Source organism: Algoriphagus zhangzhouensis, assembly GCF_900148515.1.
Lineage (GTDB): Bacteria > Bacteroidota > Bacteroidia > Cytophagales > Cyclobacteriaceae > Algoriphagus > Algoriphagus zhangzhouensis.
Genome location: NZ_FRXN01000004.1, coordinates 57,672 through 115,342 on the forward strand (window position 1 = coordinate 57,672; position 57,671 = coordinate 115,342).

A 57,671-nucleotide genomic window follows, 5' to 3' on the forward strand; every position below is an offset into this window, starting at 1 on the left:
CAGATTTATTCAAAATGCTCAAGCAAGTGTCATAAATCTTCTCTGTTTGCTTGTAAACGATGTCTCTGTTGTATCCGCCAAAGTATTCAGCGCCTACATTAATTACGCCACCAGCATTGATTAAGAAGTCTGGAGCATAGATGATTCCTTTTTCCAATAGGATTTGACCGTGCTTGGCTTCGTCTTTCAATTGGTTATTTGCACCACCAGCGATGACTGCACACTTTAAGCGATCAATTGTTTCATCATTGATTGTAGCACCCAGAGCACATGGAGCATAGATATCCATATCCAAATCATAAATGACGTTTGGATCGATGGCTACGGCTCCAGTTTCTTTAGCCACAGACTTAAGTTTGTCTTCAAAGATGTCAGTGATCATCACTTCAGCTCCTTCTTTTACCAAATGCTTGATTAGGTATTGACCAACTTGCCCAACACCTTGAACACAGATTTTCTTTCCTTCCAAAGAATCTGATCCGAAAGCTTTATTTGCTGCGGCTTTCATACCCATGTAAGTACCAAAAGCAGTTACTGGAGAAGGATCTCCACCACCACCTTTGATTTCTGGTAGGCCAGTTACATGTTTGGTTTCCATTCCAATATATTCCATATCAGATGTCTTCATGTTGACATCTTCTGCGGTCACATATCTTCCTCCCAAACTTTGTACAAATCGGCCGAACCTTCTTAGGAAAGCCTCATTTTTCAATTTAGGATTACCGATGATTACCGCTTTACCACCTCCAAGGTTCAATCCGGCTAATGCATTCTTGAATGTCATTCCTCTGGATAGTCTTAGGACATCGGTGATAGCCTCCTCTTCGGTTGCATAAGGCCACATGCGGGTTCCGCCTAGGGCAGGACCTAAAGTAGTGTTATGAATTCCGATCAGTGCTTTGAGGCCGGTCGCCTCGTCATGGCAAATTACTAATTGCTCATGGTCCATCTGGGTGATCTGACCAAATATGGATCCTTCTTTCACGGTTTCTGAAGCTTTAATCTCTAACATGTGAACTTCGCTTTTTAGAATGTGTTATATTTGGGTTGCTCCTTTAATAAAAAGGCCGGTACAAAATTAAATACTTTTATTGGCCTACAAAGGATTAATATACCTAGAATAATCAATCTATTTCCTCGATTTTAAAGTTTTTATTTGGTGAAGCCGCTCTGGAGACTCAATAAATATTTGTACAAGTACAAGGGATTGTTGCTGTTGGGAATACTTTTTACGGTAATCTCAAACATTTTCGTAATAATTCCAGCTCAACTGGTAAGGCTTGCCATAGATTATGTGGTAGAGAGTTTTTCCATTTTTAAGCCTTTGGAGCAAGGAGGAATGGGTGATTTAGCCCGAGATAATTTCTTAAAATATGTCTTGGTCTTTGGTGTTTTGATTTTGGTAATGGCTCTTTTAAGGGGTTTTTTCCTTTTTCTAATTCGCCAGACAATCATCATCATGTCTCGAAGAGTCGAATATGACATCAAAAACGAGATTTATGAAAAGTATCAAAGTCTTCCTTTAAGCTTTTATAGAAAAAATAGTACTGGGGATTTGATGGCGCGCATCACAGAAGATGTTAGTAGGGTTAGAATGTATTTGGGTCCAGCTATCATGTATGGATTGAATCTACTGATTCTATTTCCATTGGTGATTAGTTACATGGTCATGGTCAATCCTGAATTGACTCTATATGCCTTGTTGCCTCTTCCAGTTTTATCCATCAGTATTTACTTTGTAAACAATCTGATCAATGAACGATCAGAAAAAATCCAGAGAAGTCTTTCCGGATTGAGCACATTCGTACAGGAAGCATTTTCAGGGATTCGCGTTCTAAAAGCATTTGTCAGAGAAAATGACAGTGTCAGGGACTTTGCCGATGCCAGCGAAGATTACAAAGAAAAGTCTATTCGCTTGACCCGAGTGAATGCTTTATTCTTTCCACTGATCATGGCCTTGGTAGGGATCTCTACCATTATCACCGTTTATGTGGGGGGAATTCAGGTAATCAATGGAGAGATAGGGTACGGAGTAATAGCGGAGTTTATTCTTTATGTGAATATGCTTACGTGGCCTGTGACTTCCTTGGGATGGGTAACGAGTATCGTGCAAAGAGCAGCTGCTTCTCAGACTAGGATCAATGAATTTTTGGATGAGAAAAATGATATCATCAGTACCGAGAATATTAAAACTTCGATTGATGGAGGTATTAAAGTAAAGGATTTGACTTTTGTTTATCCTGATTCTGGTATCAAAGCTCTGGATGATGTGAGTTTTGAAATCAAAGCAGGTCAAACATTGGGAATCATCGGAACTACTGGATCTGGAAAATCTACCATTGCCAATTTGCTGATGAGGATGTATGATCCTAAAAATGGAGAGATCAGGATTGATGGAAAGAATATTGAGTCCTATAATATTTCCCATTTGAGAAAAAACATCGGATATGTTCCCCAAGATGTGTTCTTGTTTTCAGATACCATTGGAAATAATATCGCTTTTGGTTTGGATCGACCTGATCAAACTATCATTCATCAGGCTGCAAAAGATGCAGATGTCTACCAAAATATTGTTGATTTTCCTAAGGGCTTTGAAACCATGCTAGGTGAGAGGGGAATTACGCTTTCTGGAGGACAAAAGCAGCGAGTTTCTATTGCTAGAGCAATTGCTAAGGAACCTAAGATTCTGATTTTGGATGATTGTCTTTCTGCAGTGGATACGAAGACAGAAAATGTTATCCTGGAAGCTTTGAAGAAGATCATGAAGGATAGGACGTCTGTGATTATTTCTCATAGGGTATCTTCTGCTAAACTCGCTGATCAGATCATTGTATTGGATGATGGGAAGATTATTGAGCGCGGAAATCATGAATCTCTCATGAGTCAAAAGGGTGTGTATGCTGAGCTTTATGAAAAGCAAACTCAAGCCGGTGAGTCTGTGGACAACGATCTTTAATCGGTAAGCTATTGATTTCTAATTTTTTATTTCTTTAACTTGATAATTCAATCAAAATCAGATTTTTAGCTATGACCACAAGTAAAAAAGGAATCAGTGATATCGAGGAGACTCTTCAAGAAATAGGAGATAAAATCGAGGAATTAATCAAAAAGGGCGCTGATGCAGGTGCCGATGTAAAAGAGGAAATCGAAAAGAAAATCGAGGACCTTAAATCCAACAAGACGACTCTTGAAGAGGAGCTGAAAAAGGGAAAAGAGATGTTGGAAAAGGAATTTAAAGAGAAGAAGGATGAATTTGAACCAAAATTCCAAGAGTCCAAAGGTCTATTCAAAGAAGGGTTGAAGCAAATTGGTCTAGCGTTCAAGGCGCTTTTCGGCAAAAAGTAATAGGAGAATTATTCATACACCAATAGAAAAGAAGCCCCGAATTTTCGGGGCTTCTTTCATTTATTTTTCTTGGAGAGCATTGCACCTATCATAAGAAGGATCGATGTCAATAAAGACGTCCTCTTTGGCGGTGACAAACCATGTACTTAAAATATCGTCCTCTTTTCTTCGAAGAGTAGCTGCTTTCATCTTCTCATAGTCATCACTCATATTGGCGCGATGAGCAGGATATTTAGCCTTGTAGAATAGAATTCTAACTTTGGTTCCTTCTCTAGGGTCTTCAAATCTCATTGGCTTGGAGATGGTTCCTACCTCCATACTATCCAAAGTAAAATACAAAACTGGATCTTCAAGCGTTCTTAGTGTCAATCTATTGGAGCTAGTACCTGGATCTGTGAAGAAGCCACCATTATCAGAAGTGTTTCTATCGTCAGAATATTCTTTAGCAGCTTTCGCAAATTCTATTGTACCAGCTTGAATTTCATTTTTCAAACTATCCAAATAGCGTTCAGTCTTCAGGATGTCATCTTCATTAGCCTTAGGGATAATCAAAATATGACGAGTATTGTATGTGTTGTTTTTGATTTCCAACAATTGGATCATATGAAAACCAAACTGAGATTCTACAGGGTCAGAAATTTCACCTTGTCTCAATCCCAAAGCGGCACCTTCATATTCCGGTACCATTTGTCCTCTGGCGGAAAATCCTAAATCTCCTCCATTGGCAGCAGAACCTGGATCTTCAGAATATTGAGTAGCTAATTCTGCAAAGTCTGCTTTACCTGCCTCAATATCAGCTTTGAATTGCTTCAATTGATTATAGATTTGCTCTTTAGTTTGAGCATTTACTTCTGGTTTTCTTACAATCTGACCAACTGTTACCTCTGCAGAAAAGAAAGGTAGGGAATCGGTCGGGATACTTTCAAAGAAACTTTTCACTTCCGCAGGAGAGACAGTCAATCCTTCTGTGATTTTACCTCTCATTCTCTCAACGACCATTTGCTCCCTGATCAAATCTTCCATTTCGGCCTTCAACTGATCTGCAGTTTTTCCATACATCTGTAGGATCATGTCTTCGTTACCTCCAAACTGCTGCAATACCATATTGAAGCGGTTTTCTGTCTGAAGCATTACTTCCGGATCAGTAACTATTACCGAATCTATCTCAGCTTTGGCAACCATCAATTTGTTGATGATCAGTGTTTCAAAAATCTCACATCTGGTTGGCGGAGTCATTCCCTGTTGGGTTTGAGCAATGGCTTCCAAGAAAGTCTGCTGTACATCTGATTCCAGTAAAATATTGTTATCGACTTTTGCGACAATTTTGTCCAATACTTGACCAGATACAGGGTTTTCCTGAGCGTTGCTTTGGTGGAAGACCAATAGGCTTAGAAATGCGGCTGCGAGTAGGTTTAATTTATTCATTGGGTATAAATCCGGAATATTCCGGTAATTAATTTCATTGATTGATAGCAACAAAAGCTTCTTCCTTAGCGCTGTTGTTGACCTTAACTGGATATTTCTGCTTTAGATTGGCAATCAATTGCTGATCTAAATATTCTTGATAGTCTCTGATTACCGGACCTCTAGTTTCATCGAAGTCTTTAGGGCCAGCTGCGACTTTTTCACCTAATACAATTAGATAAGTTTGTCCATCAACAGTAAGCTCTTGATATTTTTGGTTTAAATCGGCTTTTGCCAGAGCTGCGTTTTCAGCAATTTCTAACAAACCTGCGTTGAATTTAAATGCCAATGGGTTGGGAACTTGGAAGCTCGCTTCAAACTCCTCAACTAATGCTGGGGAGTATGACTTATCTTTCAGGAAAGCAACCGCTTGATCTTTTTTTGAAGAATCAAGAACCTGCACCACAAGTGAGTTAACTCTATCTTTCCATTGATAATTGGCTATATTTTGCTCAAAAAAGCTTTTCTGCCCAAGAGAATCCAAAAGGCCTTTTTGCCAAACCTCCTCATTCATCAAAGAGAAAAGTAGGATGCCATCATGATATTCTTTCAATAGCATGCTATACTCCTTGTTATTAGCTTCAAGGTCTTTTTCTTCTGCCTCGGCAAGAAGAGATCCACTGTAACGATCGTACCAAATATCGAACGTTCCTCCTCTAGCTCTTGGAACTACTTCACTATCGGCCAAGTATGTCAGGAGATCTTTGGAGGTGTAAGATTTTCCTTGCAATGTGAATAGAACAGCATCTTCTAAACCAAGTCTATCAATTTCGCCAAGAAAACTGCTTTTTGGCTTTGTGTTTAGGTTTGATCGTAGTTGATCAACAATTGCCTCATTTTCTTCAAAACCATATCTGGCTTTCTGTATTGCTAAAACCTGTGCTTGAATCATGGTAGATCTTGAATCCTTTAAGATTCGAGACCGGATCATGTCTTCCATGTCTTCAAATGAATCTATTGGCTTCTTTTCTTCCAATCTAAGGATATGGTAACCATACCTTGTTTTTACTGGTGGGGAAACTTCTCCAATTTCAGTTAAAGAGAAAGCGGCCATTTCAAATTCTGGAATCATGTTTCCTACGCTAAACCAAGGAAGCAAACCTCCTTTTTGGCTAGTGGCAGGATCCTCTGAATAATTTTTGACAATGTCCTCCCAAATGGTTGTTGGTTTTTGAATTTCAGTATAAATGTCCGAAATCTTCCTTCTTGCCTGATCTTCAGAGTTGGGGTTGTTTTCATCAACTCGTACCAGAATATGGGACACTTGAACTTGGCCTGGGTTAGGCTGTCTGTCCTGAACCCTGATTATATGGTAACCAAAACTGGTTAAAACTGGGTCGGATACTTGTCCCGCTTGCAAATTAAAAGCAGCGTCCTCGAAAGGCTGAACCATTTGAAGAGCTGTAAAATAACCTAAATCACCTTTGTTGACTTTGGCGGAAGGATCTTCGGAATATTCTAGCGCTAATGCATTGATGTCGCCCCCGTTTTGTATTTCTTGCTTCACCTTAAGTGCCATTTTTAAGACGATCAAACTATCGTCAGCGCTGGCATTTGGAGGAAATTGAAATAAAATGTGACTAGCTCTAACAACCTCTTGCATTCTAGAATAGGCTTTTCTTAATTCTCCATCCTCTATAGTGTTTTTGATCAAAAATGGAGCTTTTAAGCTTTCTTTGAACGAGTCAAACTCCAATTTGAATTCCTGAGATTCGTCTAAACCAAGTGCCTCGGCTTCTCTTACTTTTAATTTGTAATTGATAAAAAGATCTAAGTTTTCATCGAACTCCTCTCGACTAACGCCTGAAGAAGCAGTTCCAGTTGAGTTCCCCTTTCCCAAGAGATAAATAAACTCATCACTGGACACATCTTTGCCACCCACTGTCATTAGTGTAGCATCTTGTGCTTGGGCATAAGTGTCCCAAGCTTGAGGGCAAATGATCGTAAATAAAATAAGGAAGGCCGAAACCATTCGTAGAGTCATGAATCAGAAGGCTGAAATTTCAAGATGCAATGTTACAAAATTATCAGGATTTCAAGGGAAATGCCTGTTTGATAAAGGTTTTAACAAGAATTAGGATCGAAAGAGCTTGATCAGGCGACAGGTATTCATTCCTCGATGGCTTTCAAACTGAATTTCATCCATGATTTTCTTTACCAAAATGATGCCTAGACCACCTTTTCTTTTTTCTGAAATGACTTTTTTCAAATCAGGTACTTCATAATCCAATAGATTGAATGCTTTTCCTTTATCTGTAATTTCGAATGTCAGACGATCACTTTCTTGACGCACAGCCAAAAGGATGTGATCTTTTTCATTGCACTGATGAGAATGTATAATCAAATTGGCACACACTTCCTCGACCGCCAAGGTAACTTGATTGAGTTCGTTTTCATTCAACCTTGAGGGCAGGAGTGTTTGATTGAGAAAGTTTCTCAACTCGGAAAGTGCCGTAGTCCGACAAGCTATCTGGATTTTGTGTTCCATTTTTAGCTCTCCTGTATTGCTTCTTCTTTGGTGGATAATATGCTGATCAATTGATCTAACCCGAGGATTCGAAAGACCTCAAATACCTTTGGTGATAGGGAGAAGATTTTCAGCTGGATTCCTTTTTCCTGAAATTCTTCCAAATAGGACATAAATACTCCAAGGCCAGCGGAAGAAATATATTCCAATTCGGAACCGTCCACCAAAATGGATTGGGCTCCTTTTTCTGCAAGACTGCGAATGGATTCATCTAACTGAACTGAGTTACTTGCATCAATTTCTCCTTTAACCTGGATAATATGATGTGGGCTTTCTTCTAGTATTGATATTGAGAGCATAAATTTTTAATTGAATTTCACTACCACGAGAGAATAGTCATCGTCGATCAAACCATCACCACCTACGAAATCATGAACTGAATCGATGATTTTTATCTGAATTTCTTTGGGTGTCAACTCTTGATGGACTTCCACTAAGGATCGAATACGTTCAAAACCGAATTGTTGTGATTTATGGTTTTTTGCTTCGACGATCCCATCCGTAAACATGACTAAGATATCTCCACTCTGATAGCTAAAGACCTTTTCTTCAACGTGTTTTTCATATTGCTGGTTTCTTAGAATTCCCAGTCCAAGTCCATCCACTTCTAAATATTCAGCTTTCCCAGTTGCTTTATGCAACAAAAGAGTGGGAACGTGTCCTGCTCTTGAATGCAAAAAGCTGTTAGATGCTGTGTCTAAAATAAATATCGAAGCTGTGATGAAATGATTTCTTTCTAAGCAGCGACTCAATGCTGCGTTCGCACGAATCATGAATTCCGAGGCGCCAAGATTGAGCTGAATCAAGCTCTGGAAAATTCCCTTCATCTGAGACATATGAAATGCCGCAGAAGTTCCCTTTCCGGAAACATCACCAATAATGAGTACAAAACGGTGCTCATCCAGCTGAAAAGTGTCATAATAATCACCCCCTACTTCATCGGCAGCATTAGAATAGGCACAAATCTCAAAGGAGTCATTATGATCCAGTTTTACAGGAAGAAGGGCTTTTTGGACCCTCTGGGCAATTTTCAATTCCTCCAGATACCGTTCGTTTTGAATTGCCTGATTGAGTAGTCTATGGTTTTCTACAGCAATGCTTGCTTGTCGGGCAAATGTGCTGATGATATTGACCATTTCCTTGTTGAAACCATCACGGACTTCCTTGCAGAGAATCAAGCGACCAATTACAGACTTATTTACAATTAATGGAATGAGTAAAATTGACTCAAACTTTGGATGGTCAATTCTCAAAGGAAGAGGTGTTAGGTTGTCGGGCTTGGTTTCAGTCGCCCAGTCAACCGCTGTTTTTGTTTTTTCTATCAAATGCGATACTTCATGTCGAGTATCAGCATCAATCCATCTTTCCTGAATTACCTCTTCACTGCTTTCACTTTTGCTCATCTCCAGCCAAGCAGCATCTGCATAGGCAGCACTCATGCAAGAATCCATCAAAATGTCCAAAACTTGCTCTTCATTTTCTTCTGGCTGAATCGATTGACTCAGTCTTTGAAAATTGATCGCTTCTGTTAATTTCTGCTCAAAAACCGACGAGGTAGGTAAATTGAAGAGGGTAACCAAGAAGCTGAAAAGGGCATAGATGAAAATGAAAATAAACAAGGAAATCAGGAATAAATTATCCAGGAGATTTATTGGGTAGTTCTGCTGGGAATTACTGAATCCATTGCTTTGTAAAAAGAGAAAAGTCGTACTTAAAATGATAATGAATAGGAAAAGCAGAGATTTCCATTTTTCCTTGAAAGTCAAATAGGGGATCCATTTTAGATTAGCAGAAAGTAATATTCCCAAACCCACTAAAATCACCAATCCGAAAATAAAGCTATAGTCTAAAGTGTTTTTATTGAAGAAAATAAAAAACATGGCCAAGAGCAGCGCAAACTCAAAGGTTTGCCATTGCTTGACCACTCTTTTTGTTTTCTGATATAGGATGAGGTTTTTCCAAAGAATCGCTCCAGATACCAAGAATATGGTCGCCATGGCGAAATAAACATGGTAGAAGAAATTCATCAGAAATGGGTCCTGACCCAACTTGGAATCTCCCATCAGTCTATAAAAAAGCTGAAAGAGCATCACAACCACAGAAGCAGCAAGGCCTGTGGAGGCAGCTCTCCAAATGACATTGATAAAGTCGTTTTTTGTGCTCTTGTTGATGTTGTAGTTGTAAAAACCGTAAACTGTCAGGAAGAATAAAATCTCCAAAATCCAGGTGAATTCCGGGATAATTCCTGAATTGAGATCATTGATGACACCAAAAAGGCGGACCATGTCCACAAATAGCAAGGCTAACCATACCAAAATGGCGAGCAAAAAGCTAAGCTTCCCGATATGTATGGCTGGTAGTTTGATCATGAATGCCTCCCCAATATTAGTTAAAGGGATCCGAAAAATTAATCACTCCATAGAATAGCTAACTATAGGAATGTTAAAAAATTATAAAAGCTTATCTACTAAATATTTAAAGGCAGACCAAGTCTTCAATCATTCCTTCACCAAATCGGGAATCAATCAAAGCCAAGATTTTACTTTTATTCATTTGAATTTCTCTTTTGATCGGCCCAGAGCTTAATTTGACAAAAAGCTTTTTGTCTCGGATAAATACAGATTCTGTTCTGGAGGCAATAGTTTTTCCGACTAACTCACTCCAATCATGAATCAGGCTTTTCTCCTGAAATTTCCCTTCCAATCGATACACTTTCAATAATTCTTTGACTGCATCTTCAAGTGGAGCGGCTTCTTTTTTTCGGTTATTTGGATTGTAAGTCATACTTTTTCAATAGAATAAAGCGGAAGCAATACTGTCTGCAAGGAGTTTACCGCTTTTGCTCAAAGATAAGGTATTCTCTCCCCATAGTAGCCATCCTGCTTGATCGAATTGATCGAGCTGGTTCCTTTTCTCTTGTTTCAAATCCTTTCCGAATCTTCGGTTTAGGTAATTCAAATCTATCCCCCATCTGGTTCTCAGACTGGTGAGAATATATTCATTAAGGATGTCGGATTCTTCGATATCTTCTTTTTCAAAAGAGATATGGTCACTCTGGAGGGACTGGATGTATTTTATATTATTTCGAATATTTGAACCTCTCTGTTTACCATCAAAAGAATGAGCTCCTGGTCCTAAACCCAAATAAGGAATAGATTTCCAGTAGTTGGTATTGTGAAAAGCTTCTTTTCCAGGAATAGAAAAATTGGATATTTCATATTGATCGTATCCGTACTTTTCCGCCTCTTCTTGCAAAATTTCAAATTGCTCTGCTACAAAATCTTCATTGGCAGGAGAGAATTTTCCTTTTTTCTCCCAGACCCCTAAAGCAGTTTTTGGCTCGACGGTCAAGGCATAGCAGGAAATATGACCAGGATTCTGAGCAAAAACCAATTCAAGGTCTTTCTTCCAAATGTCATGGTTCTCCCAAGGAAAGCCATAGATTAAATCCATACTGAATTTGAAAAAACCAGCATCTCGTGCTTTTCCAATGGCCTCTAAAGATTCTTTAGAATTATGAGCTCGATTGTAAAATTGAAGGATTCGATCATCAAAACTTTGAATCCCTAGGCTCAACCTGTCAATGCCTATTTCTTTCCAAGAGTGAAGGTTTTCGGCATTCAGGTCGTCAGGATTTGCCTCCAGAGTTACCTCTTTAAGATCTAAAGAATATATTTTAGAAAACTCATTGAGTAAGAAATCGATCCATTTAGGATCGGGCAGGGAAGGAGTTCCTCCTCCAAAATAGATGGTTTCTATTGTTTCTTTCCCAAGATACTCTTTTCGAAGTATAGCTTCTTTGGCTATCATCTTCATCATTTCCTCCAATTGAGAGACATTGGTACTAAAATGAAAATCACAGTAATGACAAGCCTGCTTGCAAAATGGAATATGAACGTAGATACCAGCCAAATGAATTCTATTATTTTGCGAATATAATTAATCCATTCCCCTCCTTCATGAGGCAACTTTATTTCCTCCTTTTTCTCTTCACCTTTTTATGCGGACAAGCCTTGGCCCAAGAGGGTTGGTTGGGCTGGAAAGTTGGTGAGGAAAATAGAAAGTGGAAGAGCTTTTCAAGTATGGAAAGTAGGGGCTTGGGACTTGATTCAATAGTCAATCATTATAAAAGAGAGGGTTATCTTGCTGCTTTTTCAAAAGAAGAAAAAAGAAATACCGATTCACTTTGGATTTCTATTGATCTAGGACCTGCGATTGAGAAAGTGAATTTGAGCTCTGGAAACTTGCCTACTAATCTGGTCAAAAATATCAATTGGGGAGAGAAAACATTTGTAGAGGTGGGTTTTTTGATTGATCAGATTCTCCAAGATTCAGAAAATGATGGGTATCCATTTGCATCTGTCCAATTAGATAGTATTAGTAGAACAGGAGGTGGAATAGAGGCTTCACTAAACTATGACTATGGCCCTTTGATCACTTGGGATAGTGTAAAAGTGAACAAGCAGAATAAGACTTCTGAAAAATATCTTCAAAATTTGGTAAGGATTATTCCCGGAACCCCTTTTTCAGAGAAACAATTGAGAGAGGCGGTTAAGGTGATTGACAGATCTCCTTATTTTAAATCTTCTGGATATCCAGCTTTGACTTTTCAGTTTCAAAAGGCACAACCAACTTTTCAACTTTTAGAAAGGAATGCCAATGTGATTGATGGGATTATTGGTTTTTTGCCGAACGAAAATGAACCTGGGAAACTGTTGGTGACCGGACAATTGGACTTGCAGCTTTATCATTTAGGTGGAAAAGGACGGGATGTTCAAGTCAGTTGGCAACGATTCAATGAATTAACCCAAAGTTTAGCGATCAATGCCAAGGAGGCATTTATTTTTAATTCTCCTTTGGATGTTGGTGGTAATTTTAGCCTTTTAAAGCAAGACAGCACCTTTTTGAGAAGAGATTTGGGGGTGATTTTTGGATATCGAGTTTCTCCTAATTTTTACTTGAACTTCTTAGCCAATCGAGTTGCCAGTGATCTTTTGGCAACTTTTGGCTATCGTGATGTCGAAGAACTTCCTGAAGTCGCTGATTACCGATGGAGTGAGTATGGTATTTCTGCCGAATGGGATTTACTGGATGATGTGATTGCTCCGAGGAGGGGATTTAAGCTAGGTGTAAAAGCTTCAGCTGGGAATAAGCGAATTTTGGAAAATACCGGATTGCCAGAGGATGTTTATACAGGTTTGGATATGAATACTCCTCAATATTTACTTCATCTCAATTGGGAAAAGCATGTTTTTTTTAAACCAAATTGGGGGATGTTTTTAGGGGGTGCAGGTGGTTGGGTGCAAAATGAAAATTTATTACTCAATGATTTGTTTCGAATAGGAGGGCTGAAAAGTATTCGTGGTTTCAATGAAAATTTCTTTTACGCTAGTTCGTATGCCTATCTCAATGTGGAGCAACGATTATTTTTTGGTGAAAACTCATTTCTCTTAGTCTTTTTGGACGGAGGCATTCTGGAAAACCCTTACTTTGCAAATTCAAAGGAAAGGCCTTTTTCATTCGGGGCTGGCCTAAACTTTGAGACGGGCTCAGGAGTTTTCAGATTTATATATGGAGTCGGAAAATCATCTCAGCAACCGCTTACATTTTCACAGTCAAAAATCCACTTTGGATATCTAGCACGATTCTAAGAAATGATCAAAAAGATCCTTCTCTCAATTTTATATTTCTCCTTTTTTCTATCTCAAGCAGAGCTTAATGCTCAAGTTTTGGAGGATTATAGCGATAAATGGGTTATAGGTGAAAGGGAAAGTTGGTTTGGTTCATCGGATAGAATCAGTCAAGCTGTGGATCTGACCTCATTTCCGCTTTCATATCTGTATTTGGAGATTCCAGGAGAGACTGTGGTGTTTGCTGGAGAAAAACTATGGTTTTATGCACAGCAAGATACAGTTTGGGCTAGACAGGTAGATGGCATAAAACAAGAATTGAAAGTGGATAGAGTAAATCTGACGCTTTACAAGGAGGGGATTGGTACTCAAGATGTCAAATTCAAAAAAATACTAGACCCAAAAAATGTTTCCATTGAGAATCAGGATTCGACTGGTGGTCTAAAGATCAGACAGGATAAAAGAGGGGATTTAAGGGATTTTTTTGTTGTAGCTTCATTAATTATTCTAATACTTATTGCATTATATAAGCAGGCCTATCCCTATATATTTCGCGGATTGTCTAGACCCAGAGGTTTACTAAGCGATGATGATTTTTCTGAGATTGGGAGTTTGCAGAAGTTTTTTTCAATGGACATACTTTCATTCGTCTTTTTGGTAAATCTGATGACTTCTTTAGTTGCTACTATTGGGTTTGTCATTTTTCGCTCAGATTTACTTTTGAGATTTTTGCCTGAAGGATTTAAATATCTCTTAATATTCTGGCTAGCAGGTGCTTTTGGTTTGTTGATTTTGACAATTTTTAAATTTCTAGGGATTCGAATCTTTGCTTACATGTTCGACTTGGGGAAAGTTGAATTTCCTCATTTTTTCTATTTGTTGAGATTGATAATTTGGGGAAGCATGATATTCTTGGCTATCGCGTTTATGTTTCTGATGAATTCATTTTTTCAACTTGAAAATGTACTAGAATTAGCATTTCGCGGATTTTTCTGGATGTATTTGGGAGGGATAGGAGTATTATTTCTTATGATGATGAATAAGTTGTCATTTAAGAAATATCATTTATTTACTTACCTTTGCATCGCAGAATTGGTGCCTTTTCTGATCCTAGCTAAATGGGTCATGGTATTAGGTCAATAGTATTTTAAATTTTAAAGGAACATACAAGTATGAGTGCAGCTACCAAGGATCGGCTAAAACCAGTAAAAAGTATTCTTGTCTCCCAACCTAAACCTCACAATGTAAATTCCCCCTATTTCCAGCTAGCTGAAAAGTATAATCTTAAAGTAGACTTTAGGCAATTTATCAAAGTTGAGCCAGTGCCACCTAAGGAATTTAGGAAGCAGAAGATTGATATATTAAAGCATACTGCTGTGATTTTTACAAGTAGAAATGCAATAGATCATTTCTTCAATATCTGTAAGGAGTTTAAGTTAGAAATGCCTGCAGATATGAAATATTTCTGTATTTCAGATCAAACTGCACATTACCTTCAGAAATATATAGTAATCAGAAAAAGAAAATTATTCGTAGGTCAAAAGACTGCACAGGATCTATTTGATTACTTCAAAAAGCATAAAAACGAGAAATATCTTTTCCCATGTTCTGATATTAGAAAGAATGATATCCCAGACTATATGGAAAAGAACGGAATTGATTTTACTGAAGCAATTATTTACCATACTGTAGCGGATGACCTGTCAGATCTGTCTGATGTTAAGTATGATATATTAGCATTCTTTAGTCCCTCAGGATTAAAATCTCTAAAGGTAAACTTTCCTGATTTTGAACAAGGTGCGACGAGAATTGCTGCATTTGGACCTACCACGGCAAGTGAAGTAAGAGACTTGGGATTGATTTTGGACATCGAAGCTCCACTTCCAAACGCTCCTAGTATGACAGGGGCCTTGGAGCTTTACATCAAAAAGGCCAATAATTTGTAATTCTTAGAATCAAAATCTGTGGTTTTTCAGTTATAATCATTACAATAGTCTTTTCGTCTGACAAAACCACATATCTAAATGATTCAAAGTAGTCAATGGAAGTGCATTTTTAGCTTGGCAGTAGTGTTTTGCTTTTTCATGGTGACTACTTCCGGCTATGCCCAACAAGATGCCCAGTTTACTCAATACATGTATAATGGCATGTATTATAATCCAGCGTTTGCTGGAAAAGAGGGAGGGTTCAGGTTTTCGGCATTACATCGCTCCCAATGGGCTAATTATTCGACATCAACTGGAGCTGGCGGAGCTCCCACTACCCAGTTGATTACCGCTCAGGGTAGTTTGGATGATAAAAATATCGGTTATGGCTTAACAATTGTCAACGATCAGATTGGTGCTACTGGGAATTTAGAGATAAATCTTCAAGGGGCTTATCATAAAAAGATTAATAGAACAACTCTAAGCTTTGGGGGGTATGTTGGGATGTTTTCCAGCTCACTTGATTACGGAGAGCTAATAGTTGTAAATCCTGAGCCAAATTTGCCTAGTGCTGGAACTGAAAGTTCCATGAATTTGAATTTTGGGGCAGGAGTTCTTTTGGACCGAGGAGATTATTACGTAGGTTTGAGTTCCCGACATATCAATCAACCGGAATTTGATTTTGGAGACGGAGGGATTTCAAATCCACTTTTAAATCATTCCTATTTAATGTTTGGGTATAGGTTTAGGCCTATAGGTCAATTAAGAATTGAGCCAAGTTTTCTCTTAAAATCAGTGTCTTTAAATAATTTTTCATACGATGTGAGCGTTATTGCTACTCATCAGAATAAAATTAGTGGAGGGGTTGCGTTTCGAGGAGATGAATCTGTTTCTTTAATTTTGGGATATTCCTTGCTTAGAGACAACTCATTAGTTTTAGGGTATTCCTTCGATTTGGTGGTAAGTGGATTGGAAGCCAAGTCTCCAACCAGCCACGAATTGATGTTGAGATATAGGTTAGTAGATGTTAGTAAAGAGGTCCAAAGGGTAATTCAACGTACTCCGAGGTTTAGATTTTAATTGAAAAATGAAGTGTGTTTTGCTGTAAACCAGTTGAAAACATAACATTTATTTGATTTTAAAATTGGCAGGTTATTTGCATAAATGTTGAAAATTCAGCTAAATTTCGCATTCAGACCATATTGTATTTTGGATATTCATTTGATGATATAAAAAACGTCATTTATGTATAAGAATTTTAATCTTCGCTTGACGCCCATAGTTTTGGGGTTGGCAATAGCGACAATCCTCCCAGGTTGCGGGCTTTTCAATAAGAAAGGGTCGGCAAGTGAAAAGTTAAATCGAAGGGGTGAAGTTACCGGTGTTCCTAAAAGATCTGCTTGGCAGCAAAACCTACCTTATGACATGGTTCCGGTTAAGGCGGGAACTTTCTGGATGGGGCAATCCGATGAGGATATTGCTTTCACCCAATCTTCAATGAATAAACAAATTACCATATCTGAATTTTTTATGGACAAATATGAGGTGTCCAATAATAAGTACAGACAATTTTTGGTAGCTGTCAAAGAAGGGACTCTAACAACAGGGACTCCTACTACACTCAAGGAAGAACCGCAATTTAATTATGATGAGCTTAGACCAGATACTACTGTTTGGTCTACAAGTTTTGCTTATCACTATGGTGATCCAATGATGGAGTTTTATTTTGATCATCCAGCCTTTGATAATTATCCGGTAGTTGGTATCACTTGGGATCAAGCTAAGCAATACTGCGAATGGAGAACATATCATATGAACGCGAATGATGAATATGATTTTGATATGCCAAGTTTCAGGCTTCCTTCTGAAGCTGAATGGGAATATGCTGCCAAAGGTGGAAAAGACGTTGCCAAATATCCTTGGGGTGGTCCATATTTGAAAAATAAGCGAGGCTGTTTGATGGCTAACTTTAAGCCTGGAAGAGGTAATTACATTGATGATGGGTTTGCATATACTGCTCCTGTCGATGTGTTTGCTCCAAATGGCTTTGGATTGTATAATATGTCAGGAAATGTTGCTGAGTGGGTTTTAGATGCTTATGCAGCGACATCAAGGACAGCTACCTGGGATTTGAACCCAGTATATGACGTAGAAACGGAGCCTAGAAAAGTGATTAGAGGTGGTAGCTGGAAAGATATCGCTCACTATCTGGAGACTTCCACAAGAACTTATGAATATCAAGATGTAGCTCAGGCTCATATTGGATTCAGAACAGTAATGACCTTTATCGGAAGATCCGGTTCAATGGATGTGAAGTCTAGTAAAAGACGAAGAAGATAATTACAATAACCTACACTTTAAAAACCAAAAACCTTAATACTAAATTTACAGATGGCTAGCAAAAGCAACTTCTTTTATTCCAGCATCATGCCTAAAATCTACGGTATTGGAGCTGCAGTCGTTATCCTAGGTGCGATGTTTAAAATCCTCGATTGGCAAGGTGCAAACTGGATGATCGGTATCGGGCTTTCAACAGAAGCTTTGATTTTCTTCCTTTCAGCCTTTGAGCCACGTCCAGATGAGGTGGATTGGAGTAAAGTTTATCCTGAACTTGCTGGCGATGCTCCAGCTCCAAAGAAGGCGAGAGTTGCTGCCGTAGCTGGTGGTGATCAAGTTTCACAAAAATTGGATGAAATGCTTGCCAATGCAAAGGTTGGCCCTGAGTTGATCGAAAGCCTTGGTAAAGGAATGCAGAATCTAGCTACATCAGCAGAAAAAATGGGTAATCTATCAGATGCCGCTGTAGCTACAAATGAATATGCAACTAACGTGAAAACAGCTGCAAAGACCTTAGTGGATATGAACGCTTCTTATGGCAAAACTGCAGCTGCATTGACTGAAATGTCTTCCGCTTCTCAGGATGCTAAAGAATACCATACTCAAGTAGTATCTGTAACCAAAAATCTTTCTGCATTGAATGCGGTTTATGAAATGGAATTGCAAGATGCTAATAGTCATGTTAAGACATTGAATAAGTTTTATTCTAATATGACTGCTGCAATGGAAGGTCTTACCGAAGCAGGTAAAGAAACTGAAGCTTTCAAAAATGAGCTTGCTAAATTGAATAGTAATGTAAGTTCTTTGAACAAAATCTATGGTGGAATGCTATCCGCTATGAAAGGTTAATTCTTTCCTAAACACAAAAACCATTAGATAAAAGCAAATGGCAGGAGCTAAAGAGACACCTAGACAGCGGATGATCGGGATGATGTACCTGGTTTTGACAGCATTGCTGGCATTGCAGGTAAGTAATCAGATTCTCCAAAAATTCGTCTTGATTAATGACGGATTGGAGAGAACTTCCCGAAATTTCATCCAGAAAAACGAATCCACTGTAAGTTCTATTGCATATAATGTAGAGCAGCAGGGGAATAATGAGAAAGACGTACCTAAAGTAGATGCTGCTGAGCAAATCAGAGAAGCTACTAAGGAGATATTTTCATATCTAGAGGATATGAAACAGCAATTGATTGCACAATCCAATGCTAAAAATGATGAAGGTAACTTCGTCAATTCAGCTTTGAAGAATACAGAGGTTGCTGGTAATATGTTTGTAAATAACGGTATGGGAGAGCAGTTGAAGGAAACTTTGAATGCATACCCTACTAAAATTGAGGAAATTTTAACTAGCGTAGGAATATCAGACAGAAAGTTTGCACCTATTGCACTGGATGCTTCCGAAATGGAAATTTTCGCAAATGATAGAGAAGCAAGAAGTAAGAATTTCGTTGCCTTGACATTTGTTAAGTCTCCTGTAGGAGCTGTAATGACTCAATTTTCTCAATACCAAAACGAAGTATTGAATATTGAAAGTGAAGCTTTGAATGCTGTAGCAAGTACCATTGGTTCATTCTATTTCAAAGCTGATATTACAGAAGCAAAAATTTCAGCAGTTTCTAATATTGTGGCTGCAGGTACCAAGTTTGAAGGTACCATGTTCATTGCATCTTCATCATCATCTGCAGCACCGACTATGACTTTGGATGGTAGATCTGTTACTGTTGATGAAAAAGGATTTGGACAGATTGAATTTACTGCTACTCCTGCCTCTGAATACGATGATAAAGGATTGGCAAGAAGAGTATTGAAAGGTGAAATTGTAACCAATATTGGCGGTGAAGACCAAGTTCTTCCAGTAGAATATGAATACTACGTTGCTCAACCAGTTGTGAAAGTTTCATCTGAAGTTGTTCAGCAGTTGTATGCAGATTGTGCTAACGAATTATTGATTGAAGTTCCTGCATTGGGAAATACTTATGCACCTGAGTTTGCAGTGAGCAATGGACAATCGATTAAAGGAAATAAGCCAGGTCAAGTAACAATTATCCCAGGAGCTTCTGGTAAAGTAACTATCGGAGTTAGTTCCGGAGGTAATAAAATTGACGATGTTGCGTTTGATATTAAACCAGTTCCAGCTCCATCAATTGTACCTGCAATGTCAAATGGCTCTGCTGTAGATTTGAGTCAATCTCAGGCTATTGGTTCTTTGACAGGTTTGAAAGTACAAGCAATTCCTGAACCTACGTTCGGTAGAACAATGGCAAAAGATGCAAACTTCGAAGTTACTGGTGGTGAAGTAAGATTGTTGAGAAATGATGTTCCAAGACAAACTATCCAAATTTCAAATGGGAACAGTTTGGCTATGCGTCAGTTACTAGAAAGTGCTAGACCTGGTGATGATATCGTAGTTGTGGTAAATCAAGTAACCAGAACAAACTTCAGAGGAAATAAAATTCCTTCAAGCTTGAATCAAATCATTCGTATCGGAGTTAAATAATCCTTCGATAGGAATCTAGAAAATATGATTATGAAAAATATTCTTCAAAAATTATTCTTATCTCTACTTGTTGCTGCGAGCTTGGCTCCGATGACAAGTTATGCGCAGGTGCCGACTAGTGTAAACCCATCTGGCTTTGGAGACAGACAGTTTGATATGGATACCATTTACTCTGCAAAAAGAATCAGAGAAGATGATAAAATGTACCAAATTGGTGTTTGGAGAAGAATTGATCTTCGAGAAAAATACAACCTTTCTTTGTATGGTTCTGGTGATGCAAAAGACAATGGCATTATCACACATATTCATAAAGCTGTAGTTGACGAAAATGCTCTTGAAGTATTTAGAGACGAAGAATTCACAGAACCACTATCAATTGCAGAATTCGAGGAAAACTTCTGGTTGAATGCAACTGGTGATAGTATTTTCGTAAAGCAATTGTATTATCTAGATTTCAAAGAAGATTTTGTGTTTGACAAGCATCATTCTGATATGGTGTTTGATATCAAATATATTCACTTGGTAATGCCTTCAGCTACAAATTCTAATGCAGGGCAAAAAACAATTGGTTTTATTCGATACAAAGACTTCTATAATTATTTCAAAGATCATCCTGAGGCAAGATGGATTAACTTCCAAAACTTGTCTAAAAGTTTGACTTACGATGAAGCTTTTGAAACGAGACTGTTTAGATCAGTAGTGCAAAGATTTACTAATCCAGATGAGGCATTGATTGCTGATTTGGTTGACTTTGATCATCCTGACCCAAAACTTCAAGCTTATATGGATGCTTTAGCATTTGAATACAAACTATTAGAATTTGAAAATTCCTTATGGGAATGGTAAAATAAAAAGGGGCTTTAGGCCCCTTTATTTTTTTCTTTCCATTCTATCAATCCTTTCGCTTTACTTGCTCCAATAATTGTTGCAATTTCCTCTTCGCTCGCTTCGTTAATTTTTTTGACAGACTTAAAATGACTTAATAGTTTATTCGCTGTGTTTTCCCCAATTCCTGGAATAGCGGTAAGCTGTGTGCCAAATGCATTTTTACTTCTGACCTTTCTGTGAAAGGTGATAGCAAATCTGTGGGCTTCATCTCTAATTCTTTGAAGTAGTCGTAAACTTTCTGATTTCTTATCAATATGTATCGGATAAGAATCTCCAGGAAAATAAATCTCTTCAAGTCTTTTAGCTATTCCAATAATAGGCATCTTACCATAAATACCTAACTCTTGTAGAGCCTCTACAGCTGACGATAATTGTCCTTTTCCTCCATCAATGACAACTAGCTTAGGTAAGGGCTTTTCTTCTTCCACAAGTCTCTTATAGCGCCTTGTGACGATTTCTTTCATACTGGCGAAATCATTCGGGCCTTCGACGGTTTTGATATGATAATGGCGGTATTCTTTTACCGTGGGTTTCCCATTTAGAAAGCAAACCATACTAGCTACTGGACTTGTCCCTTGAATATTTGAGTTGTCAAAACATTCTATATGATCTGGAATCTCAGGAAGACTCAAATCCTGTTGTAATTGCTTTATAACTCTGTCTTTTTTGTCCTGATTTAATCCTTGGAGTAATGCTTTTTCTTTCTTGTAGAATAGTGCGTTTTTAGTTGAAAGTTCAACCAGTTTCTTTTTATCTCCAATCTTAGGTTGAACTAGATTAAGTCCTTCAATTGGATTGTTGATTTCAATATTAACCAAGACTTCCTCTGCATCACTATTGAATTGATCTTGAAGTCTTATCAGCGCCGTTATCAAAAGTTCTTCCTGATCCTCGTCTAGCTTTTTCTTGAGTTCTACATTTTTGGAAACTATCATAGCTCCATTTTTTACTCTCATGTAATTGACATAGGCGTTTTTCTCGTCCATTACTATTGAGCAAACATCATGATTAGAGATGTTTGGATTGGCTACCAATGATTTTGCTTGATACTTCTCCAAAAGATCCAGTTTCTCTTTCATTCTTTGAGCTTTTTCAAACTCCAGATTTTCAGCATAGGATTGCATCTCTTGCCTGAAAATGGTTTTTGCAACTCCCAAATTTCCTTTTAGGATATGTTTCGCCTGTTCAAGGTCTTTTAAATAATCGGATTCGGATTGTTTTCCTACACAAGGTCCTTGGCAGTTTCCAATATGATATTCCAGGCAAACTTTATATTTCCCTTCATTGATTTTATATGGTGACAGATCCAACTTACAAGTTCTAATCGTGAATAGCTCACGAATTAAATCGAGAACATTGTTCATCGCTTTAACACTGGCGAAAGGGCCGAAATAAGTTCCTCGTTTTGGTATAAGTTTTCTTGTTTGAAATATCCTTGGAAAGTTCTCTTTTGTGATCAACAAGTATGGGTAAGTCTTATCATCCCGTAAAAGAATGTTGTATTTCGGATGAGACTTTTTGATCAGGTTATTTTCAAGAAGTAGGGCATCGAATTCAGAATTGACAAGTGTGATTTCGATTTTTCTGATCTCTTTGACCATTCGTCTGGTCTTGAGATTGACCCCCGTATTTTTATTGAAATAGCTACTTACGCGCTTTTTTAAGCTTTTGGCCTTACCTACGTAGATTAACTCTCCGGCTTCATTGAAATAACGATAAACTCCCGGATGATCTGGAAGAGTGTTATAGTCAGAAGGAGCAAATGAAGATGTTTGCATAGCACTAAATTAAAAAAACAGCTTCGAATCGAAGCTGTTTTTGAATTGGGATTTTAATCTATTTAAAAATCATTTTTCTTGGCATCGTAGTCAAATTCAACAAATCTTTGACTTTCTCTTTCATAAACATCACAGTCTATTTCGATGCTTAATGGTCTTTCTGGTCTTGGGAAAGGTCCTTTAGTATAGCCGAGTTCTTTGTCGGCATAGACTTTCTCCATGTATTTTACCCAAATAGGTCTTGCAGTTCTACCACCTTGTCCTTTGATCCAGCTTCTAAAGTGGATCGCACGGTCATCACCTCCTGTCCATGCACCGGATACAAGGTCTTTACTCATACCAATATACCATCCATCAGAGGCATTTTGAGTAGTTCCTGTTTTACCACCTAGCTCATTTCCTTCTCGCAATGACCAAGGTACTCCTTGGCTCGTTCCGGAAGCCTCTTCAAAACCACCTCTAAGCATGTAGGTCATAAGGTAAGCATGCTCTTCACTCATAGCTGGACGTTTTTTAGGGGTGAATTGCTGAATTACATTTCCATTTTTGTCTTCAATGCGATCAATATAGAATGGAGTAGTATGTTCGCCTTTGTTTACAAAAGTTCCAAAAGCACCAACCATTTCCAGTACGGATACATCATTTACTCCCAAAGCTAAGGAAGGTACTTCTTGAAGGTCACTTGTCACACCCATCCTCCTCGCGGTTTCAACCACGATTTTTGGACTCAGCTTTTTCATCATATAGGCCGTAACGGAGTTGACGGATTGAGCCATGGCTTTTCTGATGGTCATCTTTTGGTAAGTAAATTTACCGTCCGCATTATCCGGTGACCAGGCAGGTTGACCTGGGATATAAACTTCCACAGGCTGGTCAACTACTGTATAGCAAGGACTATATCCATTCTCAATAGCTGCAGCATACACGAAAGGCTTGAAAGTGGATCCCGGTTGACGCTTTCCTTTCATCACGTGATCAAACTTGAAGAATTTGTGATCAATTCCTCCTACCCAAGCCTTAACGTGTCCTGTGTGAGGATCCATACTTACGAAACCTGTTTGGAGGAATTTCTTATAATACTTCAAAGAGTCCATCGTACTCATCAAGGTATCTATTTCACCTTCCCAGGAGAAAATTCTCATTTTCTTTTTCTCATTGAGTTTGATATTAATGGAATCAGTATCGTCTTTATAGCGCAACTTCAATAACCTATAAGCCTCTGTTCTTTTGACGGCGTTTTCAATGAAATTAGGTATCACGCGATTATCTCCATCCACCCAAGGCTCCCGGGAACCCATTTCCTCGTAAAAAAGCTTCTGGAGAGCAGTCATATGTTCCTCAACAGCTTCTTCGGCATATCGTTGCATCCTACTATCAATAGTGACATAGATTTTCAAACCGTCACCAAAAAGGTCATAGGAGGATCCGTCAGATTTGATGTTCTCTTTCGTCCATTTCAGTAGATCTGCCTTGACTACTTCACGGAAATAGGTTGCCAATCCGATATTTTGGTTTTGAACTCTATAATCCAATTCGATTGGCATTTTGGAAATAGAGTCATATTCAACTTGGCTTAGACTATTGTTTTTTACCATTTGAGATAAGACAGTATTCCTTCTTCTCAGTGAATTATCGGGATTGTATACGGGACTGTAATAGGTGGGAGCTTTGAACAAACCTACCAATACAGCTGCTTCCTGAACATCAAGTTCATCAGGAGCTTTATTAAAGAAAGTTCTTGCAGCTGTTTTTATACCATATGCATTAGATCCAAATTCTGAAGTATTCAGATACATGGTGAGGATCTCTTGCTTGGTATATGCTTTTTCAAGCTGAGAAGCTACGATCCATTCTTTGGTCTTGATAATCAACATTCTCAAACCAGGAATAGAACTCAAGAAGCCTTGATTGGCATCGGTTCTAGTTTTGAACAAGTTCTTCGCAGTTTGCTGAGAAAGAGTGGACCCACCACCAGCATCTTGACCTAGGATTAGGGATTTGAAAAATACCCTTGCCATTGCTCTAACATCAATACCTGAATGGTCCTCAAATCTGACATCTTCAGTCGCGACTAAAGCATTGATCAGATTTGGAGATAGTTCATTATAACTAACTGGGCTTCTATTTTCTCTGGCGTAGGTACCCAAAAGGAATCCATCAATGGAATATAGTTCTGATGCTACTTCACTGTCTGGGTTTTCAAGTGTTTTGAAATCTGGTAGTGCTCCGAAAAGCCCTAAGAAATCAACGCTCACCATCCATACAAAGATGATAAATCCAAAGAAGCCAGCTGCAAAGGCAATCCAGAGAAATTTGATAGTTTTCTTTGCCCAATTGGATGACTCTGGTTTCGTGTTTTTACTCATGTTTTATCTATAATTTGCCCTGAAGAAGGCAAGGTACTCTTCAATATTTTTGGACTTGTTGAGGATTTGAAAATTCTCCAGTGTGATAAAGAAAGCTTTTTCTTTCACTTCCTCACTCAAACTGCTTGATTCGAAATCCTCCATGAATTTCTTGTAATATTCCTTTGCTTTTTCAGCATTTGAGAATGGGCTGATGATATAAATCGCGTTTTCTTGATTCATATTCATATTGCCCGTTCTTAATCTGGCATTTGAGAAATTTCTAGCATGGAAAGTATCCAAATCACCTACTAATCCATCTGCATTTTTTGATTCCTCCAAACTCATCGCCAGAACCATGATATGTGTTTGGCCATTGTCGAGTTTGTAAGGTGAATCAATTGGGTTGTTTGCTATTGAAACAGAATCACTTACATTTTGATTCAAATTTGCAGAATCCAATTCAGAAGCCTGATTTGGATCTAATGCTGCCAATTCCTCTTGTGACAACAATGGTTTTAGCATATTCCTTGCCAATTCTACCAATTGCTCATCTTTTGAATTTTCAATAAAGGATTCGAGTCTATTTCTAAATCTTTCCCGGCTTTCAATTTTTCCAGAAACCATGATGTCCAAAATCAAAAGCCTTTCGGTATTTCGAGTCAGTGGGTATTCTTCCAGTGTTTTTTGAATGATTTGACGACTTCCCTTATAATTCCCTAGATAGTAGAGATCGTAAGCTTGTTCGTAATTTTTGGAAGATTCTATATATGCAAGATTTCCAGAAGCCGCCTCAGGATTATTGACAGAATAGGTGTATTGTGACTCCGGATATTCGCGATTCAGTCTAGTAATGTATTGTTGGAAATTACCTCCCAGATCCTTTTGGCCTAAATAAAGCAAATAATAAGCTTCAGGCTTACGTGTGCTTTCTGGATAATTCCTCACCAAACTTTCTAAGTTGTCAATGCTTAACTCAGTTTCGTCTAATTCAAAATAAAGTAGTTTGCCCAATTCAAAATAGGACTCCTCCAATTCTTCATTTAGAGTTGCTTTCTGCTCAGGTGATTCAGGTATTTGGCCGAGTAATGTTTCTACATCGGGTAATTGGTTGAGAGGATTGTTTTCTTCGGTTGCAGTGGAGTCAGTAACTTCTTCTTCTGTAGGAGGTAGGGAGCTACTTATACTTGAGGAACTTCTTCTCCAGTTATCTGCGAGAGGTCTATTTCCCCAAGTTCTGTAGAAATCTATTGTTCCTTGCTGCATGGCAACAGCATTGTCAAAGTAAAAATTCGAGCCAGTTCCTCTATCTGCAAAAGCCAATAAGTTGTCAAAAATTCCGGTGCTTTTAGGTTTCTCTTTTGCCTTCGCTTCAGCTAGCAATCTTTCCTCTTCTTTTTTTATGAAATCTGTAGCAATGGCGACCTGTTCATCTTTGGAAAGTCCACTTAATATCAAAAGACTGTCATTTTCTTGGATTCGCTCTACGTGAAACACGTAGCTGTCCAAAGTCTCTTTTTGCTGAGCGATTTGGATAGCAATTGGGTCTGTTTCCTTAATAAAGGTCAAAGCACTGTCCAAATAATACTTGGTGGCTCGGTAGTCTTTGAACTTTTCATAGTTCAAATCCGCCAACTTTTGGTAGATATATCCTTTGAGTCGAGGGTTACTTCCCGGTTCTTTTGCAGCTTGGTGCAATAGGTCTACGGTTAAATCTATATCTCCCTGCTTTTCTTCAAAAAGAGCCCTTTCATAAATGACAACATCTTTTAGATCCTTGTTTTTTGGATCGTCATAGAGTGATTCATAATAATTACGAACTTTTCTAAGATCTTTTGAAGCATTGAGTTCTGCTACCTGCTGCGCATAAAGTTGAGCAAAAAAACTCCTTTCATATGGAGGGTTTCCTTCTTGTGCCTTGTTATAATAATCATAGGCAAGTGCATCCAATCCTTCTCGTTGATAGCGCTGGGCTAAAATGAAATTGATACGGGATTCCTCTTTTTTGTCCTGCGCATATTCGGTAGCCTTATCCAAAGCACCAATTACTCCATTGCGATCACTCCTTTTTTCATAATAATAGGCAAGGGTCCGATAGAGATCATACCTATTTTGATCATTGATATTAGACTCTTTCGATAGATAGTCAATGGTGAAGTTTGCATCTTCAAATTCTCCTAAGTCTACATAAAGTCTTAATAAATTAACCAGAGTTTGATGCCTTAGATCATCATCCTTGCTGGTCACATTGACATATTTGAAAGCATTTTGTGCATCATCTGATTGAGATTGCAGATAGTCAATTTTCCCAATCAAATAATAACTGTCGTCTACCCACTTGGAGATTCTATGCCAATCAATTGCTTTGGAGGAAAGCTCTCGAGCGGATTCCAATTTTTCTTTTGAACCTTGGATTACCGAGGAATCATATGGTATAAAAACAGGTAAAATCTGTGTGTAGTCCTCTTTGTAATTAGCCTGATTTTCTGCTTCCACCTCTTTGATTTTGACATCAGCCAGGTAATAGGCATTATAATGAGATGTCAGATTGTGAAAAGCACGATTTGTAAAGGTATTTCGCTCGGAAGAGCATGCCGCTATTCCAAGGCCAATTGCCAATAACCAAACTAATCGCTTATTCATATCTGCAGATTATTTTAAAAGTACCAAATTAGGCTTTTTAGTGGATTTAGAGAACGAAGTATGATCTAGATTCATTATGCGGATTTTGCCTTAGACCTAAAAATGTAAAATTTATTTACCTTGTTTATCAATAAAAACTCCCAAAATACCCTTGGTTCTAATATGAAAAGCTTTTATAAATTCTTCCTTTCCCTATTTCTGATTTTTATTTCAACTTTTTCATTTGGCCAGACCAAGAAGCCTAATATCATCTATATCATGGCGGATGATTTAGGGATTGGGGATTTAGGAGTGTATGGGCAGGAAAAAATCAAGACTCCCAATCTAGATCAGTTTGCAAAAGAAGGGATGGTTTTTACTGATTTTTATGCTGGGAGTACCGTATGTGCACCTTCTAGGGCGACCATAATGACGGGACAGCATACTGGACATACTTTGTTGAGAGGAAACAGCAATGTGCCTATTGATCTTGATCAGAAAATTTTACCAGAATACCTCAAAGATGCAGGCTATACCACGGCAATGTTTGGGAAATGGGGATTAGGTCTTGCCAACACAGTCGGTAGTCCAGAGAAAAGAGGTTGGGATGAGTTCGCCGGTTTTCTTTTGCAGAGGGATGCCCATTATCAGTTTCCGGATTCCATTGATATGATTAGTGATGGAGTGATGACGAAACAGCCTTTTCCTAATGATTTGTTTGCAAATGATTATTTCTTGGAGAGGTCCGAAGAATTTATTCGTTCTCAAAGTGGAAAAAAGCCCTTTTTCTTGTATTTGTCTTATACCATTCCTCATGCTGAGTTGGTCTTGTCCAAAGAGTCGCTTAAGCAATACTTAGATCAGGATGGAAAAAGTGTATTTCCTGATGAAAACGCTTGGCCAGACGGTCAGCATTATGGTCCACAAGAATTTCCAAAAGCGGCCTATGCAGCGATGGTTTCTCACTTAGATCATCAAATTGGCCAATTGATGGCTACTTTGAAGGAAAAAGGCTTGGAGGAAAATACCCTGGTGATCTTTACATCTGACAATGGGACGCATACCGAAGGAGGCAGGACTGATGCTGATATCGATTTTTTCAAAAGCAGCGCCCAGTTTAGAGGTAAAAAGAGGGACTTATATGAAGGTGGGGTTCATATGCCATTTTTAGCTAGGTGGGTAGGTACTGTCAAGCCGGGATCTGTCTCTCACTTTAAAGGAGCTTTTTATGATTTGCTTCCCACTTTTGCGCAATTAGCAGGAGAAAAACTGGAAGGGGAGATAGATGGAATTTCATTTGTTTCAGCATTGACTGGAAAGGGTGATCAGGAGGAACATCCTTATTTATATTGGGAGTTTCATGAGCAGGGAGGAAAGCAAGCAATTCTGGTAGGAAATTGGAAAGTAATTCGAATTGAAGTTGGAAAAAATCCACAAGGAACCGTGGAATTATATGACTTGAGTAAAGATCCGTCTGAATCCAATGATGTGGCTTCTCAATTTCCTGAGAAAACAGCTGAACTGACTGCAATATTGGACGGTGTGAGAACGGAGAATCCTCACTTCAATTTTGGAAGGAAGAATTAAGAATAGGGTATTTAAAGATGGAGAAGAAAGAGGATAAACCAACTAAGAAAAAAGAGCTTCCTGTTTGGGCCAAATACATGGGGTTATCATTCCAGTTATTTGGAGTGATCGGTTTTGGGACTTGGTTTGGCTGGTGGATTCAACAAAAAAGTGAAATGAAATTTCCCCTTTGGATCTTAGTTTTTTCCTTTTTATCCATAATTCTTGCCTTTTATCAACTCTGGGTCTCCATGAAGCAGGATAGATAAAATTTAAAAGTTCTACTTTTGCAAGAAAAATAGAACAATGGCTCTAGCTAAAAACACCTATGTAAAATTCTTCCTTTTGTCAGCAGTTTTAGCTGGATTGGTTCTGCTTTTTCAACAAGTTCTTCCCCAAATCGTCCATTCTCAGATCTGGGAAATTTATTTTTTTCTCTTAATTATGTTTTTTTTGATCCATGTCTTGACTGGATTTCTGCTGAAAGCCAGTTCTGAAAATTTCTTCCAAATCTCACTATTAGCGATGATTTTGAGATTAATAAGCTCATTTGTGTTTGTTGGAATAGAAGTTTGGGCTGGAATGGAAAATATTCTTTTGTTTATTTCGGATTTCTTTGTGCTTTTTTTGTTCTACCTGATTTTTGATATATACACCTTTATAACTAACTTGCGCCCGATTTCGAAGTAGCCCTCAAAAAAACGAGTTGATGACGCGCAAATTTCTGGCCCTAAGTCTTTTAATTTCAGCACTTTTGCTGAGTGTTTCTAGCGCGGTATTCGCGTCTAGTTCTGAGACGGAAGAAAGTAATGAAAGTCCAACGGAATTTATCATGCACCACGTGAAAGATTCCCATGAATGGCATTTTTTTAACATTGGACATACTCATGTCACTCTTCCTTTGCCGGTGATAACCTACGCGGCAGACAGAGGATTGGAGTTTTACATGTCTTCTGATTTCCAAAATCATGATACTCATCTTTTCGGAGAGGAAAATGCTCACAATGGTATCTATATCGATAGCCATGAGCATTTGGGTAGAGTAGACGGAGGTTCTATTATGGATTTTTCCATTACCAAAAACGTAGCAATGATGTTCTTGGTGATCGGATTGGTTCTTTGGATCACTCTTTCAGCAGCAAGACACTATAAGAAAAATGGTGCTGTTTCACCAAAAGGTGCAGCTTCTATCGTGGAGCCAATTGTGATTTTCGTTCGTGATGAAATCGCAGAGAAAGCGATCGGTCCAAAATACAAGAAGTTTGTTCCTTACTTGTTGACTTTGTTCTTCTTTATCTGGATTGGTAACCTTTTAGGCTTGATGCCGGGTGCTGCCAACTTGACTGGAAACATTGCTGTTACTTTTACCTTGGCGATTTTGACCTTTATCTTGGTTAATATCAACGGGAATAAGGATTACTGGAAGCACGTTTTTGCAACTCCTGGAGTTCCTGCACCACTTCTTCCAATTATCGTAGTAGTAGAATTTATTGGTCTGTTTACCAAGCCTTTCGCATTGATGGTTCGTTTGTTCGTAGCTATCACAGCAGGACACATTGTAATCTTGGCTTTCATAGCTTTGGTTTTCATTTTCGAGTCCTATGCTATTGGTGTGGTAAGTACCTTGATGGTGACCTTTATCAATATGATCGAATTACTTGTAGCGACTATTCAGGCTTATGTATTTACCCTTTTTACAGCAATGTATATTGGGGGTGCAGTAGCTGAGCACGCACATGACGATCATCATTAATTAGTAAATTTCTTTGTTCAATTTATAAATCTAAAGTTTATGTTAACTTCTATCTTGTTGACTGCTGGATTGGCTCTTATGGGTGCTGGTATCGGTGCAGGAATTGTTGCGATTGGCGCAGGACTTGGTATCGGACGTATCGGTGGCCAAGCTATGGAATCTATTGCTCGTCAGCCTGAGGCTGCTGGTAAGGTTCAAACAGCTATGCTAATTATCGCAGCGTTGATCGAGGTGGTTTCCCTGTTTGCAGTAGTAGTATGTCTACTTATTGCTTTGAACGCAGGTGGTATCGCTTTCTAAGAACACAGAGAATAGGGATTGGCGTTAGGCCAATCCCTTCTTATTGAACAAAACCGAAATTATAAACAATCATCATGGATCTTATTTCACCTAGTTCTGGCCTGATTTTCTGGCAATTGTTCGGCTTCTTGGCCCTACTATTTATCTTGATCAAATTTGCTTGGAAGCCAATGTTGGCAGCTCTTGAAGAGCGTGAAAGCACTATTGACAATGCCTTGAAAGCTGCTGAGCAAGCAAGAAATGAAATGGCAAACTTGAAAGCTGAGAACGAGAAGTTGTTGGCTGAAGCAAGATTGGAAAGAGATACTATCTTGAAGAAAGCTCACGATGCTTCTGCGAAAATGATCGAAGAAGCTAAGGAAGAAGCCAATAAGCAAGGTGCTCAAATGATCGAAAACGCGAAAGCGGTAATCGAAACAGAGAAAAAGGCTGCTTTGGCTGAAGTGAAAACTCAAGTAGCTACCTTGACTCTTGAAGTAACAGAGAAATTGTTAAGAAAGAACTTGTCTGACGAGAAGGCTCAAAAAGACCTTGTTGACGGATTTGTGAATGAATTGAAGCTTAATTAATTCCACCTCATGTCAAACTACAGAGTAGCATCCCGCTATGCCAAGTCCATTTTGGAACTTGCTCTAGAAAAAGGCAAGCTGGAGGAAGTACATGCGGATTTTCAAAAAATGACTGCTATCGCAGCGTCTAATAGAGAGTTTTCTTTACTCTTGAAAAACCCTGTGATTCATTCTGATAAAAAATTAAAAGTCTTGAAGGCTTTATTTCCAGAAGCTCAGGCAATGACCCAGACTTTCTTTGAAATCGTTTCAAGAAAGAACAGAGAGTCTATATTGCTTGATGTGGCCAAGGAATTTGAAGTACAATACAATCTTCAAAAGTCTATTCAGGTAGCTGAATTGACTACTACTTTCGCAATTGATGATAAATTGAGAAAAGAGTTTGAAGCAATTGTAAAGGAAATATCAGGAAAAGAAACTGTTCAGTTGGTGGAAAAAATAAACCCAGCATTGATCGGTGGATATATTCTGAAAGTTAATGACCGTCAATTGGATGAGTCACTAAGCAGCAAACTGAGAGAATTGAAAAATCAGTTTAGTCAAAATCACTACGAAAGTAAAATCTAATCTTAAAAGCATTAATCAATCTATATCATGGCAGAAGTAAGACCAGATGAAGTTTCGGCGATCTTGAGAGAGCAACTCTCAGGTGCCAGAACAGAGGCCGAACTCGAAGAAGTGGGAACAGTCCTTCAAGTAGGGGACGGTGTAGCTCGTATCTATGGACTTTCTAAGGCTCAGGCCGGGGAATTGCTGGAATTCGACAATGGTCTGAAAGCAATGGTACTGAACTTGGAAGAAGACAATGTAGGCGCTGTATTGTTCGGTGACTCTAAAGAGATCAAAGAAGGCGATACTGTAAAGCGTACTAAAAAAATTGCTTCTATTCAGGTAGGTGAAGGAATGTTGGGCCGCGTTGTGGATACTTTGGGTAACCCAATCGACGGTAAAGGCCCTATCGCTGGTGATTTGTACGAAATGCCTTTGGAGCGTAAAGCACCAGGTGTAATCTACAGACAGCCGGTAACTGAGCCTCTTCAAACTGGTATCAAGTCAATTGATGCGATGATTCCAATCGGTAGAGGACAGCGTGAATTGGTAATTGGTGACCGTCAGACTGGTAAGACTGCGGTAGTTATCGATACCATCCTTAACCAAAAAGAATTTTACGATAAAGGTGAGCCTGTATTCTGTATCTACGTTGCTGTAGGCCAGAAAGCTTCAACTGTTGCCGGTGTGGTAGCAGCTTTGGAAAAAGGCGGTGCCCTTCCTTATACAGTAGTTGTTTCTGCAGCTGCTTCTGATCCTGCTCCTATGCAGTTCTTTGCTCCATTTACTGGTGCAGCTATCGGGGAATTCTTCCGTGATACAGGACGTCCTGCTTTGGTAGTTTATGATGATCTTTCTAAGCAAGCTGTAGCTTACCGTGAAGTATCTCTACTATTGAGAAGACCTCCGGGACGTGAAGCATATCCAGGTGACGTATTCTACCTTCACTCAAGATTGCTAGAAAGAGCTGCGAAAATCAACAAGTCTGACGAAATCGCTTCTCAGATGAACGATCTTCCAGATTCTCTAAGACCTTTGGTAAAAGGAGGTGGTTCTTTGACCGCACTTCCGATTATCGAAACTCAAGCTGGTGACGTTTCTGCATATATCCCGACTAACGTAATTTCCATTACTGACGGTCAGATCTTCTTGGAGACTAACTTGTTTAACTCTGGTATCCGTCCAGCGATCAACGTAGGTATCTCTGTTTCCCGAGTTGGTGGTAACGCACAGATCAAATCTATGAAGAAAGTAGCTGGTACTTTGAAGTTGGATCAAGCTCAGTTCCGTGAATTGGAAGCATTTGCTAAGTTCGGTTCTGACCTAGATGCTACTACTAAGCGTACGATCGAAAGAGGTAGAAGAAACCAAGAGATCTTGAAGCAGCCTCAGTACTCTCCAGTATCTGTAGCGCATCAGGTAGCTATCATCTACGCTTCTACTAGAGGCTTGATGGATACTGTACCTGTTGAAAAGGCAAGAGCATTCGAGAAGGAATTCTATACCTTGTTGGATACTTCTTATCCAGATGCATTGGAGTTGATCCTAAAAGGAAATATCGACGGAGCAGGTGAAGTTTTGAAAAAAGCTGCTGCTGAACTAGCTCCTAAATACGCAAACTAAATCAAACCAACCGGAGGTGAAAGCCTCCGGGTTTTAGATATCTGATTACAATTAAGCACGAATGGCTAACCTCAAGGAAGTAAAGGAACGGATCAATTCGGTAGTCTCTACACAGCAGATTACCAAAGCAATGAAAATGGTATCCGCTGCGAAACTCAGAAGAGCTCAGGACAAAATCGTTCAGATGCGTCCTTACTCTCAGAAGTTGACCAATATCCTGAATAATGTTTCTGCTGCATCTGAAGGTGCTTCTGACATTGTTTTTGCTGAAAAGCGTGATGTGAAAAAGGTATTGATCGTACCTGTCACTTCTGATAAAGGCCTTTGTGGTGCTTTCAATACGAACGTGATCAAGGCTACCAATGCTGCGATCAAGGATCAATTTGCTGGTAAAGAAATTACAATTTTGCCTTTGGGTAAAAAAGCTTACGAAACTTTCAAGAAGCGTGAGTTTTCTGTAATCAACGATTTCTATCAAGTATTCTTGGATGTATCTTTTGACAATGTCAGAGCTGCTGCAGAATATGCGATGAATGGATTTATTGCTGGCGACTATGATCAAGTAGTATTGGTATTCAATGAATTCAAAAATGTAGCTACTCAAATCATCCGTACCGAACAGTTTTTGCCAATGGCAAAAGAAGAAGGTGCTGACGAAGTAAAAGCTGCTGAATCAGATTATATCATGGAGCCTTCCAGATCTTATATTATCGAGGAATTGGTTCCTACTTCTTTGAAAATTCAATTCTACAAAGCTGTATTGGAAAGCAATGCTTCTGAGCATGGAGCTCGTATGACAGCAATGGATAAAGCCACTGAAAATGCTGGTGAATTGTTGAAAGAGTTGAGATTGATGTACAATAGAACTCGTCAAGCGGCGATTACCAATGAGATTTTGGAAATCGTAGCAGGTGCAAATGCACTAGGCGGAAACTAATTACAATAGACCTATCTTCGAAACCACAGCTCGCAAGGGTTGTGGTTTTTTGTTTTTAGGCTGCACGCCCTATTTCTTTTTATTTCTTATTTTAGCCGATATGAAATTCCCCATTTTGAAATCGCCTCTGGTTTTATTTGCGATTGCTTTCCTTTTTTCTTGCCAGAAAGAACAGGAAGAAGTCCAAACTCCTCCCAATGTGATCATCATTCTTGCTGATGACTTAGGCTATGGGGATATCGGAGCTTTTAATCCTGAAAGTAAAATCCCGACTCCCTACATAGATCAATTGGCAGCAGAGGGAATGTTGTTTACGGATGCTCATACTCCTTCGGCGGTTTGTACACCTACCAGATATGGATTGTTGACTGGTAGATATAATTGGAGATCCAAATTGAAAAGTGGCGTTCTTACAGGAAAATCCCCTGCTTTAATTCCAGATGATCGATCCACGATTGCCTCTGTTTTGAAAAAACAAGGCTACAATACAGCTTTTATTGGAAAATGGCACTTGGGATGGAATTGGGGGATGAAAGATGGAGCCGAAGATAAAGGTGAAGGTTGGGATCCACAGGATTTCGATCATATTGATTTTGCCAAATCAATCACGCATAATCCAAACGACTTGGGTTTTGACTATGCTTATGGGCATTCTGGATCTTTGGATATGGCACCCTATGTATATGTTGAAAATGGATATTCTACTTCTGTTCCAGATACTGTAACGGTGAATACAGGGAAATATTCCTGGTGGAGAAAAGGGCCCACTTCAAATGATTTTGACCATGACCAAGTAACTCCTCATTTCTTTTCGAAGGCTCAAGATTTTATAAGAGAACAATCAAAATCCGAAAATCCGTACTTTTTGTATTTAGCATTACCATCTCCTCATACTCCTATCCTTCCAACTGAAGAGTGGCAGGGGAAAAGTGGCTTGGTGCCTTTTGGAGACTTTATGATGATGATTGATGATTATGTGGGAAACTTGATGGAAACATTGGAACAATCAGGTCAAGCTGAAAATACCTTGGTAATTTTCACAAGTGATAATGGAGGCTCCCCTGCTGCCGGGCTGAATGTGATGGAGGAAATGGGACACCGTTCCAATTACATTTTCAGAGGCCATAAGGCGGATATCTACGAAGGAGGACATAGGGTTCCATTTATTGTTCGTTGGCCTGTCAGAATCCAAGGAGGAAGTAAAAGAGATGTAACAATCAACTTGACTGACGTGATGGCTACAGTGGCGGATTTATCCGGATATTCATTAGAGGACAATGAAGGCGAAGACAGTTTTAGTATGGTGGAGCTATTGGATGCGAATCAAAAAGTTGAATCTTTCAGAGAAGCGAGTGTCTATCATTCCATCAATGGAAGTTTTGCTATTCGTAAAGACGATTGGAAACTAATCATGGCAAAAGGCTCAGGAGGATGGAGTTCTCCTAAACCTAATACTGAGGAAGAAGAAGGCTTGCCTGATGTCCAATTATACAATCTGGCAGATGATATTCAGGAAACAACCAACGTATATGAGTCTCATCCAGAAATAGTGGAAGAGTTAAAGAACCTTTTGATCAAATATATTCAAGAAGGGAGAAGTACTCCTGGAACTCCTCAGAAAAACGATGAGATTTCAGTTCCTTGGACGCAACTTTGGTTTATCAATGAATAATGGAAATAGCGATAGCCTAGACATAAAGTCTGGGCTTTTTTTCTGTCGCTCCATCTATCGAAAATTTACCTCCTCCTGAAATGCAGAGGGTAAGAAAGCAAATGAAGAACATTAATGGAAGTTCTTTTCTACTAAATGGATCATCTAAATGCGCGTAAAAAGCAGCTGTTAGCATTGTGATCATCAATGGAATGGTAGCTAATCTAACCTTGAACCCAATGATTACCAAACCCGCGCAGATTACTTCTGCAAAGGTTGCTAGAGATAATGAAACAACTGGCCCAAATCCAAAAGGGTCTGAAAACTTCACTTCATCTGCAAAAAGTCTACTGATTTTTGGGATGCCATGGGTAAGAATCATTGCTCCTGAACCAAGGCGTAGGATTAACAGGCCAATGTTTTTTTCAAAGGATTTTTTCATAGGGGTGACTCTAATACCCGCTTAAAAAAATAAAAAATGGGCTAGATGTAAAGCCCATTTTTATATTTCTACTTATTTTTTTAGGAAAGGTATTAGCTGTATCTGCCTACTTCAAATCCATTGATCTTTAGAGAAGTGTCTTTCTGTTCATGAAGTTCAGCTAAGAGTTTCCCTGTAGCTGGTGCCAAAGAAACCCCCATCATCGAATGTCCACTGCCAACTAGCACATTGGTGTAATTAGGTGCAAACCCGATGTAGGGCAACCCATCAGGGGAGCAAGGTCGAAGTCCTTTCCAGATTTTATCTGTTTCAGGAAACTTGGCTTCAAATTCAGGGTAATACTGATTGATGGATTCAAAAATCCCCTTTACTCTATTGATATTTACTTTCTGGCTGGTACCGGTAATCTCCATGGTTCCTCCAAATCGGATGGTTTCTCCATATGGGCTGACCGCTACCTTTTGCTCCGTTAAGATGGTAGCTTGCTTGATTTCTGGATTATTTTTCTGAATAAAAGAATAACCTTTTCCTCCCATCATAGGAAGAGAAAAACCTAACATATCTGCCAATTCTCCAGACCAAGAACCACCGCAAAGAATCACCTTTTCACATGAAAGACGACCTTCTTTGGTAATCACAGCAGTGACCTGTGTTGCGGTTTTTTCGAATCCTTTGACTTCAGATTCAGTCAAGAATGTTACTCCTTTTTCTTTCAAATAGGTTTTTAAGAAGCCATACAAAGCTCCCGGGTCCAAATGTGCATCCCCTGGGAAGAGAACCGCTCCACGAGCATTCAATTTGATATTGGGTTCTATTTCCTTTAGCTCGCTTGGTCCCAAAACCTCAGCTTCCAAACCATGCTTTCTTGCCAAGAAAGCAAACTCAGTTTCTTCCTTTTCGATTGCTTCTGTTTGGTAAGCCATCATCAAGCCCTTTTCTTGAAGTGCCAATGTGGCTTCAGGATGCTCAGCTTTGAAAGTAAGGTAAAGCGCCTTGCTTAGAAGACTCAGGTTTTTAAGGTGGGGGATGGCTTTTTCTACTTGTTTTTCATTGGCATTTTTGAAAAACAGCATGCACCATCTCGCCAATTTGTAGTCCAATCTTGGATGGATATAAAATGGGCTCTTAGAAGAAAACATCCAAGAAATTCCCTTGCTGATCATTCCTGGCGCCGCTAAAGGGATAATATGGCTCGGTACAATCATACCTGCATTTCCAGTCGAGCAGTTTTGGCTCAGATCAGTTTTGTCAATGACTGTAACTTCGACTCCTTCTTTTTGAAGGAAATAAGCGGTGAATAGTCCTACAATCCCACCGCCAACGATTAAAGTTGGTTTCATTTCTAGAATCAAGAATTTAGTATCAAGAATCAAGAACCATAGAACTGTATTGGTTCTTGGCTCTAGGCTCTTGTATCTTATATGACTTGGAATCCATGTACATAAGGGTCATCATCATCCAAAATGATGGTGTTGTAGCCATACACTTTGGCCCATCCCTCGATACTTGGAACTATTGCCGGCTGTCCGGCGATTTCTGTTACTTCTTCAATTCTTCCGATAAACTTAGATCCAATGAAGCTTTCATGGATGAATTCATCGCCTGGCTTGAGCCAGCCTTTGGCAAACCATTGAGCCATTCTAGCTGAGGTCCCAGTGCCGCAAGGTGATCTGTCAATTGCTTTGTCTCCATAGAATACAGCATTTCTGGCTGTACTTGTCTCATCGATGGTTTTACCTGTCCACATCACATGGGAAAGTCCCCTGATCTTTTCATGCTCAGGATGAACGAAGTCGTATTTTTCATTCATCTTTTTTCTGAGATTTCTAGCCATGGAGATCAGTTGCTCAGCTTTGAAATGCTCTAAGCCTGGGAAGTTTTCCTGTGGATCCACAATGCAATAGAAATTGCCTCCGTAAGCCACATCTACGGTTAATTTCCCTAATTCTTCGATTTCTATCTCAAGGCTTTCAGCTGCCAAATAACTTTTGACATTGGTAAGTTTGACTGATTTGACCTTTTTGCCTTCCTGCTTATACTCCACCAAAACCAATCCTGCTGGGGCTTCCATTCGAAGGAATCCGGGAGTTTTTGGATGAATTAATCCTTCTTCGATCGCAATGGTTATGGTCCCAATCGTACCATGTCCACACATAGGAAGGCATCCGGAAGTCTCAATAAATAAGACTGCAAAGTCATTTTCTGGATCATGAGGAGGGAAAAGCATGGATCCGGACATCATATCGTGTCCTCTCGGTTCGAACATTAAGCCTGTTCTGATCCAATCCAGATTTTCCAGAAAATATTGACGTTTTTCAAGCATATTATCTCCTTTGAGAAAAGGAACACCGCCTGAAACAACTCGTACTGGATTACCACAAGTATGGGCATCAATGCACGAGAAAGTATGTCTTGATGGCATATTTTTATTAGAAATTAGAAATCTAATATTTGAAATTCTCGGGAATCAACAGTTTGTTTTCTTTGATTTCAAACTCTGAATTCCCGAGAATCTTCAGTTTTCTTATTTAGTATAAGCTCCGTTTACCAATCTCCAAATCCCCAATGGATTACCATCTTTCAATGCATCTGGAAGCAATTCCTGAGGCATGTCTTGAAGGGCAATCGGTCTTGCAAATCGTTTGATGGCATGTGCACCTACAGATGTGCTGTTTGGAGCTGTAGTGGATGGATATGGGCCACCATGCTGCATCGCAAATCCAACTTCTACTCCAGTTGGAACTCCTTTGAATAGCAATCGACCGCATTTTTCTTCCAAAAGGTTCAACAAGAATAGTTGATCTTTCAATTCGGAATCCTCAGCCCAAACGGTAATAGTCAATTGGCCATGAAGATTTTTGACGATTTCAAGTAGCTCCTCTTCAGTTTCATACACTACCATCATCGCAAATGCTCCAAAGACTTCTTTTTGGAATACTTTATCCTTAATCCAATCAGCAGCCTGAATTTCTGCCAAGGCAGTACTTCCGTTGATTAGGTGTTGAGGATCGGCAACTTTCACCCATCTCAATTCTTCTCTAGATTGGAAAAATTGGATAGAATCATAATATGCTTGAGCAATGCCGGGGTGAAGCATTGGCGCAGAAGCAATGTCGTTTAGTTCTTCAGCGATAGCTTTTTCAAAATCTTTTGCCTGCGTTTTAGGAACGAAAATCAACCCTGGATTAGTGCAAAACTGACCTACTCCCAAAGTCAAGGAAGAGATAAATGCTTTTGCCAAAACATCATTATTCTTTTCAAGCTTTTCTGGGAAACAGAAAATAGGATTGACAGAACCCATCTCAGCATAAACTGGAATAGGCTCTTCTCTTTGGCCAGCCAAATCAAATAAGGCTTTTCCACCTGCATGAGATCCTGTGAATCCTACAGCTTTTGCCAAAGGATGCTTCACCAAAGCCTGTCCCACATCAATTCCTCCTTCGACATGCGTAAAGATTCCTGAAGGCAATCCTGATTTTGTAATGGCTTCAGCGATACATTCAGCAACTTTTTTGGAAGTCTCTGGATGTGCAGGGTGTGCTTTATAAATAACAGGACAACCCGCAGCCAAAGCAGAAATGGTATCACCACCAGCCGTAGAAAATGCCAATGGGAAATTGCTTGCTCCGAAAACAACCACTGGACCCAATGGAGTCAACATTCTTCGAATGTCAGCCTTAGGTAATGGTTGTCTCCCCGGGTCAGCAGGATCGACGGTCGCTTCTACCCAAGATCCTTCTTTTACTAGGTTTGCAAATAGTTTGATTTGACCGGTGGTACGCCCAAGCTCGCCATTGATTCTACCTTCTGGAAGGTTAGATTCTTTGACAGCAAGAGGAACAATCTCGGCTCTATGTGATTCTAATATTTCAGCCAATGTCTCCAAAAATGCTCCTTTCTCTTTACCAGATAGGTTTTTGTAAAAAAGGAAGGCTTCTTGGGCTGACTCAAATAATTGATCGATGTTCATTTTTGAATGGATTGAAAATTGTAAGATTCGAATTAAAATTATGCAAAAATCTGATGATAGACCTTTGCATAGGTAATACTCCTATTTTCCTGATTTTAGGCTACTTACAATTTCGGCCTTTTTGCTAAACCTTCGGTAATAATCGCTTCAATTCTCTCTCTTTCTTCACCAATCAAGGTTAATCTTGGAGCTCTAACATACTCAGAACCTACTCCACAATGCTGTTCAGCCAATTTGATGTATTGAACCAATTTAGGATGAATATCCAATTCAAGAAGTGGAAGGAACCATCTGTAGATTTCTCTGGCCTCTTCGATTTTACCTTCATTTACCAAATTGAAGATGGTTACAGTTTCTTTAGGGAAAGCACAAACCAATCCTGCAACCCATCCTACAGCTCCCATTAGCAATTCTTCCATGGCCAAGGTATCTACACCACAAAGCAATTGATATCTGTCTCCAAAACGATTGATCATACGGGTCACATTAGAAATGTCACGAGTAGATTCTTTGATCGCTTGAATATTTGGGCAGTCTGCAAGATCTGCAAACATGTCAATAGTCACCAAAGTCTTGTAATCTACAGGGTTGTTGTAGATCATGATTGGAAGGGTAGTAGAATTTGCGACGGTTTTGAAATATGTAACTACTTCACGAGCATCAGCAGAATATCTCATTGGAGGTAGCATCATCAGACCTGAAGCACCTAGTTCTTCAGCTTTCTTAGCCCAGAATAGTGCATCTTGAGTAGCTCCTTCGGCAATGTTAAGGATCACAGGAACCTTACCATCTACATATTTCACAGTTTCACTTGTCAATTGGATTTTTTCCTCTTGAGAAAGAACAGAGCTTTCTCCCAGTGTTCCACCTAAAATAATTCCGTGAACACCTGACTCTAGTTGAAAGTCAATATTTTTGAAGAATAGATCCATATCCAAAGTTCCATCTGCATGGAATTTGGTTGTTACAGCTGGGAATACGCCTTTCCAATTCATAGTATTTTTTTATTTCAAAGGTATGCCAACTCTAAAGGGCTATCTTTCACAGTATTAGTATATGATGATGCAATATTGACTTTTTAATCACTTATAATTTCAAAATACCTTAAAATACTATTAATTTAGCCTTATGTCAAAGGTTATTGCTTTTCAGATTCCAAAGTCCCAAAAGGAGTTTATTCGATTTCAGCAGGATAGAGGAGGTTACTTTTATGATAAGTTGCACCAGCATCCCCAACTTCAATTGACTGTTGTTTTGGAGGGAAGTGGTCAATTTTTGAGTGGAGACTACATGGGGAGATTTCAGCCAGGAGATGTTTTTTTCTTAGGAGAGAACGTTCCTCACGTATTCCGAAGTGATGCCGAATATTTTGCGGACGATTCTATTTTACAAATTGCTGGGGATACACTTTTTTATGATTTCCAGGCATTCGGTGATTCAATATGGGAAGTGGAGGATTTGCAGGGATTAAAGAGTTTTTTACCTCCAAAAGGTTCTTGCTTCCAGATTTTTGGTGAGACACAGGTAAGAATTCAAGAGCTATTTAAGGAGTATCAAGCCAGCAAAAATTTGTTTCGCTTTCAGAGGGGGATGGAAATCTTAGCAGTTTTAGAAAAAGGGTCTGAAGATTTTATTTCTTTAAATAAGACTGAAGGATTGGTAGGGCTCTCAGAAAAAGATGGAAGTAGGATGGATCAAATTCTCCGGTACCTTTTAAATAATAGGTTTCGGGCTATTTCACTGGATGAAATTTCGGAGGAGGCCAATATGAGCAAAGAAGCTTTTTGTCGATTTTTTAAAATGCGTACAAGAAAGACATTTACCCAATATGTCAATCAGCTCCGAATTAGTGAGGCTCAAAAGCTTTTGAAGGAGTCGGACAAGAATGTTTCTGAAATAGCTTTTAGCATAGGTTATGAAAATCTATCTCACTTCAACAGGAATTTCAAAGTGATCACCGGCAAAACACCAGTTGAATTCAGGAAATCTCAGATGATTTAAATTTTCCATTTCAATCTTATTTGTGGTTTCTGTTACTTTTTTTCTACAGTTGAGGAATTTCCTTGCTCAATCATTTCATTCGTTTTTTTTGGCATCTCATTCTTGACGCTCTTTTAAAATACTGTAAATCAAATAGTTGAATATTAGTTTGTTGAATTCTTCATACCTAAGGCATTAATCTTGACTAATGGGATGTAGGAAAATTTAACTACTATGAAAAAGCTACTATTATCATTTGCGCTAATCCTGATGGGTGTAAGTGCATTTTCACAACAAAGAGTAAGAGAACTAGATGAGATCAATGAGGACAATTCCTGGTTGAAGCTCGGAGTGAATTTAGGTGCTCCGGTAGGAGACCTTTCCAACTATTCTTCATTTGCGTTAGGGCTTGACGTTGCAGGCCAATTTATGAGAACAGACAATTTTGGTTTAGGTGTAGCTTCTGGTTATACCCAGTACTTTAAAAAGTCTGACGTTTCTTATGCTGAAAATTTCGGAGTAATTCCTTTGGGGGTCATGTTTAGATATTACCCACAGCCTTCAGGATTTTTTGTAGGTACAGATGCTGGGTATTCCTTTTTCACGGGAGATGGAATGAGTGAAAGCGGTGGGGCATATATCCGCCCTCAATTAGGTTATCACAACTATGATTGGAACATCTTCGGTTTTTATAACCATGTGTTCAATTCCGATCCAGGAATAGATGTTCAGGCTATCGGTGTTGCGGTGACATATAATATCAGATTTAAATAATCAACCAAACAACCAAAAACACAGGCACTATGAAAGCGATAGAACTTTTAGAAAATAAAATTTCCAAAGTAGCTGTATTGGCTATCCTAGGAGTTTTGATTTCTTTTCAAATTTTTGCTCAAGATGGCGGCTTAGATGTCGATATCAACATCGGTAAAACCGAATGGTATGAGCAAACTTGGGTATGGGTAGTTGGAGCTGCTGCCTTTATCTTGATCCTAGTAGCTCTTTTAAGAAGAAAAAAATAGCTGAGTTTAGTTTAATTGGGAGGAGAGGCTGTCTAGAAATAGACAGCCTCTTTGTTTTTATTCTATTTCTACGCTTTGAGTATTATCATCAGGAATCCGATCGATCAATTTATTATAAGGATCAATACCTGCTTTTTCAGGGTTTCCTTTAACCCGAATAGTGATGGTCGATTCACCAGGCTTGATTTTGTATTTTTCTAGGTAAAGTGGATTTACACGTGTTCGACCACTTTCATCCTCATCCTCTTCTGCAAAAACACCAATATCAATATAGTCACCTTCATAACTGGCATCAGATTCTTTACCGGTTTCGTCAGCATAGAGTTTTTGAGACTTGATCTTCAAAGTCAACTCATATTCATTTTCCCCAATCTCTTTGGCAGTTACAGATTCCGTTCTATTATCGTATAGTGTGATTTTATTCCAAGTGTCATCTAAATAATATTGAAGACTATCCGGAGTGGCTGCTTTCAAATAAGAATAGAGATCAGAGCTACCCGGAAATGGAGGAGCTTGCTTCAATCCAAAATCACGATTGAAAGCATATAGAGCTGAATCCATAGCCTCATTTCCGATGAGGTCTCGAAGTCCATACAAAATCAAACTTCCCTTGTTGTACCATTGGTAAGCGCGGTTACAGTTGATAAAGACATTTTCTTTTTTGCTTTCAAAAGCTCTTCCTCTTAAATAATCATCCAATTCATCCTTGAGGAAGCGTTTCATATTGTCCTTACCATATTTCCTTTCAGTCAAAATTAAAGCTGAGAACTCAGCCAAAGCTTCTGAAATCAGGTTTGCACCTCGAGTATAATTTGGAGTAATCTGATGTCCCCACCACTGATGGGCCAATTCATGGGCTGTGACGTAATAGACATAATCAAAATCATTTGGATCTGAGAAATTGGCTACCCATCCAAAGCTTTCTGAAAATGGAACAGTATTAGGAAAAGACTGGGCAAAGCCTGCATACCTCGGGAATTCCAAGAGGCGCATTTGTCTAAACTGGAAATCGCCGTAGGTTTCTGAGAAGTAAGTCAAGCCATCTTTGTATGCCTGAAGGAATCGGTCCAGATTGTAAGGATGCTTTTTATCATAAAAGATCTCAATATCTACTTTCTGGCCATCTGGCAAGCTTGTTTCATCTTTCAAAACTTCATATTCCGCAGATACGAAAGTAAAAAAGTCCTGAATCGGAGTATCTTGGATATAGTGGAAATACCTTCTCCCATTTTCCTCCCATTCATTTTGCAAATAGCCGGGTGCAACTGCAATTTGGGAAGGGATGGTGCTGACGACAGCTTCAAACTGTATGAAATCAGCATCATCTGCAAAGAGCAAGGTTTGCCTTCCCTTCGGATCATCATGTGGAGGAAGATCTTCAGGTTTTTCAGGAAGTTCATATTTTCTCCTATCCTCATCAGAATTTATTTCACCATTAGCGTCGTATCCTATTTCTGGAATTCCACCAGAAAAGAATGTTCCATTGTAAACCAATTCACGACCATATCCTGAGTTCGGGAATCCTTGATTAGTGGACTCGCTGATAATGGTCAGGTTCAAGGTGTCACCGGGTTGCATGGTATTTGGCAACGCGGTGATTTGGTACCATTCTCTCTCTGGCTTTTTGCCAAAAAGTTGGAATTTTTTGGACTCATATTCTAAAGGAAATCTATGGGCCAAGGTGTCACCATTCAAGATCACTTTAAACTTGTCCAAGGAAGCAGAATTGAAGTGGATAGAGTCAATCGGTGAGTCAGTTTTATTGACTAGTTCCACTTCAGCCTTGAAATAAGCTGCTCTTTCCATGGGGAAAAGGTCTGCTTCAATATTCACTCTTGTGAATTTTGGCTGAGGTATTCCCTCGTACTTTTTCAATTGCTTCTCATAAGCGACAGACCTCAGTTTTCCTTCTTCTGGAGTCATATATCCATTTTTATAGACCACAGTATTGTAGATATAAGCACCGGAAAGTAGAGCTATCAAAATGAACAAATAGGAGAGTTTGGTCGGTACATCTCCCATTCTAGATTTGGCAGAATTCCATCGGCTCTTCCAGGAGTTTTCTGTTCCTCTGCTGAAAAAGATGCTAAAGAAAAGAACCAAGAAAATGCCCCATGCTGTCCAATAAAGATTAAACCAGAAAAGAGGTTTGGCAAAATGTCCCAGACCATTCATGTCACTCCAAGTGTATCCAGGTTTGTAGCTGAAGAAAAACAAGTTGAAATTGTAATCAGCAAAATCCCTGAAAATCATCATCACTAGCCAAATCCCAATGGCAACAGCATGTCCTGCGAATTTGTTGTTCATGACTAGATGGACCGCAAAAACCAACATGACCATCTGCAAATAGTCAGGCAAGGAAATTAAATAGCTGTCGATCAGGTAGACTTTCAGATCATAATTAAAATAGCCTTTCAAAGTCTGAACGAGAAGCCCTACGAAAATGGGAATAGTCGTCAAAACCAAGCAAATAAATGCCATTCCCAAGAACTTGGAAGCAACTACGACACCGTCTTTGACAGGGAAAGTATCATTGATAATAGAGTAGCCTGTGGATTTATCCCGATGGAGGGCTTCTCCGGTGAAAAAGACAATGATGATGAAAACAAAAAGGTTGTAATCATAAGTCTTGTACTCCATCAAAAATGAAGTGGAGGGGAAGTTAGGGACGCTATAAAGGGTATTCCCAATCCAGAAATCCAACACCAAGAATATGAGTCCACCAAGCAGAATGGATCGGAAGTAAACATCCTTGGAAATATTCTGAACCTCGATTTTGGTTAAAGTTTTGAGACTGGTCCATTGATAGTTTTTGGAGAAATCCGTTACAACTTTTACGTTCTTTTGAATGATTTCAGGAACTGATTCAGTCTTTACCTTTGACTTTTTCTGTTGTGTTTGGAAGAAATATTCAAAGCTAAATCTGAAATAGGCGGCAATGAAAAATACCAGTCCAACTCCTGACCAAAGAAGTCGATTGAGTAAGAGATTTCCTTCTAAGGGTAAAAAGAAGCTGTTCTTCTCATAAGGGGTAAGATATCTAGTTTGCAAGGAGAAAGTGTTCAGCCCAAATGGATCAATCAGCTGTACCAAATCTTTGTTTTCAATGTCCTGAGAAAGAAAATTGGCTAATAGATAGGCAATGAAAATGATGATTCCTCCAGAATAGATGGATCTGATATTTCTGGTAAATACAATCAGTGCGAAGAAAAGTGATCCCGCCAACCAGAGGTTGGGCAGTAGAAGTGTGAACCAGGGCTGAAAGTAATTGACCAGTAGATTGGGGCCATACCTTTCTGCTTCTGTTCCGAATAAAGGACCCAATAGAGAACCCAAATAAATTCCTAAGAGAGCACCTGAAGAGATAAAGAGTAGGGTAAAAAACGATCCCCAGAATCTTCCCATGAAATAACCGAATTTTGAAATCGGATAGCTGAAGAGGAAGGTTCCTGTTTTATGCTCCAAATCCCTGTAAAGAGGGACACCCATCACGGCAGAAGCTATCAATATTCCAAAAATGGAAATGAGCAAAAGGATATTTGCAATGATAATAGGGGCATTGTGATAGACTTTTTCGGAGGCTGGAGTATTTCCGAATCCAATAAGCAAAAGACCAACTGTGACCAACAGGAAAAAGTAAATCCAAGTCGCAGGCCTCCCAAATCGGTATTTTAATTCAAATACGAATATATCTTTAAACATGGCCTGAGATTAAAGAGTGATAGGATCGACTTTTTTGGAAATAAAGCTGAAATAAACATCTTCCAAATCAGCTGGACTTGGCTCAAATCCATTTCCTGGATCCTCTTCACTTTCGATTCTTAAGCTTAGCTTTCCTGCGATCAATTTGGTGGAGATAAGATTGTAATCCTGTCTATACTGATCCAAATCAGATTTTTCGATGGATTTTTGATAGATTTTTCCATCCACCATCGCCAATCCATCTTTTGGTTTTCCCTGCATCAAAACTTCCCCCATACAGATAATGGCCATATTGGAGCAAAGGGTATTGACGTCTTCTACAATGTGAGTTGATAAAATGACGATGGTGTTTTCTCCAATTTCTGAGAGTAGATTATAAAATCGGTTTCTTTCGGATGGATCCAAGCCTGCGGTAGGTTCATCCACAATGATCAAAGATGGATTTCCGACCAAAGCTTGGGCAATACCAAATCGCTGTCTCATCCCTCCTGAATAAGTACCCAAACCTTTCTTCCTATCCTTGTACAAATTGACCTTATTGAGCAAAGAAGCTACGAGCTCTTTTCTTTCACCACTATTTCCAACACCTTTCATTTGAGCAATATGATCAAGCATGGTTTCAGCATTGATTCGTGGATAAAGCCCAAAGTCCTGAGGTAAGTATCCCAATCTTTCACGGACTGTCTGTTTATCTTTTAGTACATCTATCCCATCGAGGCTGATGCTTCCAAAATCAGCATCTTGAAGTGTGGATATGGTTCTCATCAAGGTTGATTTTCCTGCACCATTAGGTCCTAATAGGCCAAACATGCCTTGAGGAATGGTGAGAGAAACATCGTTTAATGCCCTTACTCCATTAGAGTAGGTTTTTGAAAGATTGGAGATTACTAATTCCATAAAGTAGAAGAAAGGTTAGCTAGTTGTAAACTGGTATAAAAGTAATAGGCTATTAATATAAGAATTTGATTTATAGAATGTTGTAGTCTGCAAGAAATAGCCTTTCGTAATCTTAGATGCATAATTGGGATAAGTGGATGCAGTCATGTCCCAATTTTTTTTTAACTAGGTCTGGCCAATTCTTTTTTGTTGATGAGAAAATGAAATATGGCTTGACCCAGAATACCAATTCAGTCTTTGAAACCAAATTTTAAAACCATCCAACCTTTATGAAAAAGCTTTATTTAACGCTGGTTCTATGTTTTTCCCTTGGTATTGCTTGGGCAACAGAGCTAGTGGATATGATTCAAACCTATCAGGCAGATAGGGGGGCATTGTTCCGATTGTATACCAATCGCCTTTCGGATGAATACTATTCAAGAATGGAATCCTTTAATAAGGAATACTTGGATGCCTTAGAAAAGAGAAACTACAATTCCCTTTCTGAAGATGGGAAAATAGATTATGTGCTTTTCAGAAATTATTTAGAAACACAGCTTGCTGAATTGAATCTTGAAAAACGGGATTTTGATGAGGTTAAAAATGTTGTGGCTTTTGGTGGCCCATTACATGAATTTGTAGTGGCAAGGAGAAGAGCAAAGCAACCAGACTCCAAAGCGCTTGCGGCTACTTGGAATGAGGTAGCTAAGAAAGTCGATGCACAATTGGCAGCACTTCCATCTACAAGTAAATATACTTCTTGGCAGAAGGCAGACTTGGCAGCTATGTCTGTTGAAAGTTTGAATCGTGTGGTGAAAGAAGCTTATGATTTTTATTTTGACTATGATCCTGAATTCACTTGGTGGATGCCAGAGCCTTGGAAAAAGCTGGATGCAAGTATGAAAGCCTATGCAAAAGCTTTGCGTGAGCATTATACCAATTCGGTGAAAGATGACGGTAGCGGGATAATCGGAAAGCCAATCGGCAGAGAAGCTTTGCTGAATCAATTGGCATTTGAAATGATTGCTTATAGCCCTGAAGAATTGATTGCAGAGGCTGAAAAACAGTTTGCTTGGTGCGAAAAAGAAATGCTTAAGGCTTCCAATGAACTGGGATTTGGAGATGATTGGAAGGCTGCTTTGGAAATGGTGAAAGAAACTTATCTACCTGCTGGAGCTTGGCCTGAAGAAGTGGCAAGATTGGGAGAAGAAGCAATTGGAATCATGGAAGAAAATGATTGGATTACCGTTCCGCCTTTGGCAAAGGAGACTTGGAGAACAACCATGATTTCTGCCGAAAGACAAAGAGTAAGTCCATTCTTTTTGGGTGGTGAAGTCATTCAGATTTCTTACCCGACTTCAGAGATGAGCCATGGAGAAAAAATGATGTCCATGCGTGGAAATAACCCTCATTTCTCCAGAGCGACTGTGCAGCATGAATTGATTCCTGGTCATCACCTACAGCAATTTATGAATCAGCGTTACAACACGCACAGAAGAATGTTTAGAACTCCTTTCTGGACAGAGGGCTGGGCTTTATATTGGGAGTTTGTGCTTTGGGACAGAGACTTTCCAAGAGATGCCAAAGATAAAGTGGGGATGCTTTTCTGGAGGATGCACAGATGTGCTCGTATCATTTTCTCTTTGAGCTATCATTTGGGCACGATGACTCCTCAGGAATGTATCGACTTATTGGTAGACAAAGTGGGGCATGAATATGCCAATGCAGAGGCTGAAGTTCGTCGTTCTTTTGAAGGTAGATACGGTCCATTGTACCAAATCGCCTATATGATCGGAGCCTTGGAGTTCTATTCTTTGAGACAAGAAATGGTAGAATCAGGAAAAATGGATGAAAAAGAATTCCATGACTTGATTATGCAACAGAATACAATGCCGGTGGAGATTCTAAGAGCCAAGGTAACTGGTAATCCACTAAGTAAAAATCACAAAGCCAGTTGGAAATTTTTGGATTAAGTAAACAAAAAACGGGGACCAATTTGGTCTCCGTTTTTTCTATAAAAATTAACCGTATCTGAATTATTTTTCTTTTAGAGTGATGACAATTGCACCATTTTTTGCATTTGAACCAAATAGGTTAACCGCGCTCTTTCCTTTAAGTACATTGATACTTTCAATATTATTCGGCTCTATATCTTTCATTTTAGAAGATGGAATTACTTCAAAAGAATCACCCTTAGAAATAATATACAAAGGAGCATCATCACCTCCATTTTGAGCTTGGACTGCGATAGACCCTTTGACACCTTGAGTGATTGATGTGGCATAGGATGGTCGTCCAGAGACTACTGCTGTTCCATTGACAGAGGCTACACCCATACTCGAACCTACAGGTGAAGGATATCCTACCACGGTCACCACATTATGTTTGTCCAAATAATTGATTTGATCTTCGGTCAATTCATTCTTGATGGCCACCAAAGAGTTTAATTGCTTTTTCTTGAGCTTGTTTTCAATTTCTAGGACAACATCCATTTGTTTGGAGACCGCTGTCTGATCGATTTTGGTTTTTTCCAACATCTTTTCAAGCTTGGAGTTAGCTTCATCCAGATCCCATTTTAAAGTGGAGAATTCACCGGCGTTTTCTGCATGGATTTTTTTGATTTTGACGGCCTGAGCATCAGTTAAATTGATTTCATTTCTAGCATCCATTATTCGGTCAGCAGAAAAGAGGTTGCCTTTGAAGATGTCCGGTCCCTGAGCAGCTTTAGGAGTTACAACCAATTGCCCAAAGGCAAAGTTTGAGAGCAGGATAAGTGCGATTACTAATAGGTTTTTCATTGTGGTGTTGGTTTAGAAATCAGTCAAAAGGGAGGAAGTCGTAGATTCCCAGGTATCGATAAATGCCTTTTCTTCTATGATGATTTGTTGTTCATTATTTTCACCTTGCTCCAAGGAGATGATTATCACCTCTGCCGGTGCTTCAGGCGCTTGGGATAGTTGGAAGAACCAAAAGCATCCTACCAAGAAGCTGGCAGCAATGCCAGATGGGAGCCACCAGTTGATAGCTTTTACTTTTGTTTCTGGAAACTCGGGAATCTCCAGCTGTTGATCTTGCTTTTTCATTTCTGAGAAAAAGCTGTGTAGCATTTCGTCATTTTCCATTTTGCTCGATCAGTTGAGATTTTTGAATCAATTCTTTGAGTTTTTTCTTTCCTCGCTCATAGTGAGTTCGGGCCGTACCTACATTGATTTGTAGGATTTCTGCGCTTTCAGCGATAGTCATTTGATGGTAAAAGACCGCCATAATCACCTCTCGCTGCATTTCTGGAAGTTTTTTGATTATCCCTTCATAATCCGTGGAGTCTACTTCCTCGATCGTATCGATTGGGTCGTAGCTTTCTTCTAGAGGGACTACTTTTCCTGCTTTTCTATACTCATCGATGATAGTGTATCGAATTATAGAGAAGAGCCAGGTTTTAGCTTTTTTAGGATCCTTGAGCTTTGCTTTTCCTTCCAGAATCTTCAAATAAGACTGCTGCAACATATCTTTTGCCAGTTCATCATCGAATTGACAACATTGCCTTGCCCAGATATAGGCATCGCGATGAAGCTGTTTAAGGATATGTTCGAGCTCTGTCCGATTCATTTACATCCATTAGTCGGGTAAATGGAGGAATATATGACAATAGAATTGAAAATTATTCAGGAATAAAAAATGATTCCCTGCTTAAGGACCATTACTCATACCTACTTTGATTTTTTGAGATGGAAGACCGATGACCGAAGTTTCCAAGACTTGATTCTCAAAGCAGCTTTTTAGCCAATCTGAATTTCAATGGTGGAGATAGGGGAAAACAAAATATGGAAATTTGAAGACACTGAAAATCAAATTTTTCAATTTTTCAATTTTTCAATTTTCGAATCTTTTATCTTAAATAAATAAGCCAATGAAAACTCGAGATTAGTGGAGGACATGTCAAAAATACGGTCTTGACCCTCTGGATTGGTGAAATCATAGGAAAAGCGGACTTCCGCAGCTAGGGTGCTTTTGCCGAAGAGTTTGGAAATTCCTGCACCTCCTGTCAATCCATACATAAACCTATTTGGCGAATCATCAGATCCTCCAAAGGTTGGGATCTCCGCCGGGCTTGCATCGCTAAATTCACGTTGAACATCTTTGGCATTTACCAAATAGCCAAAATGAGTCCCCATTTTTATCTGAAATCTTCCAGACCTCCCAGCATAGAACGATGCCAAAAACGGAACTTTTAAATAGTTGAACTCTGTGATGTTTGTGGCAATCGGATCCAAATCTTCATTGATCTGCTTATAGCCTAATGTGATCCATTGGAGATTAAGTTCTACACCTGCGTTTTTTGAATTGAAATGCTCTACTACCAAAGCAAAAGTAGGCTTACCGACACTTTCAGCTGTAATTCCTTTAGAATTGGCAGCTGGTCGATACGTGTAGGTGGCATTGGTATATCCTCCTCGAATTCCGACGCTAGTCTGTGCCATCGTCGAAAATCCACATATCAATAAGAATAAAACTAAAAGGGTGCTACGCATACCCAAAATAAGGGAATCTGATCGAAATTATTTTTGATTAATTGTGAAAGTACCTGAAATAGGAGTTCCATTGATAGAAAGACCTCTAATTTCTACAGTCATTGGACCAGCATTATCATTTGTGAAGAAAGTGATGGTTGCATTTCCTGACTCGTCAGTGACAAGCATCGGATTCCAGTATAAAGTTTGGCGAATATCTTTTGCCATTGATTCTTCCTCCTGCTCATAATCTACTTGATAAAAGCTTTGAGGAGGCTGGTAGCCTTCTATAGTGAACATTGACATTCCTTTGGCACCAAGAGGGCCTGATCCACTTCCACCTTCTTTGAGATAAACGGCGATAACTCCATTTTTGCCCTGCTCCCCAAGGGTAGATACTATTCGAGAAACAACTTCTACTCGGTCTATATCCCGTGGGTCGATAGTGCGCAAATTATCCGCTGCGGTAATTGAACCAACACTTGGTCTAACCGCTCCATTAACCATCACGACCGGTTCAAAAGAACCTGAAGCAGAGCTTCCTCCTCCTCTGATTCGAATTTGTTGCTGACCTGAAGTACCTGCGATAATAACTCTCATTCCCGGTACATTTCCTGCCAAACTATTAACCAAATCTACCGTATTGCCTGTTCCCATCAATTTGTCTCCAGTGACGATATAATCTGGATCTCCATAGATTGCTTGGCTGCTTTTCTTTTCTTTAGTATCATCTTCAGCTTCTTCGCCTGTTGGAGTAGATTCTACCAATTGCAACGGACGAATAGCTTCGTCAGCTTTTGTTGTCTGAGGAAAAATTGGATTTGATGGAAGAACAACTGGTGCTTTTAAATCTTCAACCAATTCTACGTTCTCAATGGGTTTGCCTTTTTTGTCCATCGCTTGGATAGCGAGTTTCATTGGTCCATAAAACTCCATATCCTCCATGGCAAATTCTCCATTTTTGTCAGACTCCAAGTCAATCATTCCTTCAAAATCATTGACAAAAACTGTGATTTCACCTTCCTCGCCTTTGCCTTTCTCATCGGACACTTTCCCTTTTTGTGTAAGCCCCTTTTCAATAGCGTAGGAGAAGCGATCCAGATTTACTGTTTCGGGTATCTTCTCCAATTTCAATTGTTCCGCGATATTGACAGGGTAGGGAGCCATTGGGATTTGAGTTTGATCAATTACAGAAACTGCTAAAAGCGCCTGAATTCCCATTTGGGATTGATCTTTTGCAGAAAGAGTCAAGGTTACTTTTTCTCTTTTACTATACTGGTCTTGATTCGTTTTGATAGAGAAATTCTGATTTTGAACCTCTGAGCTTGCGTCAGGGATTACTCTAGAATATAAATCCAAAACCTCCAATGGTTGGATGAAAAGGTAGTTAGGACCATAGTTTCTATTCCAGTTTGTGTAGGCTCTCAAGAAATATTTCTCTTCCGAGAGGCTGTCAGGCAAATGAAAATTGCCAGAAACGCCACCGTCGAAGATTTTAAACTTTTTCTCAATAATATAATCTCGGTTAGCATTGATGAGTTCTACATAAAGTACTTTGCTCAGCTCTTCCTTTAGATAAGGATTGCCATAGTTGAAAAAGGCCTTAAAATAAACCTCATCCCCAGCATAGTAGACTGGTTTGTCGGTATGTATGAATACTTTTTCTTGGAGGTTTTGAGCTGTCCTTTCCAAACTTTGGAGCTGAATGGCTTTTTCGGCATCGTAATCCAAAGGCAATAGGGTTGAAATCCGCTTTCTATCCATGTCACCTGAAAAAACCAAATCTTGCGGATTTAGAACGGAACCGTTTTCTTTTACTCTGACCTTTCCGCTACTGACTTCTAGCCAAGAAACAGGATAAGGAGCATCTTTATAAGTATTGACTTGAGTGTAACCTTTTTGATAATGGATTTCTATTCGACCTTTCATATTGATCAAATACTCCCCAGGTTTGTCTGCTTTGGTTACTAAGTTGTCTGGTTTGTATTCTACAACTGATCTCCCCAATTCATTAGCAAAAATATCTGAGCGCATATTCATAGAAGGGGATCCTCCTGCTTTATCTCCATAGAGATAAAATCCTTCTTTTTGATGCTCGCCTGTCAACAAAGCCCGAAACATATTTTGAGGTGATTTTCTATAAGTTTCTGCTCTGTTTTGTTCCCAAGCTACCCGTTGATTCTCTGATTCAGGAGTCATTTCCTCAAAGCGTGCTGCTCCAGCGATTCTATAGCTTGTTGGATTGTCGAAAAACTCCTTCAAGTCAAAGGTGATTTTATAGCCTAGGTAATTGTTTATGATTTCAATTGGCAGAAGTGCCTCTGCTTTAAAGCTTCCTTTTTCTTCAGCCTCAGGAAAATCGACTACCCAGGGATTTTGGATTTCGGATTGTCCTGCAATCGCATCATTACCAAGGAATAGGTTTTCAAATTTCCGTAGATCTCTTTCCCAACTTTTGTCTCTTTTTGCTTTGATTTCCACATCGGAAAGCTCGGTTTCCAATGCTTTCATACTTAGGTTCACTGTCAAAGTTCCCCCTGGATTCAAGGTGACAGGCTTGGTCTGAGCTTCATATCCCATAAAAGAAAAGCTCAACTCTATAGCACCTGGCTCCAATCCTTCCAAAATGTATGCACCATCCATATCAGTGACCGTGGAAATCGTCGTGTTATTGATAAATACATTGCAAAATGGAAGCGTTTCACCAGTTTCAGAGTCTTTGACGGTCCCTTTGATTGATGCGGTTTGAGAAAAAGCAAATAGGGTAGTAGCGAAAGTGAGGAATAGAATTCCGAATATTCTTTTTTGCAAATTGGCTGAAAAAAATCTCATGTGTTTTTTGGGATAGAATCTTTGAAAAATAAGCTTTTAATTTTATTATGAAAAAATAAAAGCTCCTCGAAAGGAGCTTTTTATAAATATTAGGATTTTTTCACATCATCCAGATCATCTCGGTCTTTGAGTTTTTTGTCTTCCACATTTTGGTTCAAAAACTCATTGATCTTATCGATGGGAAAGGAGGAGCTGATTTCACCGAAAGAATTGATTTCCATTTTGAAACCTTTCAATTCCTCGTGCACTTTTGGATCCTCGTCTTTCTTTTTTTTCTTCTTGCTCATGGCTTTGGTATTTATCCTGCTATGCTTAACGTATCCAAGGCAAATCGGATGCGTTTGGCCACTTCAGCCGTTCCTAAGATAGCAAATATCTCCATCAAATCCGGTCCGCCACCTACACCTGTTACCGCTAAACGTACAGCTTGCATGACTTTACCCAACTTGATTTCTTCCGCTTCGGCAGACTCACCCAATAAGGTTTTGGCTGTTTCTGCATCAAATGTTCCAGAAAAATTATCCAAAACTCCTGCATAATGAGTCAAAACTTTAACAGCATCCTCATTCCATTTTTTCGATGCTACTTGCTCATCAAAAGAATCTGGAGCTATGACAATGTATTGATAGTCTTTCCAGAATTCGGAAGGGAAAGTAACTCGCTCTTTTGTCAGACGAACAATATTTTCTGCTAGTTCTGGAGAGATTTCAGTTCCTGAGGACTTGGCATCAGCTGCTACAAATTCTGCTAATTCAGAATCAGGTTTTGATCTCAAATATTGCTCATTGTACCACTTAGCTTTAGCGATATCAAACTTGGTTCCTGACTTACCGATTCTCTCAATGGAGAAGGCTTCTACCAATTCTTCTTTGGAGAATATCTCCTGATCATTTCCTGGGTTCCATCCCAAGAATGCCAAGAAGTTCAAGAAAGCATCAGGTAAGTATCCTTGCTCTCTAAATCCGGCTGCAGTTTCCCCAGTAGCTTTATTTTCCCAGTTTAATGGGAATACAGGGAAGCCTAATTTGTCTCCATCACGCTTAGAAAGCTTACCGTTTCCATCTGGCTTCAATAGCAGAGGCAAATGGGCAAATTGAGGCATGGTGCTTTCCCAACCAAAGAATTTATACAGCAATACGTGCAAAGGAGCTGAGGGTAACCACTCTTCACCACGGATCACATGGGTGATTTCCATCAAATGATCATCTACGATATTCGCCAAGTGATAAGTAGGCATCCCATCAGATTTCATCAAAACTTTGTCATCCAAGGTGGAGGAATGAACCATCACCCAACCACGGATCATATCGTTGAGACGAACTTCCTCTTTACGAGGAATTTTAACTCTGATGACATAAGGATCTCCTGAAGCCAATCTCTCTTTTACTTCCTCCTCAGAAAGCGTCAGGGAGTTTTTCATCTGAGTTCTGGTAATACTGTTATATTGAGGCTGAACTACGCGGGCAGCGGTCAATCTTTCTCTCATTGCTTCCAATTCCTCAGAAGTATCGAAAGCATAGTATGCATGACCTTTTTCAACTAAATCCAGTGCGTACTGCATGTAATCTGCTTTACGCTCCGACTGTCTGTAGGGGCCAACGTCACCTGGATTCCAAGGGCTTTCATCAGCTGTGATGCCTAGCCATTCCAAAGAATCTTTGATGTAATCTTCAGCTCCTGGAACAAATCGAGTCTGGTCAGTATCTTCTATTCTCAGAAGGAATTTTCCTCCGTTCTTTTTTGCAAAAAGATAATTGTAAAGGGCGGTTCTCACGCCTCCGATATGTAAAGGCCCTGTGGGTGAAGGGGCAAATCTTACTCGAACTTCTCTACTCATGCTTGGCTGTTATTTCTTGTCGAGGTGAATGACCTCAAGGATTCAATTAAATCAGCTGCAAAGATAGGGATTTGTCAAGGAAGGGAAATTCTAGCTTGGGATTATTCTGTCAATTAAAAGTGACTATTCTTTCTCAATCACCTTTTTCAAATACCCCAAAACAAAAAATGCGATCATAGCACCTACTCCGGGG

The 57,671-nt window shown here is 39.2% G+C and carries 49 protein-coding genes (2 of these 49 cut by a window edge); 23 read left to right on the forward strand and 26 right to left on the reverse strand.

Annotated elements, in window-relative coordinates:
* Nucleotides 1-1,012: the 5' portion of a Glu/Leu/Phe/Val dehydrogenase dimerization domain-containing protein gene (locus tag BUF13_RS14415; protein WP_073572536.1), read on the reverse strand. The gene continues 89 nt to the left of window position 1, outside the view; 1,012 of the gene's 1,101 nt are visible here — the first part of the coding sequence; its start codon is at nucleotides 1,010-1,012; its stop codon lies beyond the left edge, outside the window.
* A gap of 147 nt (nucleotides 1,013-1,159) precedes the next feature.
* Between BUF13_RS14415 and BUF13_RS14420 the strand changes: the two genes are divergently transcribed.
* Both BUF13_RS14420 and BUF13_RS14425 read left to right on the forward strand, forming a co-directional pair.
* Entirely contained in the window at nucleotides 1,160-2,956 is a 1,797-nt protein-coding gene (locus tag BUF13_RS14420) for an ABC transporter ATP-binding protein (RefSeq protein WP_073572537.1), read from the forward strand.
* A 71-nt stretch (nucleotides 2,957-3,027) separates the two neighbouring features.
* Nucleotides 3,028-3,345 (forward strand): Clp protease/crotonase-like domain-containing protein, encoded by a 318-nt coding sequence (locus BUF13_RS14425; protein ID WP_073572538.1) that lies wholly within the window; start codon nucleotides 3,028-3,030, stop codon nucleotides 3,343-3,345.
* A 60-nt stretch (nucleotides 3,346-3,405) separates the two neighbouring features.
* Here BUF13_RS14425 and BUF13_RS14430 read toward each other — a convergent pair whose 3' ends face one another.
* The 7 genes from BUF13_RS14430 to hemW all read right to left on the reverse strand — a co-directional run bounded on the left by BUF13_RS14430 (nucleotide 3,406) and on the right by hemW (nucleotide 11,248).
* On the reverse strand, nucleotides 3,406-4,770 hold the full coding sequence (locus tag BUF13_RS14430) for a peptidylprolyl isomerase (RefSeq protein WP_073572852.1): 1,365 nt from the start codon (nucleotides 4,768-4,770) through the stop codon (nucleotides 3,406-3,408).
* Between the two features lie 34 nt (nucleotides 4,771-4,804).
* Nucleotides 4,805-6,793: a peptidylprolyl isomerase gene (locus BUF13_RS14435; RefSeq protein WP_073572539.1), complete on the reverse strand. Its 1,989-nt coding sequence runs from the start codon at nucleotides 6,791-6,793 to the stop codon at nucleotides 4,805-4,807.
* A 90-nt stretch (nucleotides 6,794-6,883) separates the two neighbouring features.
* Nucleotides 6,884-7,297 (reverse strand): ATP-binding protein, encoded by a 414-nt coding sequence (locus BUF13_RS14440; RefSeq protein WP_073572540.1) that lies wholly within the window; start codon nucleotides 7,295-7,297, stop codon nucleotides 6,884-6,886.
* A gap of 2 nt (nucleotides 7,298-7,299) precedes the next feature.
* Complete coding sequence (locus BUF13_RS14445) at nucleotides 7,300-7,635, reverse strand: STAS domain-containing protein (RefSeq protein WP_073572541.1); 336 nt, start codon at nucleotides 7,633-7,635, stop codon at nucleotides 7,300-7,302.
* 6 nt (nucleotides 7,636-7,641) lie between these two features.
* Nucleotides 7,642-9,705 carry a SpoIIE family protein phosphatase gene (locus BUF13_RS14450; protein ID WP_073572542.1) on the reverse strand — a complete coding sequence of 688 codons (2,064 nt, stop codon included), beginning with the start codon at nucleotides 9,703-9,705 and terminating at the stop codon, nucleotides 7,642-7,644.
* Nucleotides 9,706-9,811: 106 nt separating this feature from the next.
* Complete coding sequence (locus BUF13_RS14455) at nucleotides 9,812-10,120, reverse strand: DciA family protein (protein WP_073572543.1); 309 nt, start codon at nucleotides 10,118-10,120, stop codon at nucleotides 9,812-9,814.
* A 6-nt stretch (nucleotides 10,121-10,126) separates the two neighbouring features.
* Nucleotides 10,127-11,248, reverse strand: a complete 1,122-nt coding sequence (gene hemW / locus BUF13_RS14460) for a radical SAM family heme chaperone HemW (RefSeq protein WP_073572544.1) — start codon at nucleotides 11,246-11,248, stop codon at nucleotides 10,127-10,129.
* 47 nt (nucleotides 11,249-11,295) lie between these two features.
* On the opposite strand from hemW, the gene BUF13_RS14465 reads away from it, so the two are divergent.
* The 8 genes from BUF13_RS14465 to porN all read left to right on the forward strand — a co-directional run bounded on the left by BUF13_RS14465 (nucleotide 11,296) and on the right by porN (nucleotide 20,574).
* Nucleotides 11,296-12,987, forward strand: a complete 1,692-nt coding sequence (locus BUF13_RS14465; protein ID WP_073572545.1) for a BamA/TamA family outer membrane protein — start codon at nucleotides 11,296-11,298, stop codon at nucleotides 12,985-12,987.
* A gap of 3 nt (nucleotides 12,988-12,990) precedes the next feature.
* Nucleotides 12,991-14,109 (forward strand): DUF4271 domain-containing protein, encoded by a 1,119-nt coding sequence (locus tag BUF13_RS14470; RefSeq protein WP_073572546.1) that lies wholly within the window; start codon nucleotides 12,991-12,993, stop codon nucleotides 14,107-14,109.
* 29 nt (nucleotides 14,110-14,138) lie between these two features.
* A complete protein-coding gene (locus BUF13_RS14475) occupies nucleotides 14,139-14,912 on the forward strand; it encodes a uroporphyrinogen-III synthase (protein WP_073572547.1) in 774 nt (257 codons plus the stop codon).
* Between the two features lie 78 nt (nucleotides 14,913-14,990).
* On the forward strand, nucleotides 14,991-15,971 hold the full coding sequence (locus tag BUF13_RS14480) for a PorP/SprF family type IX secretion system membrane protein (protein ID WP_073572548.1): 981 nt from the start codon (nucleotides 14,991-14,993) through the stop codon (nucleotides 15,969-15,971).
* A 165-nt stretch (nucleotides 15,972-16,136) separates the two neighbouring features.
* Nucleotides 16,137-17,231, forward strand: coding sequence for a T9SS ring complex lipoprotein PorK/GldK (porK, locus tag BUF13_RS14485; RefSeq protein WP_073572549.1), 1,095 nt, complete (start codon nucleotides 16,137-16,139; stop codon nucleotides 17,229-17,231).
* A gap of 51 nt (nucleotides 17,232-17,282) precedes the next feature.
* Nucleotides 17,283-18,077, forward strand: coding sequence for a type IX secretion system motor protein PorL/GldL (porL, locus tag BUF13_RS14490; protein WP_073572550.1), 795 nt, complete (start codon nucleotides 17,283-17,285; stop codon nucleotides 18,075-18,077).
* A 37-nt stretch (nucleotides 18,078-18,114) separates the two neighbouring features.
* Nucleotides 18,115-19,728 (forward strand): type IX secretion system motor protein PorM/GldM, encoded by a 1,614-nt coding sequence (gene porM, locus BUF13_RS14495; protein WP_073572551.1) that lies wholly within the window; start codon nucleotides 18,115-18,117, stop codon nucleotides 19,726-19,728.
* Between the two features lie 30 nt (nucleotides 19,729-19,758).
* The gene (gene porN, locus BUF13_RS14500; protein WP_134204502.1) at nucleotides 19,759-20,574 is read left to right on the forward strand and encodes a type IX secretion system ring subunit PorN/GldN; all 816 of its coding nucleotides are present in this window, start codon (nucleotides 19,759-19,761) and stop codon (nucleotides 20,572-20,574) included.
* 14 nt (nucleotides 20,575-20,588) lie between these two features.
* Here porN and uvrC read toward each other — a convergent pair whose 3' ends face one another.
* From uvrC to porW, 3 genes are all read right to left on the reverse strand, one after another.
* Complete coding sequence (gene uvrC, locus BUF13_RS14505; protein WP_073572553.1) at nucleotides 20,589-22,394, reverse strand: excinuclease ABC subunit UvrC; 1,806 nt, start codon at nucleotides 22,392-22,394, stop codon at nucleotides 20,589-20,591.
* A gap of 62 nt (nucleotides 22,395-22,456) precedes the next feature.
* Nucleotides 22,457-24,760 (reverse strand): penicillin-binding protein 1A, encoded by a 2,304-nt coding sequence (locus BUF13_RS14510; RefSeq protein ID WP_073572554.1) that lies wholly within the window; start codon nucleotides 24,758-24,760, stop codon nucleotides 22,457-22,459.
* A gap of 3 nt (nucleotides 24,761-24,763) precedes the next feature.
* Entirely contained in the window at nucleotides 24,764-27,382 is a 2,619-nt protein-coding gene (porW, locus tag BUF13_RS14515; protein ID WP_073572555.1) for a type IX secretion system periplasmic lipoprotein PorW/SprE, read from the reverse strand.
* A gap of 162 nt (nucleotides 27,383-27,544) precedes the next feature.
* Between porW and BUF13_RS14520 the strand changes: the two genes are divergently transcribed.
* The 9 genes from BUF13_RS14520 to BUF13_RS14565 all read left to right on the forward strand — a co-directional run bounded on the left by BUF13_RS14520 (nucleotide 27,545) and on the right by BUF13_RS14565 (nucleotide 36,330).
* Nucleotides 27,545-28,948: an arylsulfatase gene (locus BUF13_RS14520; RefSeq protein ID WP_073572853.1), complete on the forward strand. Its 1,404-nt coding sequence runs from the start codon at nucleotides 27,545-27,547 to the stop codon at nucleotides 28,946-28,948.
* 17 nt (nucleotides 28,949-28,965) lie between these two features.
* A complete protein-coding gene (locus BUF13_RS14525) occupies nucleotides 28,966-29,196 on the forward strand; it encodes an AtpZ/AtpI family protein (RefSeq protein WP_073572556.1) in 231 nt (76 codons plus the stop codon).
* Nucleotides 29,197-29,636: 440 nt separating this feature from the next.
* Nucleotides 29,637-30,680, forward strand: a complete 1,044-nt coding sequence (gene atpB, locus BUF13_RS14535; RefSeq protein ID WP_073572557.1) for a F0F1 ATP synthase subunit A — start codon at nucleotides 29,637-29,639, stop codon at nucleotides 30,678-30,680.
* Nucleotides 30,681-30,719: 39 nt separating this feature from the next.
* Nucleotides 30,720-30,980 (forward strand): ATP synthase F0 subunit C, encoded by a 261-nt coding sequence (atpE, locus tag BUF13_RS14540; protein ID WP_073572558.1) that lies wholly within the window; start codon nucleotides 30,720-30,722, stop codon nucleotides 30,978-30,980.
* A 74-nt stretch (nucleotides 30,981-31,054) separates the two neighbouring features.
* Nucleotides 31,055-31,549, forward strand: a complete 495-nt coding sequence (locus BUF13_RS14545) for a F0F1 ATP synthase subunit B (RefSeq protein ID WP_073572559.1) — start codon at nucleotides 31,055-31,057, stop codon at nucleotides 31,547-31,549.
* 9 nt (nucleotides 31,550-31,558) lie between these two features.
* A complete protein-coding gene (gene atpH, locus BUF13_RS14550) occupies nucleotides 31,559-32,116 on the forward strand; it encodes an ATP synthase F1 subunit delta (RefSeq protein WP_073572560.1) in 558 nt (185 codons plus the stop codon).
* A gap of 27 nt (nucleotides 32,117-32,143) precedes the next feature.
* Nucleotides 32,144-33,721 (forward strand): F0F1 ATP synthase subunit alpha, encoded by a 1,578-nt coding sequence (atpA, locus tag BUF13_RS14555; RefSeq protein ID WP_073572561.1) that lies wholly within the window; start codon nucleotides 32,144-32,146, stop codon nucleotides 33,719-33,721.
* Nucleotides 33,722-33,782: 61 nt separating this feature from the next.
* Nucleotides 33,783-34,658 (forward strand): ATP synthase F1 subunit gamma, encoded by an 876-nt coding sequence (atpG, locus tag BUF13_RS14560; protein WP_073572562.1) that lies wholly within the window; start codon nucleotides 33,783-33,785, stop codon nucleotides 34,656-34,658.
* A gap of 100 nt (nucleotides 34,659-34,758) precedes the next feature.
* The gene (locus BUF13_RS14565; RefSeq protein WP_083586472.1) at nucleotides 34,759-36,330 is read left to right on the forward strand and encodes a sulfatase family protein; all 1,572 of its coding nucleotides are present in this window, start codon (nucleotides 34,759-34,761) and stop codon (nucleotides 36,328-36,330) included.
* A 16-nt stretch (nucleotides 36,331-36,346) separates the two neighbouring features.
* Here the strand turns inward: BUF13_RS14565 and BUF13_RS14570 are convergent, their stop codons facing one another.
* The 5 genes from BUF13_RS14570 to BUF13_RS14590 form a co-directional block, all read right to left on the reverse strand.
* On the reverse strand, nucleotides 36,347-36,751 hold the full coding sequence (locus BUF13_RS14570; protein ID WP_073572563.1) for a DoxX family protein: 405 nt from the start codon (nucleotides 36,749-36,751) through the stop codon (nucleotides 36,347-36,349).
* A 92-nt stretch (nucleotides 36,752-36,843) separates the two neighbouring features.
* Nucleotides 36,844-38,091 carry an NAD(P)/FAD-dependent oxidoreductase gene (locus BUF13_RS14575; protein WP_073572564.1) on the reverse strand — a complete coding sequence of 416 codons (1,248 nt, stop codon included), beginning with the start codon at nucleotides 38,089-38,091 and terminating at the stop codon, nucleotides 36,844-36,846.
* 77 nt (nucleotides 38,092-38,168) lie between these two features.
* Complete coding sequence (locus BUF13_RS14580) at nucleotides 38,169-39,173, reverse strand: 4-hydroxyproline epimerase (protein ID WP_073572565.1); 1,005 nt, start codon at nucleotides 39,171-39,173, stop codon at nucleotides 38,169-38,171.
* A 102-nt stretch (nucleotides 39,174-39,275) separates the two neighbouring features.
* Entirely contained in the window at nucleotides 39,276-40,733 is a 1,458-nt protein-coding gene (locus BUF13_RS14585; protein ID WP_262710383.1) for an aldehyde dehydrogenase (NADP(+)), read from the reverse strand.
* Between the two features lie 92 nt (nucleotides 40,734-40,825).
* The gene (locus BUF13_RS14590; protein WP_073572567.1) at nucleotides 40,826-41,716 is read right to left on the reverse strand and encodes a dihydrodipicolinate synthase family protein; all 891 of its coding nucleotides are present in this window, start codon (nucleotides 41,714-41,716) and stop codon (nucleotides 40,826-40,828) included.
* A 133-nt stretch (nucleotides 41,717-41,849) separates the two neighbouring features.
* On the opposite strand from BUF13_RS14590, the gene BUF13_RS14595 reads away from it, so the two are divergent.
* From BUF13_RS14595 to BUF13_RS14605, 3 genes are all read left to right on the forward strand, one after another.
* The gene (locus BUF13_RS14595) at nucleotides 41,850-42,722 is read left to right on the forward strand and encodes an AraC family transcriptional regulator (protein WP_073572568.1); all 873 of its coding nucleotides are present in this window, start codon (nucleotides 41,850-41,852) and stop codon (nucleotides 42,720-42,722) included.
* 213 nt (nucleotides 42,723-42,935) lie between these two features.
* On the forward strand, nucleotides 42,936-43,475 hold the full coding sequence (locus BUF13_RS14600) for a hypothetical protein (RefSeq protein ID WP_073572569.1): 540 nt from the start codon (nucleotides 42,936-42,938) through the stop codon (nucleotides 43,473-43,475).
* A gap of 29 nt (nucleotides 43,476-43,504) precedes the next feature.
* Entirely contained in the window at nucleotides 43,505-43,723 is a 219-nt protein-coding gene (locus BUF13_RS14605) for a hypothetical protein (RefSeq protein WP_073572570.1), read from the forward strand.
* 57 nt (nucleotides 43,724-43,780) lie between these two features.
* Here BUF13_RS14605 and BUF13_RS14610 read toward each other — a convergent pair whose 3' ends face one another.
* A complete protein-coding gene (locus BUF13_RS14610) occupies nucleotides 43,781-47,425 on the reverse strand; it encodes an ABC transporter permease/M1 family aminopeptidase (RefSeq protein ID WP_073572571.1) in 3,645 nt (1,214 codons plus the stop codon).
* Nucleotides 47,426-47,434: 9 nt separating this feature from the next.
* On the reverse strand, nucleotides 47,435-48,322 hold the full coding sequence (locus BUF13_RS14615; protein ID WP_073572572.1) for an ABC transporter ATP-binding protein: 888 nt from the start codon (nucleotides 48,320-48,322) through the stop codon (nucleotides 47,435-47,437).
* A 269-nt stretch (nucleotides 48,323-48,591) separates the two neighbouring features.
* Between BUF13_RS14615 and BUF13_RS14620 the strand changes: the two genes are divergently transcribed.
* The gene (locus BUF13_RS14620; protein WP_073572573.1) at nucleotides 48,592-50,274 is read left to right on the forward strand and encodes a DUF885 family protein; all 1,683 of its coding nucleotides are present in this window, start codon (nucleotides 48,592-48,594) and stop codon (nucleotides 50,272-50,274) included.
* A gap of 63 nt (nucleotides 50,275-50,337) precedes the next feature.
* Here the strand turns inward: BUF13_RS14620 and BUF13_RS14625 are convergent, their stop codons facing one another.
* From BUF13_RS14625 to BUF13_RS14660, 8 genes are all read right to left on the reverse strand, one after another.
* On the reverse strand, nucleotides 50,338-51,099 hold the full coding sequence (locus tag BUF13_RS14625; RefSeq protein WP_073572574.1) for a Spy/CpxP family protein refolding chaperone: 762 nt from the start codon (nucleotides 51,097-51,099) through the stop codon (nucleotides 50,338-50,340).
* A 12-nt stretch (nucleotides 51,100-51,111) separates the two neighbouring features.
* The gene (locus BUF13_RS14630) at nucleotides 51,112-51,423 is read right to left on the reverse strand and encodes a hypothetical protein (protein ID WP_073572575.1); all 312 of its coding nucleotides are present in this window, start codon (nucleotides 51,421-51,423) and stop codon (nucleotides 51,112-51,114) included.
* Entirely contained in the window at nucleotides 51,413-51,907 is a 495-nt protein-coding gene (locus BUF13_RS14635) for an RNA polymerase sigma factor (RefSeq protein ID WP_073572576.1), read from the reverse strand. Before BUF13_RS14635 ends, BUF13_RS14630 begins: the two co-directional genes overlap by 11 nt.
* A 248-nt stretch (nucleotides 51,908-52,155) precedes the next feature.
* Nucleotides 52,156-52,830: an outer membrane beta-barrel protein gene (locus tag BUF13_RS14640; protein WP_073572577.1), complete on the reverse strand. Its 675-nt coding sequence runs from the start codon at nucleotides 52,828-52,830 to the stop codon at nucleotides 52,156-52,158.
* A 27-nt stretch (nucleotides 52,831-52,857) separates the two neighbouring features.
* Entirely contained in the window at nucleotides 52,858-55,641 is a 2,784-nt protein-coding gene (locus BUF13_RS14645; RefSeq protein WP_083586473.1) for a TonB-dependent receptor, read from the reverse strand.
* Nucleotides 55,642-55,730: 89 nt separating this feature from the next.
* A complete protein-coding gene (locus BUF13_RS14650; protein ID WP_035464276.1) occupies nucleotides 55,731-55,928 on the reverse strand; it encodes a hypothetical protein in 198 nt (65 codons plus the stop codon).
* Nucleotides 55,929-55,939: 11 nt separating this feature from the next.
* The gene (gene gltX, locus BUF13_RS14655) at nucleotides 55,940-57,478 is read right to left on the reverse strand and encodes a glutamate--tRNA ligase (RefSeq protein ID WP_073572578.1); all 1,539 of its coding nucleotides are present in this window, start codon (nucleotides 57,476-57,478) and stop codon (nucleotides 55,940-55,942) included.
* A gap of 123 nt (nucleotides 57,479-57,601) precedes the next feature.
* Nucleotides 57,602-57,671 carry the 3' portion of a hypothetical protein gene (locus tag BUF13_RS14660; protein WP_073572579.1) on the reverse strand. Its footprint extends 221 nt past the window's final position, so only the last 70 of its 291 coding nucleotides appear in the window; its start codon lies beyond the right edge, outside the window — the gene reads right to left on this strand; it ends in the stop codon at nucleotides 57,602-57,604.

Bases quoted from the DNA above. Each gene is read 5' to 3' on its own strand.
- BUF13_RS14425 (WP_073572538.1), top strand. From the start codon at position 3,028: ATGACCACAAGTAAAAAAGGAATCAGTGATATCGAGGAGACTCTTCAA.
- BUF13_RS14430 (WP_073572852.1), bottom strand. From the start codon at position 4,770: ATGAATAAATTAAACCTACTCGCAGCCGCATTTCTAAGCCTATTGGTC.
- BUF13_RS14435 (WP_073572539.1), bottom strand. From the start codon at position 6,793: ATGACTCTACGAATGGTTTCGGCCTTCCTTATTTTATTTACGATCATT.
- BUF13_RS14440 (WP_073572540.1), bottom strand. From the start codon at position 7,297: ATGGAACACAAAATCCAGATAGCTTGTCGGACTACGGCACTTTCCGAG.
- BUF13_RS14445 (WP_073572541.1), bottom strand. From the start codon at position 7,635: ATGCTCTCAATATCAATACTAGAAGAAAGCCCACATCATATTATCCAG.
- BUF13_RS14450 (WP_073572542.1), bottom strand. From the start codon at position 9,705: ATGATCAAACTACCAGCCATACATATCGGGAAGCTTAGCTTTTTGCTC.
- BUF13_RS14455 (WP_073572543.1), bottom strand. From the start codon at position 10,120: ATGACTTACAATCCAAATAACCGAAAAAAAGAAGCCGCTCCACTTGAA.
- BUF13_RS14465 (WP_073572545.1), top strand. From the start codon at position 11,296: ATGAGGCAACTTTATTTCCTCCTTTTTCTCTTCACCTTTTTATGCGGA.
- BUF13_RS14470 (WP_073572546.1), top strand. From the start codon at position 12,991: ATGATCAAAAAGATCCTTCTCTCAATTTTATATTTCTCCTTTTTTCTA.
- BUF13_RS14475 (WP_073572547.1), top strand. From the start codon at position 14,139: ATGAGTGCAGCTACCAAGGATCGGCTAAAACCAGTAAAAAGTATTCTT.
- BUF13_RS14480 (WP_073572548.1), top strand. From the start codon at position 14,991: ATGATTCAAAGTAGTCAATGGAAGTGCATTTTTAGCTTGGCAGTAGTG.
- porK (WP_073572549.1), top strand. From the start codon at position 16,137: ATGTATAAGAATTTTAATCTTCGCTTGACGCCCATAGTTTTGGGGTTG.
- porL (WP_073572550.1), top strand. From the start codon at position 17,283: ATGGCTAGCAAAAGCAACTTCTTTTATTCCAGCATCATGCCTAAAATC.
- porM (WP_073572551.1), top strand. From the start codon at position 18,115: ATGGCAGGAGCTAAAGAGACACCTAGACAGCGGATGATCGGGATGATG.
- porN (WP_134204502.1), top strand. From the start codon at position 19,759: ATGAAAAATATTCTTCAAAAATTATTCTTATCTCTACTTGTTGCTGCG.
- uvrC (WP_073572553.1), bottom strand. From the start codon at position 22,394: ATGCAAACATCTTCATTTGCTCCTTCTGACTATAACACTCTTCCAGAT.
- BUF13_RS14510 (WP_073572554.1), bottom strand. From the start codon at position 24,760: ATGAGTAAAAACACGAAACCAGAGTCATCCAATTGGGCAAAGAAAACT.
- porW (WP_073572555.1), bottom strand. From the start codon at position 27,382: ATGAATAAGCGATTAGTTTGGTTATTGGCAATTGGCCTTGGAATAGCG.
- BUF13_RS14520 (WP_073572853.1), top strand. From the start codon at position 27,545: ATGAAAAGCTTTTATAAATTCTTCCTTTCCCTATTTCTGATTTTTATT.
- BUF13_RS14525 (WP_073572556.1), top strand. From the start codon at position 28,966: ATGGAGAAGAAAGAGGATAAACCAACTAAGAAAAAAGAGCTTCCTGTT.
- atpB (WP_073572557.1), top strand. From the start codon at position 29,637: ATGACGCGCAAATTTCTGGCCCTAAGTCTTTTAATTTCAGCACTTTTG.
- atpE (WP_073572558.1), top strand. From the start codon at position 30,720: ATGTTAACTTCTATCTTGTTGACTGCTGGATTGGCTCTTATGGGTGCT.
- BUF13_RS14545 (WP_073572559.1), top strand. From the start codon at position 31,055: ATGGATCTTATTTCACCTAGTTCTGGCCTGATTTTCTGGCAATTGTTC.
- atpH (WP_073572560.1), top strand. From the start codon at position 31,559: ATGTCAAACTACAGAGTAGCATCCCGCTATGCCAAGTCCATTTTGGAA.
- atpA (WP_073572561.1), top strand. From the start codon at position 32,144: ATGGCAGAAGTAAGACCAGATGAAGTTTCGGCGATCTTGAGAGAGCAA.
- atpG (WP_073572562.1), top strand. From the start codon at position 33,783: ATGGCTAACCTCAAGGAAGTAAAGGAACGGATCAATTCGGTAGTCTCT.
- BUF13_RS14565 (WP_083586472.1), top strand. From the start codon at position 34,759: ATGAAATTCCCCATTTTGAAATCGCCTCTGGTTTTATTTGCGATTGCT.
- BUF13_RS14570 (WP_073572563.1), bottom strand. From the start codon at position 36,751: ATGAAAAAATCCTTTGAAAAAAACATTGGCCTGTTAATCCTACGCCTT.
- BUF13_RS14575 (WP_073572564.1), bottom strand. From the start codon at position 38,091: ATGAAACCAACTTTAATCGTTGGCGGTGGGATTGTAGGACTATTCACC.
- BUF13_RS14580 (WP_073572565.1), bottom strand. From the start codon at position 39,173: ATGCCATCAAGACATACTTTCTCGTGCATTGATGCCCATACTTGTGGT.
- BUF13_RS14590 (WP_073572567.1), bottom strand. From the start codon at position 41,716: ATGAATTGGAAAGGCGTATTCCCAGCTGTAACAACCAAATTCCATGCA.
- BUF13_RS14595 (WP_073572568.1), top strand. From the start codon at position 41,850: ATGTCAAAGGTTATTGCTTTTCAGATTCCAAAGTCCCAAAAGGAGTTT.
- BUF13_RS14600 (WP_073572569.1), top strand. From the start codon at position 42,936: ATGAAAAAGCTACTATTATCATTTGCGCTAATCCTGATGGGTGTAAGT.
- BUF13_RS14605 (WP_073572570.1), top strand. From the start codon at position 43,505: ATGAAAGCGATAGAACTTTTAGAAAATAAAATTTCCAAAGTAGCTGTA.
- BUF13_RS14610 (WP_073572571.1), bottom strand. From the start codon at position 47,425: ATGTTTAAAGATATATTCGTATTTGAATTAAAATACCGATTTGGGAGG.
- BUF13_RS14615 (WP_073572572.1), bottom strand. From the start codon at position 48,322: ATGGAATTAGTAATCTCCAATCTTTCAAAAACCTACTCTAATGGAGTA.
- BUF13_RS14620 (WP_073572573.1), top strand. From the start codon at position 48,592: ATGAAAAAGCTTTATTTAACGCTGGTTCTATGTTTTTCCCTTGGTATT.
- BUF13_RS14625 (WP_073572574.1), bottom strand. From the start codon at position 51,099: ATGAAAAACCTATTAGTAATCGCACTTATCCTGCTCTCAAACTTTGCC.
- BUF13_RS14630 (WP_073572575.1), bottom strand. From the start codon at position 51,423: ATGGAAAATGACGAAATGCTACACAGCTTTTTCTCAGAAATGAAAAAG.
- BUF13_RS14635 (WP_073572576.1), bottom strand. From the start codon at position 51,907: ATGAATCGGACAGAGCTCGAACATATCCTTAAACAGCTTCATCGCGAT.
- BUF13_RS14640 (WP_073572577.1), bottom strand. From the start codon at position 52,830: ATGCGTAGCACCCTTTTAGTTTTATTCTTATTGATATGTGGATTTTCG.
- BUF13_RS14645 (WP_083586473.1), bottom strand. From the start codon at position 55,641: ATGAGATTTTTTTCAGCCAATTTGCAAAAAAGAATATTCGGAATTCTA.
- BUF13_RS14650 (WP_035464276.1), bottom strand. From the start codon at position 55,928: ATGAGCAAGAAGAAAAAAAAGAAAGACGAGGATCCAAAAGTGCACGAG.
- gltX (WP_073572578.1), bottom strand. From the start codon at position 57,478: ATGAGTAGAGAAGTTCGAGTAAGATTTGCCCCTTCACCCACAGGGCCT.